This is a genomic window from Bartonella sp. AP3QHHD (assembly GCF_042195765.1).
Classification (GTDB): Bacteria; Pseudomonadota; Alphaproteobacteria; order Rhizobiales; family Rhizobiaceae; genus Bartonella.
On record NZ_JBHIPC010000086.1, the window covers coordinates 1 to 45,829 of the forward strand.

The 45,829-nt window shown below is 39.4% G+C and carries 42 protein-coding genes, 1 tRNA gene and 4 pseudogenes; 17 read left to right on the forward strand and 30 right to left on the reverse strand.

From position 1 onward, the window contains the following. The 8 genes and pseudogenes from ACFIL7_RS06445 to vbhT form a co-directional block, all read left to right on the forward strand. A pseudogene (locus ACFIL7_RS06445) lies at positions 1-1,471 on the forward strand (tol-pal system protein); the annotation flags it as partial. A gap of 18 nt (positions 1,472-1,489) precedes the next feature. Continuing rightward, positions 1,490-2,977 (forward strand): tRNA lysidine(34) synthetase TilS, encoded by a 1,488-nt coding sequence (gene tilS / locus ACFIL7_RS06450; protein ID WP_375652439.1) that lies wholly within the window; start codon positions 1,490-1,492, stop codon positions 2,975-2,977. Positions 2,978-3,091: 114 nt separating this feature from the next. Beyond that, positions 3,092-5,254, forward strand: coding sequence for an ATP-dependent zinc metalloprotease FtsH (gene ftsH / locus ACFIL7_RS06455; RefSeq protein WP_375637006.1), 2,163 nt, complete (start codon positions 3,092-3,094; stop codon positions 5,252-5,254). A gap of 552 nt (positions 5,255-5,806) precedes the next feature. Continuing rightward, the gene (gene glmM, locus ACFIL7_RS06460; protein WP_375633414.1) at positions 5,807-7,180 is read left to right on the forward strand and encodes a phosphoglucosamine mutase; all 1,374 of its coding nucleotides are present in this window, start codon (positions 5,807-5,809) and stop codon (positions 7,178-7,180) included. Between the two features lie 815 nt (positions 7,181-7,995). Then, on the forward strand, positions 7,996-8,124 hold the full coding sequence (locus ACFIL7_RS06465) for a hypothetical protein (protein ID WP_375634445.1): 129 nt from the start codon (positions 7,996-7,998) through the stop codon (positions 8,122-8,124). Continuing rightward, positions 8,096-8,370, forward strand: a pseudogene (locus ACFIL7_RS06470) (HigA family addiction module antitoxin). Before ACFIL7_RS06465 ends, ACFIL7_RS06470 begins: the two are co-directional and overlap by 29 nt. A gap of 169 nt (positions 8,371-8,539) precedes the next feature. Further along, positions 8,540-8,728, forward strand: coding sequence for an antitoxin VbhA family protein (locus ACFIL7_RS06475; protein WP_375640347.1), 189 nt, complete (start codon positions 8,540-8,542; stop codon positions 8,726-8,728). Next, the gene (gene vbhT, locus ACFIL7_RS06480; RefSeq protein ID WP_375680750.1) at positions 8,715-10,232 is read left to right on the forward strand and encodes a type II toxin-antitoxin system protein adenylyltransferase VbhT; all 1,518 of its coding nucleotides are present in this window, start codon (positions 8,715-8,717) and stop codon (positions 10,230-10,232) included. Before ACFIL7_RS06475 ends, vbhT begins: the two co-directional genes overlap by 14 nt. 340 nt (positions 10,233-10,572) lie before the next feature. Here vbhT and virB11 read toward each other — a convergent pair whose 3' ends face one another. Genes virB11 through ACFIL7_RS06550 form a run of 14 tightly spaced genes read right to left on the reverse strand, consistent with a single transcriptional unit; the run spans position 10,573 to position 20,875 of the window. Then, positions 10,573-11,625: a P-type DNA transfer ATPase VirB11 gene (gene virB11 / locus ACFIL7_RS06485; RefSeq protein WP_375633411.1), complete on the reverse strand. Its 1,053-nt coding sequence runs from the start codon at positions 11,623-11,625 to the stop codon at positions 10,573-10,575. A 17-nt stretch (positions 11,626-11,642) separates the two neighbouring features. Beyond that, the gene (gene virB10 / locus ACFIL7_RS06490) at positions 11,643-12,815 is read right to left on the reverse strand and encodes a type IV secretion system protein VirB10 (RefSeq protein WP_375662494.1); all 1,173 of its coding nucleotides are present in this window, start codon (positions 12,813-12,815) and stop codon (positions 11,643-11,645) included. Positions 12,816-12,842: 27 nt separating this feature from the next. After that, positions 12,843-13,694, reverse strand: coding sequence for a P-type conjugative transfer protein VirB9 (gene virB9, locus ACFIL7_RS06495; protein ID WP_375633409.1), 852 nt, complete (start codon positions 13,692-13,694; stop codon positions 12,843-12,845). A gap of 2 nt (positions 13,695-13,696) precedes the next feature. Then, positions 13,697-14,368 carry a virB8 family protein gene (locus tag ACFIL7_RS06500; RefSeq protein WP_375613221.1) on the reverse strand — a complete coding sequence of 224 codons (672 nt, stop codon included), beginning with the start codon at positions 14,366-14,368 and terminating at the stop codon, positions 13,697-13,699. After that, positions 14,365-14,652, reverse strand: a complete 288-nt coding sequence (locus ACFIL7_RS06505) for a type IV secretion protein VblB7 (protein ID WP_375632018.1) — start codon at positions 14,650-14,652, stop codon at positions 14,365-14,367. Before ACFIL7_RS06505 ends, ACFIL7_RS06500 begins: the two co-directional genes overlap by 4 nt. A 6-nt stretch (positions 14,653-14,658) precedes the next feature. Then, on the reverse strand, positions 14,659-15,555 hold the full coding sequence (locus ACFIL7_RS06510; RefSeq protein ID WP_375683454.1) for a type IV secretion system protein: 897 nt from the start codon (positions 15,553-15,555) through the stop codon (positions 14,659-14,661). A 46-nt stretch (positions 15,556-15,601) separates the two neighbouring features. After that, a complete protein-coding gene (locus tag ACFIL7_RS06515) occupies positions 15,602-16,018 on the reverse strand; it encodes an EexN family lipoprotein (protein WP_375664766.1) in 417 nt (138 codons plus the stop codon). 54 nt (positions 16,019-16,072) lie between these two features. Next, positions 16,073-16,288, reverse strand: coding sequence for a hypothetical protein (locus ACFIL7_RS06520; RefSeq protein ID WP_375683455.1), 216 nt, complete (start codon positions 16,286-16,288; stop codon positions 16,073-16,075). A gap of 26 nt (positions 16,289-16,314) precedes the next feature. Beyond that, positions 16,315-16,719, reverse strand: a complete 405-nt coding sequence (locus ACFIL7_RS06525; protein ID WP_375633402.1) for an EexN family lipoprotein — start codon at positions 16,717-16,719, stop codon at positions 16,315-16,317. A gap of 2 nt (positions 16,720-16,721) precedes the next feature. Further along, positions 16,722-17,027, reverse strand: coding sequence for an EexN family lipoprotein (locus ACFIL7_RS06530; RefSeq protein WP_375633401.1), 306 nt, complete (start codon positions 17,025-17,027; stop codon positions 16,722-16,724). 24 nt (positions 17,028-17,051) lie between these two features. Continuing rightward, positions 17,052-17,825, reverse strand: coding sequence for a type IV secretion system protein (locus tag ACFIL7_RS06535; RefSeq protein ID WP_375683462.1), 774 nt, complete (start codon positions 17,823-17,825; stop codon positions 17,052-17,054). Then, the gene (locus tag ACFIL7_RS06540; protein ID WP_375633399.1) at positions 17,822-20,182 is read right to left on the reverse strand and encodes a VirB4 family type IV secretion/conjugal transfer ATPase; all 2,361 of its coding nucleotides are present in this window, start codon (positions 20,180-20,182) and stop codon (positions 17,822-17,824) included. The genes ACFIL7_RS06535 and ACFIL7_RS06540 overlap by 4 nt, the downstream gene beginning before the upstream one ends. After that, a complete protein-coding gene (locus tag ACFIL7_RS06545; protein ID WP_375617900.1) occupies positions 20,182-20,505 on the reverse strand; it encodes a type IV secretion system protein VirB3 in 324 nt (107 codons plus the stop codon). The genes ACFIL7_RS06540 and ACFIL7_RS06545 overlap by 1 nt, the downstream gene beginning before the upstream one ends. A gap of 22 nt (positions 20,506-20,527) precedes the next feature. Beyond that, positions 20,528-20,875: a TrbC/VirB2 family protein gene (locus tag ACFIL7_RS06550; protein WP_375633398.1), complete on the reverse strand. Its 348-nt coding sequence runs from the start codon at positions 20,873-20,875 to the stop codon at positions 20,528-20,530. 158 nt (positions 20,876-21,033) lie between these two features. Between ACFIL7_RS06550 and ACFIL7_RS06555 the strand changes: the two genes are divergently transcribed. Continuing rightward, positions 21,034-21,777 carry a nuclease gene (locus tag ACFIL7_RS06555; protein ID WP_375683456.1) on the forward strand — a complete coding sequence of 248 codons (744 nt, stop codon included), beginning with the start codon at positions 21,034-21,036 and terminating at the stop codon, positions 21,775-21,777. A gap of 574 nt (positions 21,778-22,351) precedes the next feature. Here the strand turns inward: ACFIL7_RS06555 and ACFIL7_RS06560 are convergent. Then, complete coding sequence (locus ACFIL7_RS06560) at positions 22,352-22,795, reverse strand: hypothetical protein (protein ID WP_375617902.1); 444 nt, start codon at positions 22,793-22,795, stop codon at positions 22,352-22,354. Between the two features lie 3 nt (positions 22,796-22,798). Further along, entirely contained in the window at positions 22,799-23,137 is a 339-nt protein-coding gene (locus ACFIL7_RS06565) for a YqjD family protein (RefSeq protein ID WP_375633396.1), read from the reverse strand. Positions 23,138-24,134: 997 nt separating this feature from the next. Between ACFIL7_RS06565 and ACFIL7_RS06570 the strand changes: the two genes are divergently transcribed. Together ACFIL7_RS06570 and ACFIL7_RS06575 are read left to right on the forward strand one after the other, a co-directional pair. Further along, positions 24,135-25,019, forward strand: a complete 885-nt coding sequence (locus ACFIL7_RS06570; RefSeq protein WP_375617904.1) for a MotA/TolQ/ExbB proton channel family protein — start codon at positions 24,135-24,137, stop codon at positions 25,017-25,019. Then, positions 25,016-25,594, forward strand: coding sequence for a biopolymer transporter ExbD (locus tag ACFIL7_RS06575; RefSeq protein WP_375633394.1), 579 nt, complete (start codon positions 25,016-25,018; stop codon positions 25,592-25,594). Before ACFIL7_RS06570 ends, ACFIL7_RS06575 begins: the two co-directional genes overlap by 4 nt. 837 nt (positions 25,595-26,431) lie before the next feature. Here the strand turns inward: ACFIL7_RS06575 and dut are convergent. Beyond that, positions 26,432-26,962 carry a dUTP diphosphatase gene (gene dut, locus ACFIL7_RS06580; RefSeq protein ID WP_375633393.1) on the reverse strand — a complete coding sequence of 177 codons (531 nt, stop codon included), beginning with the start codon at positions 26,960-26,962 and terminating at the stop codon, positions 26,432-26,434. A gap of 258 nt (positions 26,963-27,220) precedes the next feature. Further along, positions 27,221-28,030: a VIT1/CCC1 transporter family protein gene (locus tag ACFIL7_RS06585; protein ID WP_375683457.1), complete on the reverse strand. Its 810-nt coding sequence runs from the start codon at positions 28,028-28,030 to the stop codon at positions 27,221-27,223. Between the two features lie 1,063 nt (positions 28,031-29,093). On the opposite strand from ACFIL7_RS06585, the gene ACFIL7_RS06590 reads away from it, so the two are divergent. Both ACFIL7_RS06590 and ACFIL7_RS06595 read left to right on the forward strand, forming a co-directional pair. Beyond that, entirely contained in the window at positions 29,094-29,762 is a 669-nt protein-coding gene (locus ACFIL7_RS06590; protein WP_375617908.1) for a hypothetical protein, read from the forward strand. A gap of 269 nt (positions 29,763-30,031) precedes the next feature. Continuing rightward, positions 30,032-30,244: a hypothetical protein gene (locus tag ACFIL7_RS06595; protein WP_375617909.1), complete on the forward strand. Its 213-nt coding sequence runs from the start codon at positions 30,032-30,034 to the stop codon at positions 30,242-30,244. A gap of 1,074 nt (positions 30,245-31,318) precedes the next feature. On the opposite strand, the gene ACFIL7_RS06600 is transcribed toward ACFIL7_RS06595, so the two are convergent. Further along, positions 31,319-31,843 (reverse strand): type II toxin-antitoxin system PemK/MazF family toxin, encoded by a 525-nt coding sequence (locus ACFIL7_RS06600; RefSeq protein WP_375613249.1) that lies wholly within the window; start codon positions 31,841-31,843, stop codon positions 31,319-31,321. A gap of 164 nt (positions 31,844-32,007) precedes the next feature. On the opposite strand from ACFIL7_RS06600, the gene ACFIL7_RS06605 reads away from it, so the two are divergent. Further along, a complete protein-coding gene (locus tag ACFIL7_RS06605) occupies positions 32,008-32,163 on the forward strand; it encodes a hypothetical protein (protein WP_375634493.1) in 156 nt (51 codons plus the stop codon). Here the strand turns inward: ACFIL7_RS06605 and ACFIL7_RS06610 are convergent. Further along, the gene (locus tag ACFIL7_RS06610; RefSeq protein WP_375683458.1) at positions 32,143-32,715 is read right to left on the reverse strand and encodes a disulfide bond formation protein B; all 573 of its coding nucleotides are present in this window, start codon (positions 32,713-32,715) and stop codon (positions 32,143-32,145) included. The two genes, ACFIL7_RS06605 and ACFIL7_RS06610, sit on opposite strands and share 21 nt — an antisense overlap. Before the next feature lie 12 nt (positions 32,716-32,727). Continuing rightward, positions 32,728-33,333, reverse strand: a complete 606-nt coding sequence (locus ACFIL7_RS06615; RefSeq protein ID WP_375633390.1) for a YqaA family protein — start codon at positions 33,331-33,333, stop codon at positions 32,728-32,730. Positions 33,334-33,555: 222 nt separating this feature from the next. Between ACFIL7_RS06615 and ACFIL7_RS06620 the strand changes: the two genes are divergently transcribed. Next, positions 33,556-33,640: transfer RNA gene (locus ACFIL7_RS06620), tRNA-Leu, on the forward strand. 1,338 nt (positions 33,641-34,978) lie between these two features. On the opposite strand, the gene ACFIL7_RS06625 is transcribed toward ACFIL7_RS06620, so the two are convergent. From ACFIL7_RS06625 to fumC, 3 genes and pseudogenes are all read right to left on the reverse strand, one after another. Next, positions 34,979-35,866 (reverse strand): outer membrane protein, encoded by an 888-nt coding sequence (locus ACFIL7_RS06625; RefSeq protein WP_375634495.1) that lies wholly within the window; start codon positions 35,864-35,866, stop codon positions 34,979-34,981. Positions 35,867-36,493: 627 nt separating this feature from the next. Continuing rightward, positions 36,494-36,713: pseudogene (locus tag ACFIL7_RS06630) on the reverse strand (lyase family protein); the annotation flags it as partial. A 1,001-nt stretch (positions 36,714-37,714) separates the two neighbouring features. After that, positions 37,715-39,103, reverse strand: coding sequence for a class II fumarate hydratase (gene fumC, locus ACFIL7_RS06635; RefSeq protein WP_375683459.1), 1,389 nt, complete (start codon positions 39,101-39,103; stop codon positions 37,715-37,717). Positions 39,104-39,330: 227 nt separating this feature from the next. Here fumC and groES point away from each other — a divergent pair, with 227 nt between their 5' ends. Further along, positions 39,331-39,627 (forward strand): co-chaperone GroES, encoded by a 297-nt coding sequence (gene groES, locus ACFIL7_RS06640; RefSeq protein ID WP_005774667.1) that lies wholly within the window; start codon positions 39,331-39,333, stop codon positions 39,625-39,627. A 58-nt stretch (positions 39,628-39,685) separates the two neighbouring features. Next, entirely contained in the window at positions 39,686-41,329 is a 1,644-nt protein-coding gene (groL, locus tag ACFIL7_RS06645) for a chaperonin GroEL (protein ID WP_375606493.1), read from the forward strand. Between the two features lie 775 nt (positions 41,330-42,104). On the opposite strand, the pseudogene ACFIL7_RS06650 reads toward groL, so the two are convergent. From ACFIL7_RS06650 to ACFIL7_RS06675, 6 genes and pseudogenes are all read right to left on the reverse strand, one after another. Further along, positions 42,105-42,274 (reverse strand): annotated as a pseudogene (locus ACFIL7_RS06650) (integrase); the annotation flags it as partial. 478 nt (positions 42,275-42,752) lie between these two features. Further along, the gene (locus tag ACFIL7_RS06655) at positions 42,753-42,965 is read right to left on the reverse strand and encodes a hypothetical protein (protein ID WP_375610233.1); all 213 of its coding nucleotides are present in this window, start codon (positions 42,963-42,965) and stop codon (positions 42,753-42,755) included. Further along, positions 42,958-43,170 carry a hypothetical protein gene (locus ACFIL7_RS06660; RefSeq protein ID WP_375642870.1) on the reverse strand — a complete coding sequence of 71 codons (213 nt, stop codon included), beginning with the start codon at positions 43,168-43,170 and terminating at the stop codon, positions 42,958-42,960. Before ACFIL7_RS06660 ends, ACFIL7_RS06655 begins: the two co-directional genes overlap by 8 nt. After that, positions 43,094-43,330 (reverse strand): hypothetical protein, encoded by a 237-nt coding sequence (locus tag ACFIL7_RS06665; RefSeq protein ID WP_375606489.1) that lies wholly within the window; start codon positions 43,328-43,330, stop codon positions 43,094-43,096. Before ACFIL7_RS06665 ends, ACFIL7_RS06660 begins: the two co-directional genes overlap by 77 nt. Continuing rightward, complete coding sequence (locus ACFIL7_RS06670) at positions 43,327-43,989, reverse strand: lysozyme (protein WP_375683460.1); 663 nt, start codon at positions 43,987-43,989, stop codon at positions 43,327-43,329. Before ACFIL7_RS06670 ends, ACFIL7_RS06665 begins: the two co-directional genes overlap by 4 nt. Positions 43,990-44,662: 673 nt before the next feature. After that, on the reverse strand, positions 44,663-45,589 hold the full coding sequence (locus ACFIL7_RS06675; RefSeq protein WP_375683461.1) for a YopJ/AvrA family T3SS effector serine/threonine acetyltransferase: 927 nt from the start codon (positions 45,587-45,589) through the stop codon (positions 44,663-44,665). Positions 45,590-45,829 lie beyond the last annotated feature (240 nt).

The window sequence follows — 45,829 nt, forward strand, 5'->3', positions numbered from 1 at the left end:
AGCCGATAAAGCAGCATCTGATGTGATAGAAAAAGCCACTGACGCTGTTGATAAGGCAACTGATGCAGTGAAGAAAGCACCTGAAGCAGCTGATAAAGCAGCATCTAGCGCGGTGGAAAAAGCCACTGACGCTGTTAATAAGGCTGTTGATGCAGTGAAGAAAGCGCCTGAAGCAGCTGATAAAGCAGCATCTAGCGCGGCGGAAAAAGCCACTGACGCTGTTGATAAGGCTGTTGATGCTGTTAAAGAAGCGCCTGAAGCAGCCGATAAAGCAGCATCTGATGTGATAGAAAAAGCCACTGACGCTGTTGATAAGGCAACTGATGCAGTGAAGAAAGCACCTGAAGCAGCTGATAAAGCAGCATCTAGCGCGGTGGAAAAAGCCACTGACGCTGTTAATAAGGCTGTTGATGCAGTGAAGAAAGCGCCTGAAGCAGCTGATAAAGCAGCATCTAGCGCGGCGGAAAAAGCCACTGACGCTGTTGATAAGGCTGTTGATGCTGTTAAAGAAGCGCCTGAAGCAGCCGATAAAGCAGCATCTGATGCGGCGGAAAAAGCCACTGACGCTGTTGATAAGGCTGTTGATGCTGTTAAAGAAGCGCCTGAAGCAGCCGATAAAGCAGCATCTGATGCGGTGAAAAAAGCCACTGACGCCGTTAATAAGGCTGTTGATGCAGTGAAGAAAGCACCTGAAGCAGCTGATAAAGCAGCATCTGATGTGGTGGAAAAAGCTACTAGTGTTGCAGAGCACCAAGGGATTATTTTAGAGAATCAACAGGCTTTATTTAAAGATTATGATTTAGATAAGCTTTTGCATAAGATACGAATGGTGCTTGAGCATAACAGTTTAAAAAATGTTAACAAGCAGTTTCACGAGCTTTTTGATACAGAAGTCTCTTCTGTTTATTCTTGTTCTTTTGAAAAGTCTGCTGTAGATGAAAAATCTCAGACTGTAAAGGAAGAGATGGAGCAGGACCATAGTACAGGTGACCAGACAAAGGTTGCTGCTGTGGAAGCTAAGGTGGAGAGCCATGACCATGAAAACAGTCAACCTTTTAACAAAGCGCATGAAGTAAGTGCTCCAATTGAAGCACATCAGAGTGACAATCTTTCTTCTTCTAAAGCTTTGTATAAGGAAGGGTATGATTTTATTCGTTCTGCTAACTATGTTGATGCTGAAAAAAGCTTTTGCGCTTTTCAAAATCGTTACAAAAAAGATTCTTTGAGTGATGATGCTTTATTTTGGTTGGCCGAATCTTTGTTGGGGCAAAAACGCTATCATGAAGCAGCACAAGTTTATCTTACCGCATGGTATGCAGATAAAAAGAAGCTCTATACCTCCGAGATTTTACTGAAATTAGCAAGAAGTATGGTCGCTCTTGAGCCAAATAAAGACGATTGTGCTCATTTTGTGAAAAAATCAAAACGTCAACAAACATTAGCATCTGTTTTTTGTAAACCTGCAAAATAAACAGCGAGGTCGTTTTCGGTGTGCGTTAGACTGGCAAGAAATCTCTTTAAAACATCGGATTTTATTCAATGTCAGAAGTTGATTCTTGCCGTCTCAGGGGGAAGTGATTCTTTGGCTTTGATGTTTTTGGTCAAAGAGCATTTGGAAACACTCGTATTTCCTCCAGAAATGATTGTTGTCACGGTTGATCATCAATTGCGTAAAGAATCGATGCGTGAAGCAGAAACTGTTGCGAAAATTTGTCGTGTCCATGATATTCAACATATCACTGTGCGATGGGAAGGCGAAAAGCCAAAGACGCATATTGCTTCCAGCGCGCGTGTTGCACGCTATGATCTCTTGGTTAAAGAAGCACAAAAACAAGGCGCATCACTTATTATGACGGGGCATACACTCAATGATCAGGTTGAGACCTATCATATGCGGTATCAACGTCTCCAAAAGAATAGAGGTGCTTTATATAGTGAAGCTGTTGCCATGTGCGATGAGGTTTATGCCAGTGGTTTTGCTGGTGCTTTGCGCGGTGAAGCCGAGGGTATACGTGATGAGGATCATACCAGAAAAACAAAAAAAAATATTGCCGAAAAAAACTATGGTCCCCTTTATGAGCGCGGTTTATCCTGTATTCCGCGTGAGGCGTTGTTGCATAGAAAAGTGCGTTTGATTCGGCCACTCCTTGGTGTAAAACGCCAAACATTACGGAATTATTTACGCTTACAAGGACAAACATGGATTGATGATCCAACCAATGAAGATCGCAATTTTGAACGTGTGCGCGTGCGTCAATCTCTTTCTCCACAAAAATTGGCTTATATTGCTCAAAAAATAAATGAAGCCGCATTGCAGCGTCGTCAACAAGCCAAAAATATTGCTGATTTGATCTTAGCGCTGGATATTACTGTCCAACATGGGCGTTGTTTCATAGCAAAGCCTGCGCTGTTTTTACAGAAACATTCCAGTTTTCCTTTCGTGGTGGGGCTCTTTGCTGTGCTGATGGGAGGGGGATTTTATTTGCTCCCCAATCAGAAATTAAGCATGCTTGTTCAAAAACTCTGTCTCGATTCTTCAGAAAAGCGGCGTTTTACTTATGCGGGCTCTGTTATTGAATATAACAAGCAGGGAATTTCTTTGTGGCGTGAAGGGCGAAATATGAAAGAGGCTATTGTTGAGCCAGATAAAACTTTTATATGGGATGGGCGCTATCATATCACAAATCATGGATATGAGGCTATAAAGGTTGGAGCCGCAAATTTAGAACAGCTGAAATTTTTATTAAAAAATAGCGATTTTGAGCTTGAAAAGCCTCATTTTCCCTCTTTACAATCGCTGCTGATGATCTCAAATCATAAAGGGTATGATATTCCAGAGTTGATTTCTCAAGCAGTTGTTCATAAACATGTTATCGTCAAGCGGATTATGGCACCTTTCGATTGGCTTTCCTCACGAGAAGATGCTGCCTTGGTGAATGTTGTGGAACCTTTTTTTAATATTGAGGTGAAAAGATAAAGGAAAATTACTCTAAAAGAAAATAAACAGCTTCTCATCCCTTGGCAAGGGGCTGACAAGGTTATATGTTAAGGGGAACTGTTTGAAATCTATATTTGATTAAGTGGGCTGAATATGAATTCCAATTACCGCTCTCTCCTTATTTGGGGAGTTATTGCCTTGATTTTGATTGTGTCGTTTTCTCTCTTTAATGGAGATAGCCAACGTTCTGGTGGTGGAGAAGTCTCCTATTCTGAATTTTTGCAAAAAGTTGAGAATAATGAGTTGAAATCTGTGACCATTCAAGGTCAAAAATTAACAGGAAAAACCATTGAACATAGAGCTATTTCAACCTATGCTCCTCGCGATCCAGGTTTGATACAAAAATTGGAAAGCAAAAACGTTAATGTTAAAGCTATTCCTGAAAGCTCTGGAAATAGCATTTTCCTCAATCTCCTCTTTTCCTTATTGCCTGTTATTATTATCGTGGGGGCGTGGGTCTTTTTTATGCGGCAAATGCAAAATGGGTCACGTGGTGCAATGGGATTTGGGAAATCGAAAGCAAGATTGCTTAATGAAGCGCAAGGGCGTATTACCTTTAAAGATGTTGCTGGCGTTGAAGAAGCAAAGCAAGATCTTCAAGAAATTGTTGAATTTTTACGCGAACCACAAAAATTTCAACGCTTAGGGGGGCGTATCCCACGCGGTGTTTTGCTTGTTGGTCCTCCAGGAACCGGTAAAACTTTGCTAGCACGCTCTGTGGCCGGTGAAGCCAATGTGCCATTCTTTACCATTTCAGGGTCTGATTTTGTTGAAATGTTTGTTGGTGTTGGGGCAAGCCGTGTGCGCGATATGTTCGAACAGGCTAAAAAAAATGCACCTTGTATTATCTTTATTGATGAAATCGATGCTGTTGGGCGCCATCGGGGGGCTGGTCTTGGCGGTGGAAACGATGAACGTGAACAGACCTTAAACCAGTTGCTTGTCGAAATGGATGGGTTTGAGCCCAATGAAAGTATTATTCTTATTGCCGCAACAAACCGTCCCGATGTGCTTGATCCTGCTTTATTGAGACCAGGGCGTTTTGATCGGCAAGTTGTTGTGCCAAACCCTGATGTTTCTGGGCGTGAACAAATCTTGAAAGTGCATGTGCGCAACGTGCCTTTAGCGCCTAACGTTGATTTGAAAATTTTGGCAAGGGGAACACCAGGATTTTCAGGTGCGGACCTGATGAATCTAGTCAATGAAGCTGCTCTTATGGCTGCAAGCCGTAATAAAAGAGTTGTCACGATGCAAGAATTCGAAGATGCCAAAGATAAGGTGATGATGGGGGCTGAACGTCGTTCAACCGCTATGACACAAGAGGAAAAAGAACTCACTGCTTATCATGAAGCAGGACATGCTATTGTGGCTCTTAATGTGCCGGTTGCTGATCCTGTCCACAAAGCAACAATCGTTCCAAGGGGAAGAGCATTGGGAATGGTGATGCAATTGCCTGAAGGCGATCGCTATTCTATGAGTTATCGCTGGATGATTTCTCGTCTGGCCATTATGATGGGTGGACGTGTGGCTGAAGAATTAAAGTTTGGAAAGGAAAATATCACCTCCGGTGCTTCTTCTGATATTGAGCAAGCGACGAAATTAGCACGCGCGATGATCACACGGTGGGGATTTTCTGATCTGCTTGGAAATGTAGCTTATGGCGATAACCAAGATGAAGTCTTTTTGGGTCATTCTGTTGCGCGAACACAAAATGTTTCTGAAGAAACAGCGCGCATGATTGATATGGAAGTGCGTAAGCTTATTGATGATGCCTATAAAAATGCGACAAACATTTTGAAAACAAAAAGAAAAGAATGGTTTGCTTTGGCACAAGGTTTGTTGGAATATGAGACTTTAACGGGAGCTGAAATTAACGAAGTTATTGCAGGAAAGCTTCCTTCACGCACACAGAAAGATGAGGGTGCTGCGCCCCGGGGGTCTTCTGTTCCAAAAACTGGAACGGTCAGAGCAGAGATAACAGTGGTAGATGAAAAAGATGCTGAAGCAGCCCCTAAAACAGTGCCTCATAAAGAAGAGACCGATAAAGGCAAGGCAGGTAAAGCAGAGGTAGCTGTTGGGAAAAAAACAGCAAAATCCGGTAATGTTGAGCCTAAGGAGGCTCAGTCTAAAGAAGTGCAATCGGATGAGACTGAGAAAAAAGCGCAAAGCACAAAAGGTACCACAAAATCAGTCAACCGCTCTAAAAGTAATGCTGAAAAGAAGTCCAATACTGCGGGACATGATAAAGAAAAATAAGAACTGTTTAATATCGCTTGAGTGACGATGTTTTAGGAAAACTTCTAAATTCTTTGAGAAAGGCGCAAGTTTTGTTTGCGCTTTTCTTGTAATATTTGCAAAAATATGGAAGCAAAAAATTAAGCAAAGCCGTTGTATGATGACGGCTTTAGCATGCTACAAGGCGAGGTGGACTGTTGCTTTTCTAATGTGGTAGGGGTTGTAAGGTTAGGCGATAGATTTCCTTGCTGATTTGGTAGGGTATGAGGTTTGGTGCTGGGTTTCTTTACGGATTTAGCAAGTGTGTGAGATTATCCGTTGGTTGTGTTAAAGGGATGTATAGAGCATTTTGAGGAGATAATATTGCTTTTATGTGTAAGGGTGTAAACATAATTGCTTGAGAGTGTTTTAGATGTGTAGATGGTGAATAGGGGGCTTGATTTTCTAAATGCATGAAGGTTTAAGATCAATGATCTGATTTTATACGGGGAGAGGAGGACTATTGTACCAAGGGGGCTTGTTAGGGTTTTAAGGAAAAGCCAAGGGAAGAATTATATATTAAAGGAAAGAGGCATGGTGCAAAAATATTTTGGTACAGATGGAATTCGGGGGAAAGCCAATTCATTTCCTATGACACCCGATTTTGCCATGAAGGTGGGGATGGCGGTAGGGGTTTTATTTCGCTCACAACATCAATCTCATCGTGTGGTGATTGGCAAGGATACACGATTATCTGGCTATATGTTGGAAAACGCTTTGGTTTCAGGATTGACTGCTGCGGGGATGGAAGCTTTTTTATTGGGTCCAGTGCCAACACCTGCTGTTGCAATGCTTTGCCGCTCTTTGCGCGCAGATCTTGGGGTGATGATTTCTGCTTCTCATAACCCGTTCTATGATAATGGAATTAAACTTTTTGGTCCTGATGGTTTTAAACTTTCAGATGATATGGAAGCGAAAATTGAACAATTGATCGATACAGATCTTTCAAAGTCTTTAGCAAGTTCTGCCGAAATTGGTTATGCAAAACGGGTTGAGGGAGATATTTATCGTTATATTGAATATGCCAAACGAACTTTGCCGCGTGATGTTCGCTTAGATACTGTGCGTATTGTTGTGGATTGTGCCAATGGGGCTGCTTATAAAGCGGCTCCCCGTGCTTTATGGGAATTGGGGGCTGAGGTTTTTGCTATTCATGATGAGCCCAATGGGACCAATATTAATCAAAAATGTGGATCAACCGATTTAAGCTCTTTAAAACGAAAAGTGCATGAAGTGCGTGCTGATGTGGGGATTGCTCTTGATGGAGATGGAGATCGTGTTCTCATTGTTGATGAAAAAGCACAAACGGTTGATGGAGATCAGTTGATTGCTGTAATTGCTGAAAATTGGCATAAAATGGGACGATTACGGTGCAATGGTGTTGTCACAACGATTATGTCAAATCTTGGACTAGAGCGTTTCTTGAATAGCAAAGGATTGCACCTTGTAAGGACAAAAGTTGGAGATCGTTATGTTGTCGATGCCATGCGCCAAAAGGGATATAATGTTGGTGGTGAGTCTTCTGGGCATATTGTGCTTAGTGATTTTGGTACAACGGGTGATGGCTTGGTGGCTGCATTGCAGGTTTTAGCCTGTATGAAGGAAAGCCAAAGTCCTATGAGCCAATTGTGTAAACGGTTTGAACCTGTACCGCAAATTTTAAAAAATGTAACGATTAAAAATAAAAATGTCCTGAAAAAAAATCCCGTCAAAACGGCTATTAATCAAGCAGAGAAGCGGTTGGGAAAAGAGGCACGGCTGGTGATCCGCGCTTCTGGAACGGAACCGGTTATCCGCCTTATGGCTGAAGGCGATGCACGAGAAGTATTGGACACTGTTGTGACAGAGTTGATGGATGTTATTATTCATCATGATGTACGCATGGGTACTGCACTTGAGGAATCTTGAATTTTTTGAGAAAATTATCAGATCATCTTTTGATAAAGATATTATTATAATGTGGGATTTTGGCAATTACAAAAGGTATGATTATTAACTCAGTGATGTAATAACGGTAATGGATACTCTATCTACGAACAAATTAAATAAAAAAGGGAAAAGTCCAATTCTAATAAATACAATGCGTATAGATTTCTCTATATTTCGTAAGATATGAAAAATATGCCTTTTTTTGATTTTCCTTTTTCTTTTACTTATTCGTAAACCGGTTATTAGTTTAACAGAGTTTGTAGGGGGGAGAGTTTATTAGTATTATTCATTCTTTTTACTGGATATCCAGCGGGTGCAGCGCCCCATGAACATCAAACAGCAATGGTCATTGTGGTTATATCATCTTGATGTTTCTAAGTGCCGCTGCCAATTGGAGATATGATACGCTCCTATTACGTTTAGCTCCTCCTAATTATGAACTTATACTTTTCCAATAATTAGTAGAATAATGAGAAAGAGATGGGAATGATCAATTTTTTTCACGATAGTTCTAATGTTTATAAAGTAAAAAAAGCTATGTGATGTAAAAATAATGAACATTTTTTGTATCTTGGAGAGGTACACTCTATATTCATTTATCATTTTAAGATTTAAACATAAAAGGATTGAAGCCTTCTATAATACTGGTACGACTGAAGGGATTAGAACCGCCCATGCTCAAAAATTAAAGCGTATTCTAAGTGCTCTTGAAGTAGATGTATCGCCAAAAGATTTTGAGTTATCCATCCTTTTGATTACATCTGCTAAAGGGTGATTTCAAGGATTATTGGTCAATTACTGTAAATGGAAATTGTCGCGTAATATTTCGCTTTGATAGCATAGATGTCGAAATGGTTGATTATCTAGATTATCATCAAAAAGGAGATCTAAACAATGATGAAGAATCCTTCACATCCCGGTGAATTATTGCGTGAAGATGTGATCAAAGAGCTTGGTTTATCCTTTAATGAAGCAGCAGAGTGGCTTGGTATATCTCGTGTAGCACTTTCTAGAGTTTTAAATGAAAAAGCCGCGCTATGAGAGCTAATCTTGCTATTAGGCTTGAAATGTTTGGTGTAAGCACAGCACGTGCTTGGCTTGTTATGCAAACAAATTATGATCTATCAAAAAAATTCCTTAACAACAGTCTCATGATCAAGATTGCATAAAAGAGCTTCAAATGGCAGTTAAGTTTTTGCAACAGAGACGTATACAAGAGCTAAATCATGCGTATGAGCGTACAAGGTCAAAAGATGTAATTGCGGGTAAGACAAGGAATAAAATCTTGTTTCTATAGTCTGTTTGGCTATAATAAATGTAAGCAAATGAGGGTTTTATATGTTGAGTGAAGAGGAAATTAAGCTGCGTCGCATTTATGCTGAAAATGCATTGGCAAGCCAACGTTTAGAGGGATTAGAGCCAGATCCAAAAGTCGTTGAGCAAATGGAACGTGTTATTATTGGAGAGCTCGAAACAAGTGATATCATCAAAGATTATATGGAGCGTGTAAGACGTGGAGAAGTATAAGGGGAGCGGCGATTCTTATACTGATCCTGAAACTGGTGTGATGTATAATCGGCTTGGTATTAAAGACAAAGCCACACTGCAGCGTGTAGAATCTACTATTACTTATGTAAAATCTTTCGAATTTGTACATACTCCTATTGGTGGTAAGTTTGATCTGGATTACATGAAAGAGATCCATAGAAGACTGTTTGGCGACATATATGAATGGGCGGGACAAATTCGTTTAGTGGATATTGCCAAAGGTAATAGTATATTTGCTAGTTATAATCAGATTGAAAGTTATGCACCGAAGATTACACAAAAGCTTGCAAAAGAACAGTATCTGCGTGGTCTTGGCGCTTATGACTTTAGCCAAAGGGCTGGATATTACATGGGCGAGTTGAATGCGTTGCATCCGTTTCGAGAGGGGAATGGGCGTACTCAGCGTGAATTTATGGTGCAACTGGCTCGTGAAGCTGGTTATCATATCAACTGGAAGGGTATTGAGCGACAAGAAATGACACGTGCGTCAATTGAAGCACATTTTGGTAATTCAGAATATCTGTCTGCACTCATCTATAAGAACCTTACCAAGTTTACAGAAAATAAAAGGGATGATGTTTCTCAAGGTATTGGCAAAAATATTGCTTTTGGCGTTGATCTTAATAAAGAGTGCTTGGAACAACAAAAAGAGAAGATTGAAACTCCTTGGGATAGAGAAAAGACAAGTTTTGCTAAACGTCAAAAAGAAGAACTTGAACAATTACAAAATGATTTGAATGTTGTTGCAAAAGCAACAGAACGAGAGCCATACCTTGCGGCTTATATAGATAATTCTAATTTAGAACAGAAAGCGCTTAGCGCTCTTAGGAATGAAAAATCTTATGTTAATATGTTTAAGGAGTTAAACAGTCATTTAGCATCTATTTATAAAGATCCGCAAGCTGCCGCACTCAAGATTGAGCAGACGATTTTAGCAGGTAAAGGCGATAAATTGCCTGATATTTTGGAAAGGGAACCTGATAGAGCGGGTGAACTGCGTGGGTCAGATCGTTTAATCGATAAACTCAAATCTACAGGAAAAGAACGAAAAGAAGCGCTTTCTCATGTTCCTCGTGCACTTTCTTCTATTAAAAAGCTTCAAGCCTTTTATAAGAATTCTTATGAGACACATGTAAATAGGGTTGTACGGGAGCGTGAGCGATTGAAAGTTGAAGTACCTTCGCTTTCACAAGAAGCAGTGACTTTTATGAAAAATGTTGAAGCTGGTCGTGATAGTTATTCAAAGATACCAGAGCAGGTTAATCAAGAGTTTTTAAAGCTACAAAGTGCTTTAGATAAACGTTTTGGACAGGATGGCATTCATAAATATGGTTTTGATTTATCAAAAGCAATCCCCAAAGAACAGTCTTATAATAAAGAACACATAAAAGAGTTTCAAATGGCAGTTAAGTTTTTGCAACAGAGACAACAGGAGAAAATCAACGCAATAGCGCGTGCAAGATCAATAGATATGATACGGTAAGGGCAAGAATAAAACCTTATGCTGTATAAGCCCTATTAAGCCATATGGTAAAAGAGAGGTAATCAAAAGAGGTTTAATATGAGTGTGACAAAAGACGTTGTACGAGCCCGCATAGATAGGACATTAAAAAAGAAGCTGGTGAAATATTAGCAAGTTTAGGACTTACGGTGTCTGATTTATCCGGATTGCTTTGACAAAAGTTGTTGATGAAAGAGGATTGCCGTTTGATATGTCTATTTCTAATGCGGAAACGCTTAAAACTTTTGAAAAGAGTGCAAAAGGATAAGATGTATATTTCGCGAAAGATATGAATGATTTATTTAAGTGATTTCGACAGTTTTTAAAAAGCATCACGGCGTTTGAAAGGGTCGTAATAGATTTCTGTTACACGAAATTTTCCTTCGAGGCGTTTGCATTGGATGATGACATCTATCATCGAGATTAATAAGCCGCGGATATCATCGCGTGCTAAATTACCACCACCGTCACTTTCTTTGACTAAAAGGGTCATTTGCTCAAAGGCTGCAAGTGCTGTTGAGGCGTGGACGGTGGTAATGGAGCCGGGGTGACCAGAATTGACATTACGGATGTAGTAAAAGGCTGTACCATCACGCAGCTCTTGTAGAAGGATTCTGTCGGGGCGCATGCGTAAGCCAGATTCAAGCAGTTCTTTTGCGCCTGCTTTTGCTAAGCCTTGGTTATCTTTTGAATAAAAGAGCTGCACTTTGTTGGCGTGCGGAACGACAAGTTCTGGCGTGTCTTCAATGGTGAGAATTCGTTCATAGTCAGGGATTTTTGCAATCAAAGCTTTGGAGAGGGTTGTTTTCCCGGAACCGGTTTTGCCCGATATTAAGATATTTTGTTGTGTAATAACGGCTCTTTCTAAAAAGGTGCAAAAATCTTTGGCGATAAAGAGATCTGTTAGCTCTTTGTCTGTATCAGAGAGTTCGGATAACCGTTCTGTCATTTGTTGCGTAGGTGTGAAACTGGTGTTTTGGGCGACAGAAAACAGATTGTTTTCATGTAAACTTTCAAGAGAAAAAGTGCGTGATGAAGGTTTACGAATGGTCATGCTAATGGTATTGGCAGCAACTGCTGGAGGCATAACAATTTGTATGCGTTCGTTGTTTGGCAGTGTTGCGGAGAGAACGGGGTTTTCTACACTGATTTTTTGTGTTGTGTAGGCAGCAACAACTTTTGCAATCCCTTCTAGTTCGCTGTAGGTTAGTTCTTTTAAGATGTGGGTTTGCCAACCATTGGGACCCTCAACGATTACTTCGCCAGGGCGATTGATAACAATTTCAAATAAATTGTCATTATTGAGGAAGTCATCTAAGATCTTTAATTTTGTTAAAACGATGGAGGCGCGTTCTGCATTTTTTGCTGATGGCATAATGTGACTTTATTGGCTTAATGAAAAAAGGAATAGCTGGGAGTAGAGCGGTTTCTTTTGCTCTTTACGACTAGTTTATAGACAGAGGAAAAATCGAGATCTTTTGCTACGAAAATGTTGACGAGTTCGCCTTGAAATTTTTCTAAGGTAGGAGGGATGTTGATTTGATTTTCAAGAGCAATACTGGCGGACTCTTTTCCAGTGTTGTTTGCGCCTTCAAAACCGCCACCTCCAGAGTTGTTTGAACCTTCTTTATTGGAATTGCCTACTATTTTATTTGTTAAAACTGTTGTGGCACCATCAATAACGGTGAGTAAAAGGGAAGAGCCAAAGCGTTCCCACCAATGGGTGTTGATGTTGCCATCAAAACCGGCTCTGCCTAAACTGTCGGTTGCGGGTGAGGCAAGGTCGATGATGACACCGGTTGGGGTTTTTGCTCTTGTCCAGAGCACAAAGAGGCGAGATTGACCTTGTTTTATCCCTCCGCGGTATTCGCCAATCACTTGGGTTCCTTTATCAAGCAAAACAACGCGCCCATTGTCAGAGAGGATATCACGGTTGATGATGCAGCTTGCAAAGCCTGGTTGCTCACTGTTTAATGCGGTTTCTAAGATACAGGGAATAGAGGTTCCCATGGCGATGATAAAGTTTCTATTGCCGATGAGTTTTGCTTTTGTTTCTTCTGTTTTGGTAGGCTTTAATAGGGTTGCAAAATTTTGTGTGTCTTGAAGGGCAGGAGAATTTTGCGCATTCGCGAGATTTTCGAGGGCATGGAATTTTTCAAGGGGGTTGAGAGTCGTGTTGACGATGTCTTTTAATTGAGATTTAGAACCTTTGGCAAAAGCTAAAACAGGGGCGCGTCTTGCGGCATCAAGTAGTGGGTCATCTTTTTTGGGTTCTTGTGCGAGTGGTTGTGGGGGTGGTAAGGTTATTGGTGCTATGTTTGCACGCGGGTCAGAGGGCGCGATCTCTAAAGGGGCGAGGGAATTGTGAAAGTTTTGTGCTTGTTTTTTATGAGCTTTTGCGGTGTCTTTTTGTTCTGTGGGGGTGGATAAGATATTCCAGAGCACATAGCCGCAGATTCCTATACAGGCGATTGCGACAACTATTTTTTTGCCAGCGGTTTTGGCGCTATTGTTTTTGCCATCCCCAATAGATCCTCGATCTTCGATGATTGGTTTATCACTCATGTGTTGTCCCCTTCAATTCCCGCTTATTTAAAGATCTGATGCAATTTTACGTTCAACAGATGGTGAGGTTGTTCCGGTATTTGGATTTGTGCCTTTTGGTTGATAGGCTTCGTTAAAGACGCATAGGACGTTTTTTCCCTGTCTTAGGGTGAAGCGTGCGCTAATGGCATGGACAATCACCATGTTGCCTCTTGTGGTTTTGGGAACCAGCGCTTCTGTACCGTCATTGCTGACAATGTAAATGGCAGGGATTTCTTGGTTGTCGGGAAATGTAAATGTTGTTGTTTTGCCATTGTCATAAACAGATGAGGGTTCAAGAGTGATAGAGCCTTGAGCGGTGTAAGCCCAATTGCGTGGTCCGTAGGTTTCAGAAGCGTTGAAGACATTATCAATGCGCTGGGCTTGTTGTTTTTCTTGTCGCATAAGGGCTGCGAGTCTTCTTTGTTCTGCTTCTTCTTGTGGGTAGCGAAATTTCACAAGGAAATATGTTTCTTGTCCAGATGAAATTTCTCCATCTTTGACCATGAGTTCAAATTGATAGGAGCGCTTTGAGCCATCAAGCTTTGTGGTGACGACTTGGAGATTGGTAATGGGTTGGACTTCCCGCGCTTTTAGGAAAAGAATATTGCCAGCAGGGGCGACTTCCCATGCAACGCTGTTGCCAATCGCTACATGGGCAATTTCTTCATTGGGAGAAAATTCTATTTGTACCGATGAGCGTATGGAGCCAATAATTTTTGTGACATTATAGGCATCATAGTTGATAAAGCGAATGCGGCTATCGCTTGGCGCACGAGTGGGAAAAATACTGGCATGGCTAGGCGTTAAAGAAAGGGTAATAGCGATGTTAAGAATGAGAAAAAGAATTTTTTTTGTCATGATCAGTTGACCACTTCCGGATCGGTTCTATATTCACTAACAATAAACCCTAGAGGATTTATCAAACGGTTTTGGACAGAGATAGGGGCATTGATGTATTCAAAGGTAAGTGTTGCAACCCAGTGGGTGATGAATTCTTTGTTGTTGTCGTTGTCATGAATGGTTCTGTAGTAACGCACTTGGGCAACATCGTCATTGATAAAGGAGATTGATTTTATTGTTATTGTAACAGCGGCGTGTTTATAGAGAATTTGAGGACTTTGGGGATTTCTTGCTCCATACCAGCTGGCAAATCTTTCCTGTTCTTCAGAAGAAGAGAGGAGGGAGACGGTTTGGAAGTTGTGTTGTGTTTCTTCTGTGGTGAAGCCTTCACGGGAGCGGACATATTTTGCAGCAAAGTAGCGTGTGATTGCTTCGTCGACATTGGTGGGACCTTCTTTTAAGGCTTCCACAACTTCAGTGATGCCGGTTGAATTGTCGACGCGGATGACAAAAGGTTCCACGGTTTTAAGGGGTGTGAGGGTGATGACCGCGAGAGAAGACAGTATTGCAACAGCAACCGCGATGCCGGCAATGGCAAGCGAGACGCGGGTGGTGCGGCGTGAGGCGAGCATGCGATCTTGATCAAACGAGCGTGCTTCAGCAATATATTGTTCTATATCTTTTTCTTTCATGCTTTTTGCCCGCAATTTTTGTAAGATTTGATTTCTTCATCCGTTAATTTTTGTGCCAGAAGCATTTCCAGCTTGCCTTCTTTTAGGGGTGAAGGGGTGTTGTTACTGATGATAATGGGCGTGGGCGTGGGTTTTTTCCCTTCCCAATTCCACATTGATCTGTTGAGTGGACGTTTAGAATATCCATCACATTTTGGGAGTGACTTCAGTGTGTTTGGTGAAGACACACAGCCACTGAGAAAGAGAAATGGTAAGATAATCCCAATTTTTTTAAATTCCCGCATTTGAACTTAGACCTTTGCTAATGATGCTATTAGTGATCCTATTTTTTTTGCACCGTTCGTTATCGTTTTAGCTCCGCCTGAGCCTGTAAGGGATGCACCTCCAGAGGCTAAAGCGGAAGCCATGCCAGGTAAATTGAAGAAAAGAAAAATACCACCAACGCCAACCACGAAGAATTCGCCGTAGGCTAACACGAAATCTTTAATGTTTTTTGTAAAGACACTCATTGCAAGTTCGATATACATACTACCAAGCAAGATGACTAATACCTGTAAAATGATGAAGTTTGCAACTTGTCCTAACCATGCCTCTGTAAAACGCCTTGTTGATGAAAACATATAGAGGCTTATGAAGAGCGGTCCTACTGATATGACAAGAAACAAACCAAGTTTAGCAAACAGTGTGACGATAAAACCAATTAGGCAAAAAATAATAGCAATTGTGTAACAGAGCGAAGCATAAATCCATGAAACAAGATACGCCCCCAGTGCAAGCCATGATGAAGATTTTGTTGAATCTAAAATATGTGAAATAGCTTTATTTATCAGATCATCCCATATATTTTTATCTGAGTGTATTGTACCTTGTGTGGCATGTGCAATGGCATTCGGCAGAGCCTCAAAAAATATATTACCGACCCACTCATTATAAAGAGCAGCATTAGTGGCGAGTGAAACAATGATGCCAAGTTTGAAAGCTGTCGTTATAAATTCCCATAAGGGCATAGAAGAACGCCCTGAGATGATATTGTACCCTATAAATATAATGTAGATTGTACAAGATGCTTTAAGCGGAGTACTTAAACCTGTTGAGAGATGTTCAACGGAATCATTCATTATTTTCATTATAGGTTTCGTTAACATATTTTCTACCATGGTAAAGTAAGCTACTTCTTCGAATGTCATTGCACGTCCATTCTATCTAATTTTTGCAAATATGATTATTTCTGATTCAATTATTATCTTGGTTTTGTTTAGCGCGCTCTTCTGCTTCTCTTTCGGCTTGTTCTTTTGCTTTTTCTTCAGCCTTTCTTTTTTCCATTTCAGCTTTTAGTTTTTTTATTTCAGCTTGCCTTGCTTGATGTTGAGCTTCCATTGCGGCGTCAAATCTTTCCATCGCTTTACGGTTTTCTTCTTCGCGTTCACGCGCTCTTTCTTCAGCTTTTGCTTCATATTCCTTTTCAAGTTCAAGTTGTGCTAATCTTAAGTTTTCACAATTTTTTGCAGTTCCTGCGAATCCACATTTAGCATTCCACTCTTCCATCAATTTTTTATCTTTTTTAAATTCTGCGACGCTATAGGTTTTTTCACATCCAGCAGTGATGAGCCCTGTGCAAAGTAGCAATGTTGTTATGAGAACTTTATTCATCAATATTTCCCCTTTTTCCTTTCAGTTTTACAAGGTTTGAGCACAATTTTTAAATTATGCTTGTGTTATCGGTTTTTTATAACCAGTGATGATAAATCTAGGGCACAGACATAATGTTGCCATAAATATATTGTATAGTCTGTAAGGTTCTTTAAGTTGAGCAGCTAAAGCGCAATAGCGATGTGTAATGGTGCTATCCATTGTCTCTGTGAGGGGCTCCATCAACATATTGTCGATATAAGAAAATATGCCTTTGCTTTCTACTGCCATTGAGATGCTCCGCTCTTCATTATGTCTTAATTATTATTCTGTTGTTCTTCTGCCGCGCGCTCTTTTGCTTCTTGTTCTTCCTCAGCACGTCGTTTTGCTTCTTGTTCAGCTAGTATTTTCTTAGTATTAGCTCTCATTTTTTCAAGTCTGGCTTTTTGTTCAGCTTCAAATTCTTCATATCTTTTGCGATTTTCTTCTGCAATTTTACGACTTCTTTCTGCTTCTTTTGCTTCATATTCTTTCTGAAGTTCTAAAAATGCTAACCGCATGTTTTCACAATTCTTTGAAGTTCCTGCGAATCCACATCTAGCATCCCACTCTTCCATCAATTTTTTATCTTTTTTAAATTCAGCGACGCTATAGGTTTTTTCACATCCAGCGGTGATGAGCCCTGTGCAAAGCAGTAATGTTGTTATGAGAATTTTATTCATGATTAATGACTGTCCTGTTGTTGTTTTGCTTTAGCGCGCTCTTCTGCTTCTCGTTCGGCTTGTTCTCTTGCTTTTTTTTCAGCTTCCCATTCTTCTTCAGCCTTTTTCCTGCGTTCTGCCGCAAGTTCGTGATCGGCTACTCTTACATTTTCACAATTTTTTGAAGTTCCTGACCATCCACATCTCACAGCCCATTCTTCAAATAATTTTTTATCTTTTTTAAATTCTGCGACGCTGTAGGTTTTTTCACATCCAGCGGTGATGAGCCCTGTGCAAAGTAGCAATGTTGTTATGATGATCTTGTTCATGTTCAAGCCCCTCTTTTTTTTCGTTTATTGACCACGCAGTTTTTTGGCATAATCTGCATATCGCGCTGCAAATTCTTCGTAAGCTCGTTGTTCGGCAGCTTTGTACTCCGCTTGTTGAATCATTGCGGCGGCTTGCATTTGGAGAACTTGTGTTTGGAGTTTTGCTTGTATCGCTGATAATTGTGCTTGAATGCCTTGAATTTTACCCGCATCTTTAGTACTTCCAAGTTCATCAAGGAGCTTGTTAATGGTTTTTTGTGTTTCACTGGCTTCTTCGTAGACATCTTGGCCTTTTGCCGCTTGTCCTATCGTGTTCTGTTGCGCTTTTTTCACTTCTTGTGCGTAAAAAGCATCTGCTGCCTCTTTTGATCCAGCGCCCCCTGAGGGCTCTTTGTATAAGAGTTCTTCTTGCCATTTTTGCGTGTTTTTGCTGCCACCACCGCCGCCACCGCCGCCACCGCCGCTGCCCATCGATTGTTGAAAGTGGTTAAAGTCTGAAGGAAGGGCGCCACTGCTCCCTTGCTTGTTAAACATCTCTTTCAATCCCGAAATGTCAGGCTTGACATTTAAGGAGTTATATAATTGTTTCGCTTGATCGAGTTGGCTCTTTAATTGGTCAAGCTGTTGTTTGCCTTGTTGAACTTGTTCTTGCAATTTGTTAAGTTGTTGCATGCTGTTCCGAATTTGTTCTCCCATGTTAGCAGCAGCTGTGGGATCAAATACCACGATGGCAAAGGCATTTGTTTGAAAGCCAAATGAAGCTGCATAGACGGCTGTTGCCAATAAAAGTTTTTTCATTGCTTTGACCTTTCTTGAAAAATAGGAAGCCATTTTTCTGGAGATTGTCCAACTTCATCCATAATGGTCTCTAGGAGTTCAATATTCTTGGTGGTGCCACTTAAAATGGCTATTTCATCATCAAAGCCGCGTAAATTTAGTTCTGCTACAACTGAACTTTGTCCTTGTTTGATGAGAAAACGCCGTGACTCACGGCTTAATTCTGATTGTATCAGGTTAAATTCTCTGTCCGATAATTTAAAACCTTCTACATAATCCCCATGATTGCCCTTTTGATTAGGAAAATAAATTTGTGTGGGGCATTGCTCTATAATGGTGTGAGCAATGGTCGAATTGATCGCATCTTTGGGAGATTGCGTTGCAAACAACATCAAACCATTTTGTTTACGAATAGTTTTCAGCCTGTCTTGCGCAAAGGCTTTAAAGGAATCATCCTCTAAGGCTTTCCAAAATTCATCAATGACAATGATAATACGACGCCCATCAATCAGAGATAAAATTCTATGAAAAAGATACATCATCAATGGTGGACGAATTTCATTATTGTCTAAAAAATCCGTCATGTCATAACCAATAAATTTTGCATCAATGCCAATGTCGTCATCAGGATTGTCAAAAACCCACCCTAAGGCATTGCCTTTACACCATCTTTCTAAACGACCCGATATCCCCTCCCTATGCGTGGTGTCAAAAAACATTTGTAAGGCAGAGATCGTCCGTTGTTCTTTGGGTAATAAGGCAAGTTGGTCAACAGCAGCAGAAATATCTTGTCTTTCTGATTCACTGATCTTTTGATCTTCAGACGAAACAAGCTTGATAATCCATTGGCGTAAAAAAACTCTATCTGCTGGATTGTTATAGTCTAAGCCTTTTAGCGGTGCTATGCCTGTCGGTCTACCATTCTTCAAGGGCATATAAGTGCCGCCACCCGCTCTGACAAAAAGTTCTGCACCCCGATCTTTGTCAAAAAAGACCATATTGGGATCATGCTTTTGAAGTTGCGCTAAAAGAAAATTGACAATAACCGTTTTCCCAGAACCAGAGGGACCACAAACAAACGTATTGCCTAAATCACCAAAGTGAAAGTTAAAATAAAACGGTGAACCAGCAGAGGTTTTCATCAAAGCTATCGCTGGTCCCCACACATTGCCATCTATTTTTCCAACCGGAAAAGAATGAAATGGAGAAAGCGCTGCATAATTGCGGCTTGTTATTGCACCAGAGCGGGTGCGATAAGCATAATTGCCAGGCAATTGTGCCCACCAAGCCGCCGCTAACCCTAAATCTTCCCGCGCAATCACAGCCCCACCATCTGTAAGACGAGAACGCGCTTTTGCAAGATTATCCGCTAATTCTTGCGGCGTATCAGCAAAAACTGCCAATGATAAATGATGTTCCCCTAAAACAAAACGATTGGATTCAAGATCATCAAGCGCATCATCCAGTTCCATAATTTGTGAACCTGCTCGATCTCCTGCATTGACCATTTGGTTTTGTTTGCGCCCCATAATTTGCTTGGCAATGTTTTTGCTCTTGAAAACAAAAGATTGGGTGAAAATAAACTCAAAGGGAAGGGTGAGCAAACCATCCGCCATGCCTACCCTGGTTTTTGCTGGATATTCTTTCCAACCAAACATGCCCGCAAACCGCTGTGCCGCCTCGGTGCGTATTTCTATGATCTCTTTCCCAAAAATGAGACGGTCTGAGTAAACAGTCGAAGCTATCGTCCCCCATGTGAGAGGGATCCGTTCACGACGACCTCCCACCAATTGGTGGATAAACTCACTTTGCTGCGAATAAATATTACCTTCATGTTCATAAAGGCTCAGTCTTTTTGCACCATAACGCTCTAAATTTTGAATAAGATCTGTGGTAATATCTTCAAGCTTGCGAATGGACTCTGCATCAACTTCTGTCTTTTCTTGCTTGGCTTTGCCTAAACGTTTGAAAAATTCCACTAATTTATCCGTTTGATCAACGTGTGGATTCCACAAAATCGAAAGATAAAGATCATTGCGATAAAGCTCCTGTGAAACCATCCGCTCGCGATATTTATCATCTAATTGCTTGGCAAATGCCGATCTGAAAGTCCCATCCGGATAAATCGTTTCACGCTTTCTGATAATATGGCTATAAAGCGCTATCCGTTCATCCGCTATGTTTTTAAAAAGATTATTGAGTTGTTCGTGAAGCACATTCAGATCAATAATATCTGCTGTCTCAAAGTTAATGCCTTCAAGTTTAATAACGCTCATGAGAGCGCGTGAATCCAGCGCAATGATGTGTTTGTTGACATGGCGCACGTAAGGGATAATCGCCTCTGGCTGCTTTTCACGTTTGCGCTCTGTTCTATTCATTATAATTCCTCATAATTACGAATTAATCGTAATGGAGAAATACTTCCCCCACCCCATAGACTCGAATTTCTGGCAAAAATAGATGTCTTTTGCCATGTCAGAAGAATACGAAATTTGTTATGGTCATGCTTTAGGATTTCCTTGAATATGAAATGCAGCATCACACCAAAGGTTAGAAGAAAAATATTGCCCGCCATAATGAACAATATCATCGTTCCTATCCCATTTAATCCCATAGCTTCCACCGTCACGCCCGCAATCATTGCAGGGCGCGTGCAAGCAAGAAATAACGTATCTTCTGTTAGCTTATCGTGCTCTTTCATGGCTTTGAAAGGCAAAGTTTAATTAGGAAAGCATTGATACGATTTGCGATGCACCCATAACAATGCCGATGCCAACACAAACAAAAAAAGCTTTACGCATTTCAACATAACCAGCAATCCATGCAAGCCCAATACCAGCAACCGCAATCGTCGCAATCGATTTTGCAATGTTTCCTGTTAAAGCTTCAATTATTTTTTTAAGCGCATCGTCAACTTTACCAAAGTCACCTGCGGCAAATGCTGGCTCACTCAGTGCGATGAAGGCAATAAACAGCATCAATGCTGTTGTTAACCATTTCTTTTGGGTGTTGGATAGAATAGTTTTTTGTAAGGTATGTTCACAACTGAACAAATTATTCATGTTTTTCATGAAAAATTCCCCGCTTTATGTTTAAGTTGATAGAAAAATTAATATTCAAAATATTATTTAGGAATCATATAAATGAAAAAAATAAATTTTTCTATCGATAAATTAATAATATTTAATCTTTTATTATTTAATAAACAAAAAATATAGTAATATTCAAAATGATAATTTTAAAATATCTTCGAGCAGCGCCTAAATATATTGTCTTAATTTTTATTATTATTTTAGGATACTTTTATTTAATTAAAAATAATGAACAACTTACTCAAAATTCTTTTTTAAAAGGAACAGAAAAGACAATAGAAAACCCCGTTCAAAATCCGAAGTCACAATTGATAGATTATGCAAACCAACAAGACGCAAGCCAACAAAATGTGGTATTGCATCCAGAACCAATCGCATCACAATTTTATGAAGAAAATGTGCCGGTCTATTCCGGTGCTATACAGGTCACAAGTGGTGTGACCTTTAAAATGATTACGCTCGTGGATGATGGATGGAGAAAAAAGATTATCCGTGATATCCGCTTATATGGTGTGGAAAGCTGTGAAACACGACAATTTGCCTCACGCAACGGAGTTAAGTGGCCATGTGGTGCTTTTGTTACTGCTTGGCTTGTCTCAAAAACAATCGATAAAAATGTTACTTGTCGGCAAGCACGTGTCATTCAACAGGTTCATTATGCACAATGTTTTGTAGATGGGGTTGATCTGGCACGTTTGGGGCTGGCAGAAGGGTTGATGGTGTTGACAAAAGATCAGCATCATTTTCCATCCCCAGCAGACTATAAAATTCTACAATCTGCTGCTCAAAAAGCACAAAACGGTTTATGGTCGAGCCAATTTCAACAACCAGAAGATTGGCGAAGAGATCATGGGAGCTATAATCCCATTGACCATTATTGATAAAGCGTCCTCTTAAGCGCTATTTAAAAATCAAGACAATATTCTACTGCAAATCTTATCAGAAAAAAGTTAATTATAATCCACGCACTCCTTGGTGGACAACGTTCGTTATGGAAATTTGTTGTGTTTAAAGCTCGCTTACGCATATAGGTTGCTCACTACAGCGCTATGGGAGAGCGCGTTTTTTCCCCTAAACAAAATAGTCATTGTAACAAACATGAGTGTTCAGAAAATATGAACACATGCAAACTACTGATGTGACCTTTGGTCATGAAAAAAGGCTTATGAAAAAATAGAGAAAAGGTAAAACTGAAAATACCTTGCCTTCAAAAAACAACCAATTGCTTCAAATCAAACCAGAACTTTTAATGCAAGCTTTGCCTCATGTTGCTATGTTCATGAAACATGGGGACATCTGAAAGGGAAGCGGTTCTATGGAATTTTTATCCAAAATGAAGGGGATTTTTTCAGGCTTTTGAAGAAGCTAAAGAGGCTATGAGGAAAAAATGTGCTTTCTTTTGTTATAAAAGAAAGCACATTGAGGGGGGGATTTAGAATGACAGTTTTACATATTTTACTCTGAAAAGCGGTCTTTTTTATCTTTTTTCCACAGAAAATAAGTTGCAAGTCCGAGTATGGGAACACTCAATTTGGCAAAAGGGAGATGTTGACTGAGAGCTGCAAGGCTGGAAACGGTCGCATCTGTCATGAGTTTATGGCGTTGTTCTTCTGTCTTTTTTTGTTGGTCATAGCGTTGATAAGTTTTGAGAATGCGACTGATAATAAGACCTAATCCCGCAAGAGAAAGACAAATTAAAAACATGATACTAGCGGCGGCAAGAGGCTTCATAACAGAACATAACGCAATAAAACCGATGGTACATAAAAAAAGCAAAGACATGAAGAATGAAATGCCAATAAACCCATAGAAAATTGCTTGAAGGCGTACTTGCTTGACTGTGCTTTTAAGCCCTCCACCGACAAGATGGTTTAAAAGAGGAGCGATAAACTTATGCATTGCTTAACGACGTAGTAATTGAGAAAGAATAAAACCAATCCCTGCGGCAAACAAAACGCTTTTGCCAGGATTTTTGCGAACGCATTGATTCATGGTTTGTTCAAGATCACTGATTTTATCTTTTGCTTGAGACATCATGTCTTCACCACTTTCTTTCGCTGAGTGATATAGTTTTTCTGCTTTGTCTTTGGCGGCGTTGAATTTGTTTGCACCAAGATCTGTTAGGGTTGAGGTAATCCCTGAAATTTCAGTGCGTAACTTTTCTAATTGTCCTTGTAGGTCTTTTTGTTGGTCTTTTTCTACGGCTGATTTATCGTGCTGTGTTGTTTTATTATGGGCCATGGTATTTTTCCCTCTTGATTCATTATATTTGTATTGGTGTGTTCATAGTGATCATTTGCATTGGAGTGAAAATTTTCACTGCTTGAGTAACGCCAAAAGCTTTTTTTGGTTCCTTTCATTTTGTCGAATTTAAAACTGTTTTTGATAAAATAAATCTTTCCTATACGATATGCTCTGTCTGTAAAGGGTCGCATTTGTTAAAAATTGTCTTATGCTTTTGCAAGAATTTAGCACCATTCTTCAGTTTCTCATGGCACAGTTTTTATAAAAGTTTTTTAAAAGCGTGTTGAGGTTTATTTTTTAGGCTTGTGACAGGTAAAAAACATGGTTATTGTGAGTTTGCGGCAGAAATAATGTCATTTTTATGTTTTTGAAGCAAAGAAAAAGAAATGATATTGCGGCTCTTTGTTCTCTATGTATTTGGGGGCAACACGCGCTCTCCCATTATACTTTTGGTCAGTTTAAGATATTGCGATAGTTCTTTTTTTAAAAAAGGTATATTTTTATTTGGATAGAAGGTACTTTAGTGCACTGGTTGTTAGAGAAGTGCATATCCTTTTCTCCGAGGATTTTATGATATTTTTGCTGCTTGTTTCATGTAAGCAAATATTTTGTTGGATTTAAAAGAGCCGCTGAAATGAAAGAAGCTTTGCGATATGAGGAATTCATTTAACAGGAATGATGATAAATTATTCTTATAAATGAAAATATTATATGCGATATTTCTTGTAACTTTATCATTTTGCCTAATTTATGCAATAAATTGATTGAGTAAGATAAACTTGTTGAATTGTTAGAGAAAAATTTCTTGAGTGATTTCTTTAGAATTAAGAGAGAGCTTGTGGAATAAAACTATACTTGATTTATCAAGTTTTCTTTCTTAAGAGGAATACACAAGTGACGTTAAAAGGGTCGTGGCATTTTGGAACAGTGATGCTATGCGGGGTGACGACCCAGCTCATAAATAAAGATAAGAGCACAAGAATGTGAGATAAAAATGGAATCTGAAACAGTACCTTTAGATAATATGTCTGCTGTAGTGACAACGCATGATTTTTCTCCTCTTTCTATGTTTATGGCTGCTGATTGGGTGGTGAAAGCGGTTATCATTATTTTGTTACTTGCTTCACTTGTGTCTTGGACAATTGCTTTTGTGAAAATTGTTGAGATCACTTTGGTAAAACGAAGAGTACGTCATGAACTTCAATTGGTTCTAAATGCTCAGACTCTTACGCGTTTGGCAGCTAGCTTGAAAGAAAGCAAAGGGGCTGGTGTATTTTTTCTCAAAGAAGTCCTTAAAGAGGTGTATCTTTCTGCACAACAGGTTCATTTTTCTGCTCCTGAAGGGATAAACGAAAGCTCTGGTGAAAAAACCAGTACAGGGGAAAGGGCACAAACGATTGAAGATATTCTCTTTTATGAGGAGAGCAATCAATATGAAGATGTTTCCCGCGATGTTCGCGATGCTAGGGTTCGCGATGTTCATGAAGGTTTAAAAGAAAGGGTTCATTCACTTTTGTCACGCTGCTTGCTGGCTGCTACACGCCGTGTTGCATGTGGAAGTGCTGTTCTTGCAACTATTGGCGCAATTGCTCCTTTTGTTGGTCTTTTTGCAACTGTTTGGGGAATTATGAACTCTTTTATTGGGATTGCTCAGTCTCAAACAACGCGACTTGATGTGGTGGCGCCTGGAATTGCTGAAGCTTTATTCGCAACGGCTGTTGGGCTTTTTGTGGCTATTCCCGCCGTTGTTATGTATAATAGCCTTATGCGTGCTTTGAGTGGTTATCGCAGTGATTTAGGCGATATCGCTGCTGCTCTTGAAAGGCTCTTGAGCCGTGAACTTGATAGACAAAGACAACAGAAAAGTCATAAAAAATGAAAGCAAGCCTTAATAATGATTGGGATATAGACGAGAGTGGGTTGCAAAGTGAAATCAATGTGACCCCTTTTATTGATGTTGTATTGGTGTTGCTTATTGTTTTTATGGTTGCAGCGCCTTTGGCAACGTCTGTCATTTCCGTTCAGCTTCCTTCTATAACTCAAGCACCTTCAGTGGTTCAGTCTGATGAACCTCTTTATGTTACGTTGCAAAAAGATCGTTCTCTTTACATTGGTGATCATCTTGTAGAACAAGCAGCTTTGAGAGAAGCTTTGTTGAGGGAAACTACGCAAAATTTAGAGGCAAAAATTTTAATCAAAGCGGATAGCGAAATTGATTATGGTACTGTCATCGATTTATTAAATCAAATACGCATGGCTGGATATAATAAAATCGGTCTTGTAGGATTGCAAAACTCTACCAATCTTGTCTCAAGAGGTGAGATCAATAATAAAACAACAGGGGTAGCGGATGCTGCTGTCGATGGAGCGGGTGGTAACGTTGTGGGGCGTGTGGATGCCGTAACAACGAGCCCTGCGGGAAACGCTAATATTCCAGCCGATGTCTCTGATTAGTGATAAAAAAACAGCCTTTGTTGCAGGAAGCAAAGCATATTACTCAAAGTCGTAGAGTGAAATTGATGAGGGTTCCGTGGATTTATTAAACCAAATACGCATGGGTTTGATATTATGCAGGGGGTTCATATATTGAATCGTTTTTTTTAGGATTAAGCTCTACTCATCTTGCCGCAAGAGGTGCGATCAAGAAAAATAGCCAAGGGCGATTGTTGTGTGTCTTAATACATCTTAAAGCCTTTTTTGCGGCGGTGTTCATAAATGGTACAACGTTAAAGCCCCCGTAACATAATAAAAAACCTATCAAACATCACCATCTTTATGCTTAACAAAAGAGCAAGCGAGCACCATTATCGTATTTATATTTTTTTCCAATGTTGTGATAGTGCTATTTATTGTAGGCATTTTTTCAGTTTTTATCTGCATGCTAGCCACGTTTGGAATGTGAGAAACATGCTTTTGATTGATTTAATATAAATAGGCTTGCCATGAAACAATCTTACAGTATTGAGATTTCTCATTTAAGTTGCAAGACAATTCATTATTATTATAAATCAATATGATGTATAGATTGTCGACATTACCAGCGGTGTGTGAGCTCTCAATGTTTAATGCCAATGTTTTTGTTATGGGGGAGGGGTATCTGGTGATAATGAAGTTTTGTATAGCGCACGAGACGTAATTGAGAGATGCTTGTTTAGAGGTGCGTTTAGTGAAAAAACTTTGAAAGCAAATGCGCATTCCCTCTGCATTTTAAAAGCTCAAAGAATTTCCAGTGAAAGAGTGGTTGGAATAAGTATGTGTGTTATTTTGAGAGTAGCGATTTTTCAGAGCTTCTTAAGTGTGTCCCGTTGAACCAAAACCTCCTGTTCCACGGCTCTCTATATGGCTTTGGGTATTTTGCTCTGGTTCAATGGTGCAAACATTAACTTGGGATACGGGGGCGATGACTGTTTGGGCAATGCGCATGCCCCGTTGGATGGAAAAGTCTTCTTGTCCTAAATTGATAAGAAGGACTTTGACTTCACCACGGTAGTCACTATCAATTGTTCCTGGAGTGTTGAGGCATGTGATGCCGTGTTTTAAGGCTAAGCCAGAGCGTGGACGTATTTGTGCTTCAAACCCAAGTGATAAATGAAAAATGAGACCTGTTGGAATAAGTGCCCGCTGCCCAGGGGCAAGAACAAGCGTTTCTTCTTCTCCAATTGCTGCCCGTAGATCAAGACCCGCAGAACCCGCTGTCGCGTAGCAAGGAAGTTCTAAACCTTGTCCGTGTGCAAGACGCTGAACAAATAAAGTCTGGGCATGTGAAGATTGAGAAGAGACAGGATGATTGTTTAGAGGGGCGTTGGTTTCAGTGTGCGACATGATTGAGGCATTTCCAAAATATGAGGTCTAGAAGAAAATGATACTTTAACAAAAGATATCTATAAAACCAAGTCGATAAAGGTGTGTGGATATAGGTTGTCCCCAGAGCTTGCTTATCATCTCTTACTGACTTAAAATATTCCACAACACCACCTAACATTATCAATGGCATTTTTCAATAATGGCATCATCAAGGATGGCTTATGCCTAGGGGCATGCGCTTATTTGAGATCTAAATTATGGTTACAGATAAGATTTTTAGATACTACCGATAAGAATACCCGTGGCAAAAACCAGAGCACCACCAATGATGACCTGTAAAGAGGCGCGCCAAAAGGGAGTGGACATGTATTTGTTCTGAATCCAGACGATGGCGCCGAGTTCGAAAAAAACAATGATAAAAGCAATAATTGTCGCTACATAAAAAGAGCTGATCAAATAGGGAAGAGTATGGCCTAGTCCTCCTAATGTTGTCATAATGCCGCTGGCAAGACCTCTTTTTAATGGCGAACCACGCCCTGATAATTTTCCGTCATCATGGGCTGCTTCTGTGAAACCCATTGAAAGTCCCGCACCAATTGAAGCTGAGAGCCCTATCAAAAAAGTTTGATGCGTGTCTCCCGTGGCAAAAGCTGCGGCAAAAATGGGGGCAAGGGTGGAGACAGAGCCATCCATTAATCCTGCAAGACCTGGTTGAATCCAAGTCAAAAGTGTTTGTCTTTGCGTTTTCGAAGTTTTTTTTATGGTGTGATTTGCCGCTGTTGTTTTTTGGGAGGGATGGCGGTTCTTGCCTTTCACAAGAGAAGTTTTGTCACATAATGAACCGATAGTGTTTGCACGATTATGGCAAGAAAGGCACAAAAGTTGCTTATAATTTTTAAGCTCTTGAAGCCCCATGGCGGTAAAAACCGCGGCTTCCTTAGAGGAATAAGGTTCTAGAGCTTTTGCATATTTTAAATAGAGCGCCGCATGTTGCTCTTTTATTTTGAGCGCTTTAAGTATCATGTTTTGTGCTGAACGAAAGGACAGAGCTTTACGTTGTACAAATGAAAAAAACGATCTCAACATTTTCTGTTCCTCTGCACTTTAGAATAATTCTAAAACATAAGAAAAATAAACCGAAAGTCAATCTAAAAGTTAAAAACTGACAAATTACAAAAAGGTTGCACTGAGAAAAAAGGTGATGGGATGCTGAGAAAGTACAAGGAAATTTATCAAATGGAGACGAGAGGGGCGCATGAAAGAAATAATTGCGTGAAAAAATTTAAGAGACAATGTGCTTTATTTTGCTAAAGGGATGTTTGAATGGAGCATTTCAATGTATTGTGAATATATGGAAAAAAATAGGACGACTCTATCATTCATTTGATGCGTTCAAAAGACTGTAACAGTTCTTGGAATTTGAGATGATTCTTTAAAAGAGACCTTTTTCAAGGGACAAAAGCCCATTTCGCGAGGGTGGTCCCCGTGAAGAGTATAGAAGGGTAGAGCCGCAAAATTTCCATGAAATAATATAAACTCCATTGAGTCTTCTTAATCTTTACGCTTCATAAAAGAGCAAGCTGGCATCATCATACACTTTAGCTCTCAATGTTGCGACAGTCTTTAGAACGGTTCATTATAGGCATGGCATTTTATTGTACAGTTTTACGCCACTCATTCTGCTTGTGGAGGTGTAAGACAGTATTCTTATGATATTTACGCGCATTGAGCGTTGTTACAGCTTTTGCATTTAGGTGGATTTGATGTAATGAATTATCTTTTGTGCTGTAATTGCAGGGGCAGGTTTAAGGGTGGGAGTGCATAAATGAAAGAGATATTATCATATCAAATTGTTTGATCACGCATAAAAATTTATGCTTTATGAAGGGGCATTTATCGCCTTGTAACTTGCCTGATATCTTGTATGAAAGCCCAAAATTCAGTAGGTTTCCTCTCACTTCAAAACTTCTTATATTGAAGCAATTCAAATCATTTTCTTGTGTATCACAAGGAGGGGTGTGGGTGCTGTGTTTTTATTTAAAGTATGGGATGAGTTGAAATATGAAAAGTGCATAATCTCTACGCGTTAACAAACGTTTTTGATGTTTTTAAAAAAGAGCGAAATTGTGCAGAAAAAAAGGGAGCATATATGGAAAATAGTGATGGTTTGAAATTTTGGCGGCTTTCTGAAAAACTAACAATACTGCAGGCAGCGCTTTTAATAGTTGGATTAAATCCAGGAAAGTATTTGTTTGTCAACAAATTAGAACCAGAAAAAAGTGATATTTACGAAGATAACCTTTCCGTATCATCAGAGAAAACTGCTAATTTCCGTGCAGCCTATCATGCTATCGTTCAAGCGGGAAAAAGCAATCGATTAGAGATAGAATGGTCGTACTATAATTTTTCGGATTTTATAGATGCAGATTCCTCATATGTTCGCGTTGATGATTTAAAAGAATGGCTTTCATCGCGTGGTCTGTACCCTCCATTTTTTTTCCCTGAGGATGATTCTGCTGAGACTAAGGACCAAAAATATGCGTTTCAAGATCCAACGCATCCACGTTATGCTCCAAAGCTTGCTGCTATTGTTGCGGCATGGGAAGCGGTGAGTGAGGTTGAGGGTGGTAAAACTGTTAAAGGAACGCTTGCAAAATGGTTGCAACAGAATGCTGATCAATATGATTTACACAATAAGAAAAATGGTAAGTTAAAAAAGGATGTTATTGAGGAATTAGCGGCTGTTGCGAATTGGGAACCTACCGGAGGGGCGCCTAAGACACCTGCCAGCTCTCTTTTATCAAAAGAAAAAAAATAAAAAGATCACTAAAATTGTGCTGTTTTTTTTGATAATTCTGAAGATAATCTCTTTTTCTGGGGGAGATTTTTACTTTTCTTCCCTAGATTATAAGTAATTGTTTTTCAATGAAAATAATTTTTATAGTGTTTCTCTGACTGTTCAGGCGGGGAAAAATAGACATTTTGGGGCAGTAAAATTTACCCTGTAGTTTTCGTAACTTACCTCTCTATTTTTGTTTGATTTTTTTGGGCATTTTAAAATCCAAATCAATTAAAATGGAGTGCAACATGATAAAAATACTTTCTTTTTTTACGGTGCGTGGAAGTGCAAAAAATTCTCAAGTCAATGCACCGATAAATGCACCAATATTGGAGCAGCCTGTTGCGGATGAGGTGGTACATAAATCGTTTAGAGTAGGTGTATTGTCGTGTTGGTTAAAATTTGAACTTATCCTTGTTATGGAAAAGGTCAAAGCTGAGCGTCATGTGCGCTCTCCATAAAGAAATCTTGTCATCTATGAGCGAGTGAGAGTTTTTCTTAAGAAATTTGCACAATAGTAAAACTAGTTAGCAAAACCCGTTCTTTGGCGTAACAAAAAGGATGTCATAAATGATTATCTCATCATAAATATGCTTTAAGAATGACCCGTGCGTGGCGAAAGTCTATGGCATAGTCGCTATAGATTTTTGCTCCGTGTGTGATGATCAATACTCTTGTTTATCTCTTGTCAATGCAAGTGCCCATGAAAGTGATGAGAGTCTATTGCTCCATTGTGATGCTTGGTTGTTCATGTTTAGAAACGACAAGTGTATTAAATGCGATAGGGTTGATAGAAAGGAAAACGTATCCTGTAAAAATAGGTGTGTCTTTAAAATAAAGCTGATAAACGAAATTATTTTTTTATCTACCTTTTGTATAATGAGAAAAAGGTATTCAAAGTGCAAGCATAAGCAATTTAGCAGTAAATCCCAAAATAGCTTAACATAGATCGTTTCTAGGAGAAGAGGAAGAAAGTCTATCTGCAAAGCTATGTTAGGTCGTGTGACAGGTGAAATAATGCGGTTAGGGCAATAAACAATTGTTATTGGTGAAGAGATAGAAATCGGTTGGGTGTTGATTTCTGTTTTACTACAGAATTTTCTTTGTTATCTCGTAAAATACGATCGTTTGAGGTGTGGTCATATAAAGCGAAGCTTTTTTCAATCTTGGAAAGATATTCCCATTGCGGAAAATCATATAAAGTTTAAGCAACGGCAGAACGATTTTTTGTGCAATGAAATGATAAGTATGTACAACATCTCGGTAATCTCCGTGGGAAACTTTACCGGATCCAAGGTGTGGATATTGTCTTCTGCTTATCCCAAATCGCAGATATTTCAAAACAACAACGGTGGAGAATGAATGTTGGATATGTTCTAGGGAAGGTTGCAAAAAATGGCAGTTTTCAAAAAAATACCAAAAATGACGAAAGGAGCGGTTTCCCACTCCTTCGTTCCTATCTCCCCTTGCGGGGAAGCGGCCACCATTACTGATGCCGTGTATGCTGATATAGGTACACTTATTTTTCTCAAAAGTCAATAGTGTAAATGCGGTAAATATTTGAGCATCAGAGCTACAACTTTATGAAAATCTTCGCAGGATAATCTTGGAACGGTACGTGAGCAACTTAAACGACTTACAGAAACTGTTGTGACATAATTGCAGATAATCCATGCTTTTTTATTCTCTATGGGAGATTGTATTGGATACGCAGCGGGATTATTGGGTTGTGATTTCGTTGAAAAAGGTAAAACTGTCACATTTCCATATAATTTTGCATTCTTAGAAAGCACTAAAACAGGCCGCTTTTTCCAAAATTCAGGGAGTATCGAATCATGAGGAAAATCACACCAAAAAACTTGTCTGATGCGTGGTGCCGATTTGATTCGTGGTTTTATATGAGGTGGTTTTTCGTAAGGAGCATTTAAATCTCTTTCTTTTATATGCTCGCGCCATGCATTATGATCATGTTCCATCATAACACATGGTTCTTCAAGTTTGGTTATATCTAAGGAAATAGGTGATAGGGTAGAAGGCTCTGTGTTCTTATCTTCAGCCATAGCAGACCATTTATATTTATTGGTCCCCTCACTTATTATTTTACGGCTTTTCTATCACGAGTTTTTATCAAAATGTTGCTTATAAGTACAGAGAGGTGAAACCATAAAATGGATGTATCTGCTTATTTTTGTCTTTTGAGTACAACGCTAGAGGAGGGATGTTGGTGACTCGTTGGTGTTGGTGGGTTGGTTTGGCGGTGGGGTGGTTTTGGGTGGGGATTGGTGACTGGAGGGTTGGTTGGTTAGAGGGGAAGCTATTGGAGAGAACGAGTGCACGCGGTTTCGTTTCTATTTTATGGTTAGAGTTTTTTATGGACTGAAAGAAGCCCTTTTGAAGTAATATAGAGGCTTATAAGGGAGAAAAATAGGCTTGAGACGACATTCCAACCGGCAAATGAGAGAAAAAGAAAGCGTGCGGATGCTTCAGAACAAGAAGGGGGATGAATGTTGTTTAATTGGTTAAGCAGCTGGTTAATGTCTGAGGTTTTTCTGACTGCGCTTAAACCACAGCTGAGGGGAGCTGCCCAAAAGCCATATTCAACACCCGCATGATAAACGGCTAAAACAAGGCTGATGCACATTAAGACAAAAACACACAAAAATAAAAGTTGTATCCAAGCAGTTATGCGAAAAAAACATGCCCCAAAACCTGCTAAGAGCAAAAATGGTATGGCTCCATAATAGGGAAAACGTTCTATGAGACATAAATTGCAAGGAAGATATCCTCCGAAATATTCAAAACCAAGGGCAATCCCTATTGTGGCAGACAAGCAAAAAGCGAGAAAAAAAGCCCATAAACTTTGTTCTTTTCTGCTGGGTTCAAGATGAAGGTGTTTGTGTAAAAGTGGGTGAGAAGACAAAACGCATGCCATTAAGTCTGTTCCTTATAAAAGCTTCTTGTTTAAAAAAGCTATGAAAATCCCATAAATTAAAAGGAGGCTAACACAACCAATGAGAACAATCCATTTAAAATGCTGTACTAGAAAATTCATTGCTTTTTGCCCAAAATGTTTAATCAGCCACGCGAGAAGATAAAAACGAGCGCCTCTGGAAAAAATACAAATAAGAATGAAAAGTTCAAGACGCACACTCATAACACCGGCCAAAATTGTGACAATCTTGATGGGGGGAAGATGAAAAAAACCTGATGTTATCAGTAAAATGATGAGAAATTGCAGGGTTGCACTATTTTTCAGAGATTCAAAACTTTCAACCTTACCATAAATTTCTAAAATGGGTTTGGCAAGGGTATCATAGGCAAAATGTCCGATAAACCAACCGGCAATGCCTCCTAATACAGAACAGATCGTCGCAATCAAAGCATAACGATAAACCCGCTTTTGATGGATAAGAAGCATCGGAATATATAAAACATCTATGGGAATTGGAAAAACAGAACTTTCAATAAAGGCAATGAAACCAAGCCAGTGTGGTGCTGTACGCCGATTTGCTAAAGAAATCGTCCAAAGCTTTAATTTGTTTAATATCATGAGGCTTTTTATAAATTTAAGAGGTAAACACTTTACAAATGAGATTGCTATAAATCCGATAGAGAAATCCAATAAAGAAAGTATTTCATAAAATAGATAAGAAAATGATATGAATTCTTAAAAAATGAGAAGTCTTCTGTTGACGAATCTGTTCTTCTTCATATAGTGCAAAGGAATAATCGACAAGTCTGTCTTTTATAGTCCTGTCTTTTATAGCAGTGTGCGGGTGTGGTGGAACTGGTAGACGCGCCAGACTCAAAATCTGGTTCCGAGAGGAGTGTCGGTTCGAGTCCGACCACCCGCACCACTTCATAAATATTTTCCTTTATCCTGTTATGGCGCATCACGTTGTTTTATAGAACGTGGGATTTATAAAACATGGGGGGTTATAAAACGTGGGATTTATAGACCGTGTTCAATGTTTTGCATGTTGAATGAAAAAACTCGAATACCGTAGGATTCTTTCATTTCAAGTCTGTTTATAGTAAATCAACTAAAATCATGTCGCTTGTATGTTACAAGCTAGATGAGCTCGCGTGGAGTGAAATTTTACAAAAAATGAATAAAAATGCCTCTTATGCCGTTTCAAGGGCATCATTGGAGGTAAAGTGTATGATGGATGGTGCCAGCTTGCACTTTTATTGAAGTGTAGAGATGCTGCTCTATAGATTTTATATTCCTGTGGGTGCTGTCGCAAAATGGGCTTGAGGGTTTTGAGAGCTGTTTCTTTAAAACACGCATGTGAATTGGCAACCCAAGTATCTTAAATTTGAGTGTGTTTGGTTTGAAGCGCTGCCGTATGATATGAAGGGTGTGATCCAAAAAAGATCCGTGAGAAACACCAGCATGAGGTAATGCGTAATCTCCTCTCTTTAAAAGACAGTGCTTTAGAGGCTTTTGAAAGTTGTAAAGCAGAGGGAAATGGTAAGATTGGAAATTGGTTTTTACCTTGAAAACTTCATGTGCTTCCTAAATGAAGCTGTCTCCCCGTTACAGAAATTACATAAACAGAGAACCGCAATATCCTCTTTCCACTCTGGCATACAATAGCGGTAAAATACTGTTGTTTGAAGTGTGGTAATATAGGGCATACTTCCTTGAAACGTTACAGTATTTTTTCGGTGTGTGTTGGATATTCTTAAATGTGTTTGTCTTGCTTTAGGTTTAAAGGCATTCCATGCGGAGGAGCCCAAAGAAACCCGCTAAAATCCCCCAAGAGTCCCCAAGGGTTTTTGTGTTTTTATAAACGGACATGGTGTTTAAAAATGGGTGTTTAAAATGGGTTTTCAGAATCTTTATCCTTTAAGAGCGGGGAGGCCAAGTCAACATTATCTTATAAAACTGCAATTGATGCACAATATCCATATTTATTTTAAAGAAATATCTCTTAAATAACGGCTCTCATTTATTTTACGATGGCGCCCAATGGTATGATGGTAAAGCTTTTATATTCCAAATGTATTACATGAAAGGGGGAGAGAGGATAGGAGCTTGCTTTAAGAGAGGGAGAGGCTTTATTGTTTCGTGACTATTTGTTTACAGTTTAGTACTGGTTTTTAGAATCTACGTCTTTTTAGGGGGAAAGGGGCATTAAAAAACCCCGTTTTTAACAGGGTTTTTTAAGAGTTCGATTTTTCTACAAAACTTAGAATTTATAAGCGATACCAAAGCGAACATCATGCGTTTGAGAAGAGATTTTAAGGTTATCGTTTGCAAATTTCTTTTTAAAAAAATCTGAATAACGATATTCTGTACGCATGATGATATTATCTGTCATTGCAAGATCAAAACCACCACCAACAGTGTAACCAAACATTGTTTTTGTCTCATCTAACACATTGCCAGAAGCAAAAATTGTCGAATCTTCTTGCGATTTTGATAAAAGTGACATGATATATTGCATCTGTGTATAGGCTATACCCCCTGCAATATAAGGCATAAGACGATGGGAAGCAAAACCAATACGCGCACGCGTGGCACCAGACCACGTTTCTTTCAATGTTACACTGCTAACAACAATGTCACCATAGTTGGATATCGTTTCACCCTGAGCTGCAGGTTTTATGATAGGAATCCCAGCTTTTTTAAAGGCAATGTTAATGGAGTTTGATTCATCTAGAATTTTCTTTCCATTGTCTGTTTGGGTGCTTTTCCTTCCAGACCAGACCATATCGGTATCAAAACCGAAAACAAGATCTCCCAGATCAATATTAGAACCTGCATACAAACCTGCTCTCAATCCTGATAGTTTCGGTGATAAATCTCTATCAACCCAAGCCCATTTTCCTTCCCTAGCTTCTTGTGCGTAATTTAGAGTATTTTTATTGGAAAAATATCCAATTTGTCCTCCAAAATAAAAACCAGACCAAGAAAAAGGCGCAGAAACAGTAACCGGTGAAATACGTGACGATGAAACATCTTGCAATGAAACCTTCGGTTCTGATTGCTTAAAGATTACCGTATCTGCTGCTTGCGCTGTTGAAGCGGTAATGAAGGTGAAAATAGATAGTGCAACTAAACATTTTGTTTTCATAAAAACGTCCCCAATTTATTTCAGATACAAATCGTATTATATACAAATTGGTTAAAAAAATCTATACTTAATATCATTATGAAAACTAAAATACGTATAAAATCTATAATTAACCATATTGAAGCGTTCTTAAAACTTGTTTTCGTACTATTATCCCGCGTTTATATTGATTTTTCAGGATTTTTTATATACACCTTCGGTGTTCTCTGTGTTTTAGAAAAAAATATAGTATAGTAAACAAGCTTTTTATTTATTTAAAAAACATTATTTTATATATATTAAAACACTTTTTGTTATTAAATGTATTATCCATTATGATTGACATCAATGTGCTTACATATTCAATTGATCGTAAAAAATGCATATTGGCACCATCATATTCTTTGCTCGTTTCTGATATTGCGTAGCTTTGTATTGCGGTAGCCTTTTGAGCACTTGAGGGGATGAGCGACTTTATTTCTTTTTTATCTATATGCCACTTTTGCTTATGATAATCCAAGCGAATAGTTTTGATTGATTGAATGGAATACGAAGAATAAGAAGGAGTAAAGTGCGAGAATCTCAAGTCTCATGAGGTTTCTTATGCGCCATGTAAAACGGATAAACTCTCCGTTCCGTTTGCTTAAAGCCGGAACGTGGATGAGAGCCTAAAAACTGAATGTCGTTGGCAATTTTAAACAGATTAGCGCGTGCACTCAGATTTTTGTGGAAATGGGTGAGGGCGTCATAATGGGCAAGTGCCTCAAATTTCTTGCGAGCTGTCAAGTATATCTCCGTTAGAGAGCTGATTGTTTCAGCAAAGGTCAAAACCTTTCGGTGCATTGAATTTTGTTCCAACAGCTGTTCCTCTTTTGAGCACCCCCATCTTCACGCTTCATAAAAGAGACATTTTTCAATGTTCCTAAACCCATTTCATGACAGCGATTGTGAATGATATAATAATAAATCTATTGAGCACTCCCATCTTCACGCTTCATAAAAGAGACATTTCTCAATGTTCCTAAACCCATTTCATGACAGCGATTGTGAATGGTATAATAATAAATCTATTGAGCATCTCTTTTACGCTTCATAAAGGAGCAAGCCGGTACCATTACTATATTTGCCAGTTCGTGGGGTGTTGTGACAGTCCTCTCCACAATGTTGTGACAGGCCCCTTTGTCCGTTGTGACAGTCCTTGGCACTTGAGGTGGTTCATTAGAGGTGTTTTTGTCCTTATCGGATACAATTTCTATTCATACATTCATTGCGTTTGTGATGTGCAAGTCAGTGATTTTGATTGATGCAACATGGGACCGATTTAAAATGAGAAAATCTTACGGTATTTAGGATTCTCGTTCAATATGGATAACGCTAGATTATCATTATAAATAAACACATTATCTCATTGAGATAAGAGTTATCTACCCAATGTTATCAATAATGATAACATTGTAAAGCGTAACTACGATGAATTCATTAATCTTTTTATACTTCGATTGAAATTATGTCTATTAATACCGATAACACCGATTTTTTTGAGCTAATTCTGTTTAGTTGATAGCTAATAGATTTTCAAAATCAAGACGCGAAGCTAGAATGAAAAACACCTTAAGGTCATATCCATTTAAATCACTTTCTGCCAGTATAGCCATTGGGTGTTAAGCCATGATTATCCATTCCTTTCCAAAACCGTTGTGCCTTTTAAGTACAATATAAGCAACAAAACCACCCATAGCATAAATGCGGCTCAGAGCCTAAAATGAACGCTGTGGGTAATTGTTATCGGTCATCATCGGGGTGTTTACACCCCGATCTTTTGACAAAAAGATTTGTTTTAAGATGTTTGCATCTTTTTTAGTGGGTTGTTTATTGGGGAGCAATCATCTTTTTAGGATCAACTAATCGGTCATAATCCTCTACAAAAACGCCTGCTTTTAATGCTTCGGTGCGCAAAGTTGTATCATTTTTATGCGCTGCTTTGGCAATTTCAGCAGCTTTTTCATAGCCAATTTCTGGTGCAAGAGCTGTGACTAACATGAGTGAGCGCTCCATGAGCGAGTGAATATGAACACGATTGGCCCGTAATCCTTGAATGCAATGCATATCAAAAGAACGCATGCAATCACCAAGAAGGGTAATTGATTGTAAAACGTTATAGCCAATAACAGGTTTATAAACGTTGAGTTCAAAATGTCCTTGGCTTGCGGCAAAGGTTACGCTGGTGTGATTACCAAAAACTTGGCATGCAACCATGGTTAAGGCTTCACATTGCGTGGGGTTGACTTTGCCGGGCATAATAGAAGAGCCTGGTTCATTTTCAGGAAGACTGAGTTCCCCTAAACCGGAACGTGGACCAGAGCCTAAAAACCGAATGTCATTGGCAATTTTAAACAGATCAGCAGCGAGAGCATTCAAGCTCCCGTGGAAATGCGCAAGGGCACCATGATGGGCAAGTGCTTCAAATTTATTGCTGGCAGTTTGGAACGTTATTTCTGTGAGAGTGCTCACTGTTTGCGCAAAAGCAACGTCAAAACCTTTTGGCGCATTCAGCCCTGTGCCAACAGCCGTACCACCCTGAGCAAGCATTTGGACATCGGTTAGAGCATTTTCAATGCGTTGAAGATTGGCTTCTAATGCGGCACGATAGCCTGAAAATTCTTGCCCTAAGGTTAAAGGGGTTGCATCTTGGGTATGGGTGCGGCCGATTTTAATGATATCTGCAAATTCTTGCTCTTTTTGTTTTAATGTCGCAATAAGAGCTTCAAGGATTGGCAATAAGTGTTGGCGTGTTTGCAACGTGGTGGCAATGTGAAGCGCCGTGGGAAAGGAATCGTTCGATGATTGGCTCATATTGACATGGTCATTGGGATGAACTGGTTTTTTGCTTCCAAGTTTTCCTCCCAAAATCTTACTAGCACGATTAGCAATGACTTCATTGACATTCATATTGCTTTGTGTGCCAGAACCTGTTTGCCAGACGGATAGTGGGAAATGTGTATCAAAATCGCCAGCAAGCACTTCATCAGCGGCGGCAATAATTGCTTTTCCAATATTTTCTGGTAGTTTTCCTTTGTCCATATTTACAATCGCTGCTGCTTTTTTGACAAGGACTAAAGCATAGATGATGGCAAGAGGCTGCTTTTCACTGCCAATATTAAAATTATGCAGAGAACGTTCAGTTTGTGCGCCCCAATAACGATCTTGACGTACCGAAATCGTTCCAAAGCTATCCGTTTCCTGACGTGTTTCAACCATGATAAGATCCTTTTTTGTTCACGGGTTCTCAAAAAAGATAGATAACGCGAAAGTGCAATAAGAGGCAAGACTTTGAAGCTTCATTTAGAGAAATTATTTTTATGGCTATTCTTGACATTGAGAGATGCCGATTTTATATCTAACACATGCTAGCACTCGTAGTTTGAGAGTGCTAGCAAGAACTTTTAAGATTAATGCAATTATGTTCAGTTTTAAGGATTTAAAACATGGCTAATATACAATTCCGCCCACTTCACGACCGTGTCGTTGTCCGTCGGGTTGAATCTGAAAATAAAACGGCTGGTGGGATTATCATCCCTGATACAGCAAAAGAAAAACCCCAAGAAGGCGAAGTGATTGCTGTTGGCAATGGCGCTCTCGATGATAACGGAAAGCGCGTGCCTTTAGAAGTCAAAACAGGAGACCGTATTTTGTTTGGAAAATGGTCTGGAACTGAAGTCAAGATTAATGGGGAAGACCTCCTCATTATGAAAGAATCTGACATTATGGGAATTATGGGCTAATTGAAGCGCTTAATTTTTCATTGTGTACTATTTTGAGAAAACTCCAAGGAGAAATTAAATGGCTGCTAAAGAAGTCAAATTTGGCCGTGAAGCGCGTGAGCGTTTGTTGCGCGGTGTCGACATCCTTGCTAATGCTGTTAAGGTGACACTCGGCCCTAAAGGTCGCAATGTGGTGATTGATAAATCATTCGGTGCGCCTCGCATCACAAAAGATGGTGTATCCGTTGCAAAGGAAATCGAACTGGAAGATAAGTTCGAAAATATGGGTGCACAAATGTTGCGCGAAGTTGCTTCTAAAACCAATGATATTGCTGGTGATGGAACAACAACAGCAACTGTTTTAGGACAAGCTATTGTGCAAGAAGGTGTTAAAGCTGTTGCTGCGGGCATGAACCCAATGGATCTTAAACGTGGGATTGATGCTGCTGTTGAAGAAGTGGTGGCAAACCTCTTCAAAAAAGCAAAAAAAATTCAAACTTCAGCAGAGATTGCACAGGTGGGAACAATTTCCGCTAATGGCGCTGCTGAAATCGGTAAAATGATCGCTGATGCTATGGAAAAAGTGGGCAATGAAGGCGTCATTACCGTTGAAGAAGCTAAAACTGCTGAAACGGAATTAGAAGTCGTTGAAGGAATGCAATTTGACCGTGGGTATCTTTCCCCTTATTTTGTCACAAATGCTGAGAAAATGGTCGCTGATCTTGATGATCCTTACATTCTCATTCACGAAAAGAAATTGTCTAATTTGCAATCTCTTCTTCCTGTGCTTGAAGCTGTTGTTCAGTCTGGAAAACCACTTCTCATCATCGCTGAAGATGTGGAAGGTGAAGCTTTGGCAACGCTCGTTGTCAACAAATTGCGTGGTGGTTTGAAAATTGCTGCTGTAAAAGCTCCTGGATTTGGTGACCGTCGTAAAGCAATGTTAGAGGATATCGCTATCTTGACATCCGGACAGGTTATTTCTGAAGATGTGGGCATTAAACTTGAAAATGTCACTTTGGATATGCTTGGACGTGCAAAGAAAGTGAATATTTCTAAAGAAAACACCACCATTATTGATGGTGCTGGACAAAAGGCTGAAATTACTGCTCGCGTCAATCAAATCAAGGCTCAGATTGAAGAAACAACTTCTGACTATGACCGTGAAAAATTGCAAGAAAGACTTGCTAAACTCGCTGGTGGTGTTGCTGTTATCCGTGTGGGTGGTGCAACAGAAGTTGAAGTGAAAGAAAAGAAAGACCGTGTTGATGATGCTTTGAATGCAACACGTGCTGCTGTTGAAGAAGGTATTGTTGCTGGTGGTGGTACCGCATTGTTGCGTGCAGCAAATGCGTTGACCGTTAAGGGAAGTAATCCTGACCAAGAAGCTGGTATTAGTATCGTTCGTCGTGCTCTACAAGCACCAGCGCGCCAGATTGCAAGCAATGCTGGTGAAGAAGCTGCTATTATTGTGGGCAAAGTGCTGGAAAATAATGCTGACACTTATGGTTACAATACCGCAACTGGTGAATTCGGTGATTTGATTGCTTTGGGAATTGTTGATCCTGTGAAAGTTGTGCGTTCTGCTCTTCAGAATGCGGCTTCAATTGCGAGCCTTCTGATCACAACAGAAGCAATGGTTGCTGAAGTTCCAAAGAAAGATACACCAATGCCTCCGATGCCTGCTGGTGGAATGGGCGGAATGGGTGGAATGGATTTCTAAGCTCTTTTCCATAGAAATAATAAAGAAACGGGTCTTCTGTGCCCGTTTTTTTTATGCTTTTTCACGTTTCATACAGTTTTTCCTTTTATGACAGTTTCTTTATCTTATAGGATTGTTCTATTCTCCACTGGTTGATCTACCGTTATTGTGAATGAATCTCATTCTCGGTTCTTGGCTTTTTCTCTTGTTTTTATGAAATGTTTCTATTGTGCGGGGATCGTGGTTTCCTTTGAAAATATTGTGCTAATAAAAATATAATTCTTTGATTTATAGTCAGTTATTCCTAATACAGTTCTGTTTTTTCATTTCAGGTTTATGCATGCCCCGTTAAAAAATCCTGGGTTTGTGCTTCATAAGGTGAGAGGTCACTACGGTTTTTATGAACCAACGCAATCATTAAAAGTCAGTAGTTAAAAAGAGTCAGTAGTTAAGAGTTAGTACCTATTGAGCGTTGGAAAGACAGAGTTGAAAAGAGCATGATGGGGCTGGTTTGTTTTTTATGAATAAGATGCTGGTATTTCAAGCTTTTGCATAGGAGAATAAGCATCTCTCTGTTTCGTTGATCTCTGAAATGGGGAGACTGCTCCATTTGAGAAGCTTAAAGATAAAAGCTAATTTTTCGCCTTGCTCTCATCTTTTTTTCGGTAAGCTCATCACCTAAACTGGAGCCAAACCCATATTGTTATACTCAAGTTCTGTTTGTTGCCTATATTGTGACAGAAAATTCTTGAGTGGGGAGCCATTTTTGAACTAAGGGGACCATGACAGGTAGCCGAAAAAAATCATGACAAGACAGTAGGCGTGCTTGTGTTAGAATTTTTAATGCTTCTGATGATAAAGGCACGCGAAATTCTGTTGTAGCCTCATGCCTTCTTTTCATATTTTCGAGCCAAGGATTTTCCATATATTCTCTTCAACTTGACCTTTATGCATAGAACATAAGGGAATTGAGAGGGTGGAAATTGAGAGGCAGGGAATTGAGAGGCAGGGAATTGGAAGGCAGGGAATTGGGAGGGTGAGAGGAGCCGGCTTGCTTTTTTATTCAACGTAAAGATGAGAGGCTTTATGTAAGGCTACCATTACATTGCTTGTTTATGCACTTCTTTAAAAGAAATGTCTTTTAATACAAATTCTTGGCAATGCTATTTATGAAGAGTATAAAATCATTTGAATATCAATAGTTTATTAAAAAATGTATGTTGGTATGATCCTTTTCTTATGTTACCAAAGTTGCTGACTTACGCGTTGGTTAAAAATCTCTCTTCATACCCCTAAATTCATTTCATGAAAGTGTTTGTGAAGAGTGTATAAAAATTTCTCGTGAGACATGAAAAATCATCAATAAAATCTCCATGTTTTCAAAAAATAACGAATGGCTTTTTATATTTAAAAGATTTAACACGTCTCACGTTTTTTATTTATTTTAGAGCTGAATATTCGATTTTTGTGTAAAAATACTTCCCAGCACATCTACGATCCGTGAAAAATCAAGTGCTAATAAGAAAATGATGAATATAATCCATTTCGTATAGCGTGACATCATTTTTACACTTTTATACGTTGTGATGATTTCTTGTAGGACTTCTTTTTCCTTTTCTGTAAGCTCTGTTTGTTTTTCCGTTTTTTTTCTAGCCATGTTTCCACCCACACATGTGTTCCCCTTGTTTGTTATGCTTTAAAATATCTCTTGCGAGATTTGAACTGATGATATTGAGATCTTTTTTGTCTAAATAAATGGGCATCCAACCAACGCAAGAAAAAGGCTCATTGATTGTTTTTATCGCGCAACCAGTGAGTAAGAGAAGCGCGTACATCAGCATCACTTTTTTGATTAATTTCATTTTCCACCTCTAGCCGTGTTGTTGATGACTTTAGCGTTTTTTCTATTTGCTTTTGTTGTTCAACTTTCTTTCCAAGAGTGAAAGCTTTTGCTAAAGCGATAAAAAAAGCGGTCAGAGCCGCTCCTGTTATCATCAGATTTTTTTTCAACCACCACATCATAAGCTCTGCTCCCGAAACCGTTTTGCCACAAAGAAAATGCCAACGCAGGCGGCTAAAACCATAATGGTTGCTAATGCCCATTGGATGGGACCATTGCCTGCCAATAAGCCCCCAAGTCCAGAAAAAGAACCAATAATCGGTGTAAGCGCTTCTGCTTTGAAAAATCCCATTGGAACTTGCGTTTCTACAGTTTGGTAGTTGGGAGAAACATAAGCTCCTTTTGCCCATAATCCCGATTCTGCTGCACGACGGTGCACTAAACCGTGAAGACGTTTTCCTCCTGCTTTAGTCCACTTTTGTAACTCAGCAGGGACGGCTTCATATTCGCCATTATTGAGTTTTTTGAGCAGGGTCGAATTACAAAAAGCCGATGTTCCTATATTATAGCAAAACGATACGAGCGCGGCGAATTGTTCATCCGTTAAAGAAACCGTCACATGTTTTTCAACGGTATTTTCAAATTGTCTTAAATCTTGAGAAAGAACTTCTTCTGCTTGTTTTTCAGTAATGATCATGCCCTTGTGAACGAACGGTTTGCCAGCCGTGCTGGTATGACCATAGCCAATTGTCCACACCCCGATGGCATCTTTATGGGCATGTAAACGCAATCCTTCCCATTGTTTAATGAGTGCAAGCCCTGCTGCTGATATTTTTCTCATTTGCTTCTCCATAAAATAAAGCCTCACGGTAACGTGAGGCTGGTTGACAGATTAAAAATGAATTTTTTCACGCTTCAAAAACAGAAGAGATGTGAAACTTTTATGAAATCAAAAGGTTGGTTGTGACATCTTAGGGAATGGGGAATGGTTGGCCAAGTGGGGTAATGGTTGGTCAAGTGGAATAATGGTTGGGCTGGTGTTTTCCGTTAAGAGAGGTTGTAGATTTTAAGAGCTTGTCCTGGTGTTTTTGATGGAGCCTTCTTGGGGTACGGGCGGTTGTTTGGTTGATGCACGATAAGTGTGGTCTATTGCGGTTGTTTGGTCGTATGGCATTGATGTGGGGGTGTTTGAGATACGAAGTGGATACTCTCAGAAAAACAAGACATATGCTTTTACTGAAGACGAAAGCATTAAATATTTTATGTATCAAACGTTTTGCTTATCCAAAGAGTCTCATTGTTACACAGAGCTTTAGGCTAACAAGAGCTGTAGAATTTTGATACAATTTTAAGAGGGGCTGGTTTTTATAGGACAAAGGTGTTTTTTCTTTAAGAGGAAAGTTGTTTGCTATTTTTGTTTTATGAACGCAAAAGCTGGTTTGCTTAGAGAAATCTTAGCCGTAAAGCAGCCTCTCTTCGTTCTTTGATGAATAGGAATATGGAAAAAGCCTCAATTACATCGTTAAAGATTTGTATTCAGTGAGCCTTTTTTGGTGGGAAGAAACGGAAACAGTTTTTCCCTCTGTTTCTCTTAAGTTTTTTTCAAATCTCTCTCTCAGAGTTTCACCTTTTTTGTTGACTGTTTCATGTTCAGCATCGGGATTGGCTTTTAAATAGTGTTCTAGACGTCTTCTTCCTTGTGTGTGTTTATAAAAAGTGGTTGGAAGATAGGAATCTAACTTTTCAGCATATACAGATGAATTGGGTTCACATAATACACCCTTAACATTATCTTTGTGCAGTCTTGCTAATTTATCAGATTCAAGATGAAGCTTTTTGGCAAGGCTTAAGCTGAACATCCCGCATTCAGAAGAGCTTCGCTGAATATCCATTTCTGCCGTGGTAAAAGAATAAGGAGGCAGTTGAAGACATTGAAGGGTTTGATTTATTTTTATCCCTAGTTTGCAAGCCGTGATATTCTGAAATGTTGTAGGTTCAAGCATAATCAAAGAGATTTTGTCATCAACTTTTTGATAATCAAGGACTGCAAAGTGGATTTTGCTTCCCGAATTGACTATAAATCGGGCAGAATTTGCGCCGCTCTCAACGACTTCTTTTAGGGCGTGCGAAAACTCTTCTGCTGTAAGAGCCAATTTGAGATTCATTTCTGGATATTTGCTGTTTGCTTTTTCTACGAGAGCTGGCATCAATCTAATATCTGTGTTTTCATAATAAGAGTTAATCCAACGGCCGGTGACGAGATCATCTTCTAAGTCTGTAATAATATCTTTTAATTCGTCAGAACTCGGTGCAACATGTTCTTCTTCTGTTTGGATGGAACTTTGCATCAAACGTGCAATAAGGTCTTCTAAAGATTCATTTGCACCTGCTCCTTCTGGTGTTTGTGAGGAATGAGGGAGGGAAGAATCTTGTGGCTTCATAATCTTAGCCTCTATATTGATAAATGATATTATCTTCTTCAATTCTGGCTAAACAATGTTTGCAGGAAAGATTTTTAACTAAAAAAAACAAAGAGATGAAATCCCACGCTTTTCAGAGTCAAAGGTAAGGTATCTTTTTATCTTTTAAGAGATCACGTTGCTTACTGTTTGCATCTTTACCTCTTTCAAAGGGAAAAGAAGATTTGCTAACAGCAATTTATGCCTTACCGTAAAGCTACA

Excerpts from the sequence above, each read along its gene's own strand:
- ACFIL7_RS06475 (WP_375640347.1), top strand. The coding sequence starts at position 8,540 with ATGTTGAGTGAAGAGGAAATTAAGCTGCGTCGCATTTATGCTGAAAAT.
- ACFIL7_RS06590 (WP_375617908.1), top strand. The coding sequence starts at position 29,094 with ATGGAAAATAGTGATGGTTTGAAATTTTGGCGGCTTTCTGAAAAACTA.
- ftsH (WP_375637006.1), top strand. The coding sequence starts at position 3,092 with ATGAATTCCAATTACCGCTCTCTCCTTATTTGGGGAGTTATTGCCTTG.
- ACFIL7_RS06610 (WP_375683458.1), bottom strand. The coding sequence starts at position 32,715 with ATGGCATGCGTTTTGTCTTCTCACCCACTTTTACACAAACACCTTCAT.
- ACFIL7_RS06615 (WP_375633390.1), bottom strand. The coding sequence starts at position 33,333 with ATGATATTAAACAAATTAAAGCTTTGGACGATTTCTTTAGCAAATCGG.
- ACFIL7_RS06665 (WP_375606489.1), bottom strand. The coding sequence starts at position 43,330 with ATGATGTGGTGGTTGAAAAAAAATCTGATGATAACAGGAGCGGCTCTG.
- ACFIL7_RS06545 (WP_375617900.1), bottom strand. The coding sequence starts at position 20,505 with ATGAAAGAGCACGATAAGCTAACAGAAGATACGTTATTTCTTGCTTGC.
- ACFIL7_RS06570 (WP_375617904.1), top strand. The coding sequence starts at position 24,135 with ATGGAATCTGAAACAGTACCTTTAGATAATATGTCTGCTGTAGTGACA.
- ACFIL7_RS06525 (WP_375633402.1), bottom strand. The coding sequence starts at position 16,719 with ATGAATAAAATTCTCATAACAACATTACTGCTTTGCACAGGGCTCATC.
- fumC (WP_375683459.1), bottom strand. The coding sequence starts at position 39,103 with ATGGTTGAAACACGTCAGGAAACGGATAGCTTTGGAACGATTTCGGTA.
- ACFIL7_RS06520 (WP_375683455.1), bottom strand. The coding sequence starts at position 16,288 with ATGGCAGTAGAAAGCAAAGGCATATTTTCTTATATCGACAATATGTTG.
- ACFIL7_RS06555 (WP_375683456.1), top strand. The coding sequence starts at position 21,034 with ATGATAATTTTAAAATATCTTCGAGCAGCGCCTAAATATATTGTCTTA.
- ACFIL7_RS06550 (WP_375633398.1), bottom strand. The coding sequence starts at position 20,875 with ATGAAAAACATGAATAATTTGTTCAGTTGTGAACATACCTTACAAAAA.
- ACFIL7_RS06540 (WP_375633399.1), bottom strand. The coding sequence starts at position 20,182 with ATGAATAGAACAGAGCGCAAACGTGAAAAGCAGCCAGAGGCGATTATC.
- ACFIL7_RS06535 (WP_375683462.1), bottom strand. The coding sequence starts at position 17,825 with ATGAAAAAACTTTTATTGGCAACAGCCGTCTATGCAGCTTCATTTGGC.
- glmM (WP_375633414.1), top strand. The coding sequence starts at position 5,807 with ATGGTGCAAAAATATTTTGGTACAGATGGAATTCGGGGGAAAGCCAAT.
- ACFIL7_RS06675 (WP_375683461.1), bottom strand. The coding sequence starts at position 45,589 with ATGAAGCCACAAGATTCTTCCCTCCCTCATTCCTCACAAACACCAGAA.
- ACFIL7_RS06565 (WP_375633396.1), bottom strand. The coding sequence starts at position 23,137 with ATGGCCCATAATAAAACAACACAGCACGATAAATCAGCCGTAGAAAAA.
- ACFIL7_RS06625 (WP_375634495.1), bottom strand. The coding sequence starts at position 35,866 with ATGAAAACAAAATGTTTAGTTGCACTATCTATTTTCACCTTCATTACC.
- ACFIL7_RS06600 (WP_375613249.1), bottom strand. The coding sequence starts at position 31,843 with ATGGCTGAAGATAAGAACACAGAGCCTTCTACCCTATCACCTATTTCC.
- virB11 (WP_375633411.1), bottom strand. The coding sequence starts at position 11,625 with ATGCCATCAGCAAAAAATGCAGAACGCGCCTCCATCGTTTTAACAAAA.
- ACFIL7_RS06505 (WP_375632018.1), bottom strand. The coding sequence starts at position 14,652 with ATGCGGGAATTTAAAAAAATTGGGATTATCTTACCATTTCTCTTTCTC.
- ACFIL7_RS06585 (WP_375683457.1), bottom strand. The coding sequence starts at position 28,030 with ATGTTGAGATCGTTTTTTTCATTTGTACAACGTAAAGCTCTGTCCTTT.
- ACFIL7_RS06670 (WP_375683460.1), bottom strand. The coding sequence starts at position 43,989 with ATGAGAAAAATATCAGCAGCAGGGCTTGCACTCATTAAACAATGGGAA.
- ACFIL7_RS06655 (WP_375610233.1), bottom strand. The coding sequence starts at position 42,965 with ATGGCTAGAAAAAAAACGGAAAAACAAACAGAGCTTACAGAAAAGGAA.
- dut (WP_375633393.1), bottom strand. The coding sequence starts at position 26,962 with ATGTCGCACACTGAAACCAACGCCCCTCTAAACAATCATCCTGTCTCT.
- ACFIL7_RS06500 (WP_375613221.1), bottom strand. The coding sequence starts at position 14,368 with ATGAAAGAAAAAGATATAGAACAATATATTGCTGAAGCACGCTCGTTT.
- ACFIL7_RS06575 (WP_375633394.1), top strand. The coding sequence starts at position 25,016 with ATGAAAGCAAGCCTTAATAATGATTGGGATATAGACGAGAGTGGGTTG.
- ACFIL7_RS06560 (WP_375617902.1), bottom strand. The coding sequence starts at position 22,795 with ATGCATAAGTTTATCGCTCCTCTTTTAAACCATCTTGTCGGTGGAGGG.
- ACFIL7_RS06530 (WP_375633401.1), bottom strand. The coding sequence starts at position 17,027 with ATGAACAAGATCATCATAACAACATTGCTACTTTGCACAGGGCTCATC.
- ACFIL7_RS06660 (WP_375642870.1), bottom strand. The coding sequence starts at position 43,170 with ATGAAATTAATCAAAAAAGTGATGCTGATGTACGCGCTTCTCTTACTC.
- ACFIL7_RS06515 (WP_375664766.1), bottom strand. The coding sequence starts at position 16,018 with ATGAATAAAGTTCTCATAACAACATTGCTACTTTGCACAGGGCTCATC.
- ACFIL7_RS06595 (WP_375617909.1), top strand. The coding sequence starts at position 30,032 with ATGATAAAAATACTTTCTTTTTTTACGGTGCGTGGAAGTGCAAAAAAT.
- groES (WP_005774667.1), top strand. The coding sequence starts at position 39,331 with ATGGCTAATATACAATTCCGCCCACTTCACGACCGTGTCGTTGTCCGT.
- ACFIL7_RS06510 (WP_375683454.1), bottom strand. The coding sequence starts at position 15,555 with ATGACATTCGAAGAAGTAGCTTACTTTACCATGGTAGAAAATATGTTA.
- groL (WP_375606493.1), top strand. The coding sequence starts at position 39,686 with ATGGCTGCTAAAGAAGTCAAATTTGGCCGTGAAGCGCGTGAGCGTTTG.
- virB10 (WP_375662494.1), bottom strand. The coding sequence starts at position 12,815 with ATGAGTGATAAACCAATCATCGAAGATCGAGGATCTATTGGGGATGGC.
- virB9 (WP_375633409.1), bottom strand. The coding sequence starts at position 13,694 with ATGACAAAAAAAATTCTTTTTCTCATTCTTAACATCGCTATTACCCTT.